Genomic DNA, 56,595 nt, shown 5'->3' with positions numbered 1-56,595 from the left:
GGCAGAGTTCACTTTTTTCCTCCCTCGTTTTTGTGTAGCGCACCCTGGACATCTTCGCCTTCTACCTCGATCACAAAACGGGTAATCCATTATTACTCTAAGGCTAATGATTGGTTCCTGAGCTTAATTGATAGCCAACCCGGCGTGGCGCACACTTTTAACCAGACTAAAGCCAATCAAAATGATTCGCTGAATCAGGAGGTTAATAATGAGTGCTAGCCAAACGCCTGCCCGCGTCTGGAACACACGCCGCACCGAGAAGCAGCGGCGAATGGCGTCCAGCAACGTACAGGGCAAGGTGATCCCGACCGGGGACCTCGTCGGTGTAATGGAAAAGCTGATTGCGCCGGGCGACCGGGTGGTGCTGGAAGGAAACAACCAGAAACAGGCAGATTTTCTCTCCCGCATGCTGGCGGAAGTCAGCCCGCAAAAAGTACACGATCTGCATATGATCATGCCGAGCGTCGGTCGCAGTGAACACCTTGATATTTTCGAAAAAGGCATCGCCCGCAAGCTCGACTTCTCTTTCTCCGGGACCCAAAGCCTGCGCATTTCTCAGCTGCTGGAAGACGGGCAGTTAGAAATTGGCTCGATTCATACCTATATCGAACTCTATGCGCGCTTATACGTCGATCTTGCGCCTAACGTCGCGCTCATCGCCGGGTATAAAGCTGACCGTAAAGGCAACCTGTACACCGGGCCAAGCACCGAAGATACGCCAGCGCTGGTTGAGGCTGCCGCCTTCCACGACGGGATCGTTATCGCTCAGGTTAATGAGCTGGTCGACGATGATTGCGATCTGCCGCGCGTGGACATTCCCGGCTCCTGGATTGACTACGTGGTGGTTGCCGATAAGCCGTTCTTTATCGAACCGCTGTTTACTCGCGACCCGCGCCTGATCAAGCAGGAACATATCCTGATGGCGATGATGGCCATTAAAGGCATTTACGCCGAGCATCAGGTGCAGTCCCTGAACCACGGGATCGGCTTCAACACCGCTGCCATCGAGCTGCTGCTGCCCACCTACGGCGAACGGCTTGGCCTGAAAGGCAAAATCTGCAAGCACTGGACCCTGAACCCACATCCGACGCTGATCCCGGCGATTGAAAGCGGCTGGGTGGAGAGCGTGCATTGCTTCGGCGGCGAGCTGGGGATGGAAGAATACATCCGCGCTCGCCCGGATATCTTCTTTACCGGTGCCGATGGCTCCATGCGCTCTAACCGCGCTATGTGCCAGCTGGCAGGGCAATACGCGGTGGATATGTTTATCGGTTCGACCCTACAGGTTGATGGCCTGGCGAACTCTTCTACCGTAACGCGTGGCCGCCTGTCGGGCTTCGGTGGCGCGCCAAATATGGGCCATGACCCGCACGGTCGTCGCCATGCCACGCCGGCCTGGCTGAACATGATAACTGAACCTGACCCGATGCAGCGCGGCAAAAAGCTGGTGGTGCAGATGGTTGAAACCTTCCAGGCGGGCGTGAAGCCAACCTTCGTAGAAACCCTGGATGCTGTTGAAGTGGCTAAAACCTCCGGTATGCCGCTGGCACCGGTGATGATTTACGGTGACGACGTAACCCACGTGCTGACCGAAGAAGGGATTGCGTACCTCTACCGCGCGGAGAGCCTGGAAGAGCGACGTGCGATGGTGGCAGCGGTGGCTGGTATCACCGACATTGGCCTGGGCGTTGACGCTAAGCGCGTCGCGGCGCTTCGCCAGAGCGGCAAAGTGGCTTACCCGGAAGACATGGGGATCCGCCGCAGCGATGCGACTCGTTCCCTGCTGGCGGCAAGTAGCGTGGCCGATCTGGTCGAATGGTCCGGCGGTCTCTACAACCCGCCGGCGAAATTCCGGAGCTGGTAATGAAATTACATCCACAGAAAGGCGTTGAGGCAGGGGCGGGCTGGCTGGCAAGGGCGGCAACCCAAAGCCTGATTGAAGAAGCCCGTCTGAGCCCAAAACCCGGTCTGGTGGACAGCCGGGGGAATGGCGCCCATCACGATCTCAGCCTGGCGCTGATGGAGCGATCGGCCCACAGCCTGACCCCGACATTTCATGATCTGGCATTACAAAGCTGGGAACGTCCGGCAGACGTCGCGCTGCGCCAGCTGGTAGGGCGCCTGGGGCGCGAAGGGGAGCAGCAGATGATGGCGGCGACCTGCGGGGTGAACACCCACCGGGGCGCAATCTGGGCGCTTGGGCTGCTGGTTTCCGCCGCCGCTATGCACGGCATGACGGGCAGCAGCGAGGAGGTTACCGCTACGGCAGCACGGCTTGCTGCGCTCCCGGATGAGGCGGCGCCGAAGAGCTTTAGCAAAGGGTTGAGAGCCACAAGACGCTACCGCGTACCGGGCGCACGAGAAGAGGCTCAGCAGGGTTTTCCTCACGTTATGCGTCTCGCGCTGCCTCAGCTCCGCCATAGCCGCCAGTCCGGAGCAACCGAAGGCGAGGCGCGTATTGACGCTCTGATGGCGATTATGACTTCGCTGTCAGATACCTGCGTGCTCTCTCGCGCCGGGTTAGCCGGCCTGGAAACGATGCAAAACGGTGCCCGCAGCGTGCTGATCAACGGCGGTATCTCGCGCCAGGAAGGCCGCTATGCGCTGGACGTGCTCGACCGCAACATGCTGGCGCTAAATGCCTCACCGGGCGGGGCGGCTGATTTGCTCGCCGCCACGCTGCTGCTGGACCGCATCGCCAACGATGCTACCCCGCTTCACTCACTTATTTAACGAGGGCGTTATGGAACACATTACGTTGTCATTTCCGGCAACCCGCACGGCCACAGGCAAAGCCCTGGCTGGCGTGGTGGGCTCCGGCGATATGGAAGTCCTGTTTTCTGCCGCACAGGGGCAGACTCTGACCATCGACATCACCACCTCCGTCGATAACAGCGAAAAACGCTGGAAAGCACTTTTCGAGCGCCTGGCCGCGCTAAGCAGCCTGCCTGCCGGAGAGTTGAAAATTCATGATTTTGGCGCGACGCCGGGCGTGGCGCGTATCCGTATCGAACAGGTCTTTGAGGAGGTGGCTCATGCGTGACGACAGCAGCTTTATTGAATTAAGAGCCCGCGAGCGCGCACGTCTGCTGCTGGATGAAGGCAGCTATCGTGAATTGCTTGACCCGTTCGACGGCATTGTTTCGCCGTGGCTGGGGCCGCAGGGCATTGTGCCGCAGTCTGATGACGGCATGGTCGTTGCCAAAGGCACGATTAACGGTGGCCCGGCGGTGGTGATTGCCATCGAAGGCGCATTCCAGGGCGGCAGCATGGGCGAAGTGTCCGGCGCAAAAATGGCGGCCGCGCTTGAACTGGCGGCGGAAGATAACCGCAATGGCATTCCTACTCAGGCTGTGCTTTGTCTGGAAACCGGCGGCGTGCGCCTGCAGGAGGCCAACCTCGGCCTGGCGGCGATTGCCGATATCCACGCGGCGATTGTCGATTTACGTCGCTACACCCCGGTGATTGGCGTTGTGGCCGGCACCGTGGGCTGCTTCGGCGGGATGTCGATCGCCGCCGCGCTTTGCAGCTATTTGATTGTGACTCGCGAGGCACGTCTTGGCCTGAACGGCCCGCAGGTTATCGAGCAGGAAGCGGGCATTGAGGAATATGACTCCCGCGATCGGCCGTTTATCTGGGGCATGACCGGCGGTGAAGTTCGCTATCAGAGCGGGCTGGTGGATGCGCTGGTTGGTGACGGCATTCATGCCGTGAAGCAGGCGGTCAACGAAGCCATCGCCAAAGGCGTTCCGGCGCAGCATCGCACCGATAGCTACGCGTGGTATCTGGATCGCCTGACCCATTTCGACACCGGCCAGCAGGCTGATGCCGAACAGATCAAACAGCTTTTTGGGGAGAAACGTTAATGAGCCAGAAACTGAATCGCGCCGCCGTTTGGCTGGATACTTTAGTTCCGGATGCACCTCGTATGGCGGGGCTGTGCGCCTCCGTACAGGTTGCCGACGGCAACGTTGACGGGAAACCTGCCCGCTTTATCGCCGTGGTGCCCGATGCCAATAACCATTATCCCCGTGCTGCTGGCGGCGAAGTGGGGCTGTTAGAAGGCTGGACGCTGGCAAAAGTGGTCAGCGAAACCATCGCTGAAGATGCAAACAAGGCTGAAAAGCGCGCCATCGTTGCGGTGATTGATGTCCCAAGCCAGGCCTATGGCCGCCGCGAAGAGGCATTCGGTATTCATCAGGCGCTGGCCGGTGCCGCAGGCGCTTATGCCAATGCTCGCCTGGCCGGGCATCCTGTTGTGGGCCTGATTGTCGGCAAAGCGATGTCCGGGGCGTTTCTCGCCCATGGTTACCAGGCTAACCGGCTGATCGCCTTTAACGACAAGGGCGTGATGATCCACGCGATGGGGAAAGAGTCCGCCGCGCGCATCACCTTACGCACCGTGGAGGCGCTGGAGAAGCTGGCCGCCACCATCCCACCGATGGCTTACGACATCAGCAACTACGAAACTCTCGGCCTGCTTTCGGCGCTGCTGGATATCAGCCACCCGGATGCTCCGCAGAGCGACGATGTGGCAAAAGTGAAGGCTGCTCTGAGTACGGCGGTGAAAGAAGCACGGAGCGAGACTTCGCTGAAATGCCGTCTGCTGGCGAAAAATCGCCACAGTTCGGCGCTGGTTCGCGAACGTATGCGCGCCAGCTGGTAATAAAAAAAGACAAACCTGCCGGACTCTATAACCAGGCACGGTACGCCGTGCCTGAGTAAAAAAAACGTCCGAAAATAATAAATATCGCGACCGTGCTAACTCTCTTTATTGACTCAAGGTGAAGTTATGACTTACGTGATCGTTCATGCTCTGGCCCCTATTTTTGTCATCATGCTGCTGGGATTTTTCGCCGGCAAAGCGAAAATGGTCGATAACAAAAATGTCTCGCTGTTAAACATTTTTGTCATGGACTTTGCTCTACCCGCCGCGCTGTTTAGCGCGACCGTTCAAACGCCGTGGCTTGGCATTGTTCAACAGTCACCGCTGATTGTGGTGCTGGTGCTTGCGATGTGGATTACCTACGCGGCGATTTACTTCCTGGCGACCAGCGTATTTAAAAAGTCGCCGCAGGATGCCGCCGTGCTGACCCTTACCGTGGCGCTGCCTAACTATGCCGCGCTCGGCCTGCCAATTTTAGGCAGCGTGCTCGGTGAAGGCTCTTCGACTTCGCTTTCCGTGGCGGTGTCGATTGCCTGCGGTTCCGTCCTGATGACACCGTTCTGCCTGCTGATTCTTGAGCGTGAAAAAGCGCGTGCGGCCGGTGAAAGCAGCGGCTCAACGCTGGCGATGCTGCCGGTGCTGATGTGGCGTTCGGTGAAAAAACCTATCGTCTGGGGACCATTGCTTGGGGTTGTGCTGTCGGCTATCGGTATCCGTATGCCTGACCTGCTGCTGGCCTCTATTAAACCGCTGGGCCTGGCCGCCACCGCTGCCGCGCTGTTCCTGACCGGGGTGATCCTGTCGGCCCGCAGGCTGCAGATCAACACCATGGTGATAACCGCGACCGTCACCAAGCTGCTGATTCAGCCGTTCATCGCCTGGGGCATCGTGCTGGCGCTTGGCCTGACCGGCCCGGTTGCGATTACCTCCATCCTGATGATTGCCCTGGCCGCCGGCTTCTTTGGCGTGGTCTTTGGCAACCGTTTTGGCGTGCAGTCGCCGGATGCAGAAGCCGTGTTGTTGCTAAGCTCGGTACTCTCTATCCTGTCGCTACCGCTGTTTATTACGCTGACTTCAGGACTTTAAATAATGCCGACATTACGCCCCCACGATCTCCTTTGGCTCTCTGACCGCGAAACGCTGGAAGGTGCTAACGAGGAGTGGGTCACAAGCCAGTGGCGCCCTGCGCTGCCGGTGGTGGTGCGGCGTGATGTCGAGCGTGACGGATGGGTTCCGGTAGGCGTGCGAGGAATGCGGCGCGACCAGCGAGCTGCGGGTTGGGTGAATCCGGCGAGCGTGAGGCGCGTCGTCAGCCCGGAGGCGTTATCTAACCGTGACCTGCTGCTCAATTCCCCGTTTGTTTCTATGCCGCCGGTGCAGGGGGCGATTCAACTGGCAAGCCGACCGTGGGCATGGCGCTGGGGCATTACCGGGAGCGTAGGCTATGCGCTGGCAACCGAAGTGCCGGTGATGCACGCCGCAAGCGATCTGGATTTGCTGATTCGCTGCCCACAGCCGATAGCAAAAGAGGCGCTGGCAGGGTGGCAGAGCCTGGCCGATAAACTGCTTTGCCGGGCTGATACACAAATCGAAACGCCCTACGGCGCGTTTGCGCTGGCGGAATGGCTAAGGGAAAAGCGCGTGCTGCTGAAAACCAATCAGGGACCGCAGCTGGTGGTTAATCCCTGGCAGCCGGAGGATAACGGATGAAGATACTTTTTACCTTTCCCGGACAGGGAACGCAGCGTGCGGATATGCTGCAAAATTTACCCGAGCGTGACGCCATCATGGCGCAGGTGAGGGCGGTTTTAGGGGATGAAGCAGACCGGCTGGATAGCGCCGTTGCGCTTAAGCATACTCGCGCGGTGCAGCTTTGCCTGCTAATCGCAGGCGTGGCCTGGGCGCAGGAGCTTGAGCGTAACGGCGTGAAGCCGGACATGGTCAGCGGCCTGTCTATCGGGGCGTTTCCGGCCGCGGTGATGGCCGGCGTCATCAGTTTTTCCGATGCCCTGCGGCTGGTGGCGCTTCGTGGCGACCTGATGGAACAGGCTTATCCAGAAGGTTACGGCTTAACGGCCATCGTCGGGCTGCGTCTTGAGCAGGTTGAAGCCCTGGTGGCGGGCAGCGGAACCTATATTGCGAATATCAATGCCGAGCAGCAAATCGTCATTGCCGGGAGCGAGCAGGCTATGGAGAAGGTGGCGCACCGGGCGCTGGAGCAGGGGGCGCAAAAAGCTCGCCAATTAGCGGTTAGCGTGCCGTCCCACTGCGCTTTGCTGAATGAACCCGCACAGCAGCTTAAGCAGGCGTTTGCCGATGTGGCCTTGAGCCGCCCGTCCTGCGCTTATCTCAGCGGCAGCACGGGCCGCGTGCTTTGGCTACCGGAACAGATTGCGGAAGATCTGGCGCTCAACATGGCACGGACGGTGCGCTGGCGAGAGGCGATGGTTGCCGCCAACGAGCGCGACGTGCGTCTGGCTGTTGAAATGCCGCCGGGCAGCGTACTTTCGGGCCTGACACGGCAGGCGTTTCGGGAAGGAATCACCGTCTGCCGCGAACAGAATAGCGTGGCGGCCATCGTTCATCTTGCGGAAAAAACTAAGGCGGCGCGTTAGGCGTATCGATAAACGAGCGCGCGTACATGCGCCCTTCGGCGGCCAGCGCCAGCAGGTTCGGATCAAGCTCGCGATTACGGGCGAAGACGATAGCGATGGTCTGCTTCATCTGGTACTGCTCGGCAAGCCTTAAAAGCTGCACCGAATTTTCATACACCTTCTTCATTCTTCCGGGCATCAACGTGAGCCCGACGCCCGCCTGTACCAGGCTGACCATTGAGAAAATGTCGTTTACGCGGGTGACGATTTCCGGTTCGAAACCGGCGACGCTAAAGGCTTCCTGAAAGCCCGCGTAGGTCGCAAAGCCTTCCGCGAGCGAAACAAATTTTTCACCGTGGAACTCGCGCAGATCTGCCGGGTGGCTGGTGTCGAGCGGGAAGCTGGCCGGTGCGGCGAGGAAAATATCGTCCCGGAACATCGGCAGGACTTCCAGCCTTGAGCGATCGACTTCGCCTTCGGAAATAGAAATCAGGATGGCGTCCAGCACGCCGTCTTCCAGCATATTCAGCAGCACCTGATTTGAGCCCATGGTGAGGTCCATTTCCAGCTCCGGTCGTCTCAGTTTCATGCCCATGATCAGTTTCGGAACGGTTTCGAGCGTCAGAGAATAGAGGGTACCGATGCGCAGCCGGCCCTGGCCAACGCCCGCGGCCTGGCGGGTTTCATCGATGCCGCGCGCCATCAGCGCCACCACTTCTTTGCAGTGTTCCAGCAGGGTGAGCGCAGATTCCAGCGGCACCAGGTTGCGCCCTTTATGAATAAACAGCGGGCAGCGCACGCCTTCTTCCAGCGTATGCAGCGCGCGATGCACGCTAACCCCGCTAATACCCAGCGCTTCGGCGGTGCGCGCAATGTTCCCTTTCTCCATAAACTCCATAAAGATCTCAAGCTTACGGAAGGTGATTTCAGCGTCGATTTTCATTAGAGGATAATCTTTGGATGTTTGACGCCGCAGGCTTTTGCATAGCGGACAACAGTTTCAATACTGGCTTTGATAATATTGGCTTCCATACGAGAGACCGTTGGCGGCGTGACGCCCATACGTTCGGCAACCTGCGCACGTGTTAGCCCTTCATGGCTGCGCCATTCCGCAAGCATTGCCTGCAGACGCAGCTTACGCTCTTCGGCTTCATAGGCGGCCTGGACTTCGGGATTGGTTAGCAGGTCTGCACGCGCTTTTTCCCAGTCGATACTTTTACTCTTTTTCATTGAGCATCTCCTCTAGTCGTTGAAAAGCCAGCCTGATTTCCTCGGTTGGTGTTTTTGCCGTTTTCTTAACAAAAACCCGTAAAAGATAAATAACTCGTCCTTTTTGGTAGACGTAAAGCCCCCGTGCGATATGGGTTCCCATCGTTCTTATTTCAAACAGCCCATTGCCTAAGGGTTTGCTATCAGGCTCACGCAGTGATGTCGCATTTTGTTTAATTTTATCAATCAGATGCAGCATTTTTGCCTGAACGACGGGAGGCAATTCGGTTATTTCATCGAAGACATCCACATGCAATTGAACGCGAAACATACGGTCACTCCCTGACGAGGTTAACATAACAATTAAATTGCCTTATGAGCTAATTTTTATTGCCGATGCTGGCGGCAAAACCAGGCGAAAATCAGCCTAAATCGCGCCTGACTTCTTTTCTATCTCCCGCTTTTGTTTTTGTGTAATGCCTCGTGAACGTCGATTCCTTTGCCATAAGCAACGCCAATAATGACGGCAAAACTGTCCTCCCATCACACTTTCGAACAAAAAGGGCCGCTGGAAAACCGGCCTTTTATCACCCGGTTATGTGACCAGATTCACGGTAAGCCAGCGGAAAACCTCCATTCCGGGCCTTTATGTGGAACAGATCACTATTGCCTCGCCGATTTCCACTTCTAAGTGGAAAACAACTCGCTACAAACCTTCCACCCCGCCACGTAGTTTAAAAAACAGATTAGTTAACGAGGTACCCAGGGTGAATAACGGAGCGGTAATGGTTAATGAAGCCGAGGAATTAACGACGCGTATTCAGGATTTTATTTACGCGCTGTTCAAAAGTAAGCACATCACGCCCAACGCGGTACAGGAACAAATGCTGGCCTCCCACGTGAAGGCGATGGCACATCGCTCTCTTACCGGGGAGCCGTTACCAGAAGTAGAAGAGAGCTTGTTCGAGGAGATCTCCGCCGAGTCGATGGAAATGGCGCAGGCGGTGGTCGATCAGTTCGGGAATCTGCCGGTAGAAGAAGCGTGGTTGCTGTCAGTGCATTTCGAAGTGGCGAAAGACAATCTTTGAATCATCAGGAGAAAAAAATGGAACAAATTACCGTAGTGATTGGTGACCGTCTGGGCAAAGGCCAGAAAGTTGCAGCAGGGATCGAAAAAGCGGGCGGTCGCGCCGTGGTTATTCCAGGCGTCGCCGCCGACATGAAGCTGGGCGACGTGATGAAAGCAGAAAACGCCACTTTTGGTATCTCCTTCTGCGGCAGCGGCGGCGCGGGCGCTATCACCGCACAAACCAAACATGGCTACAAAGCCAAATACGGCATGCGCTCCGTTGATGAAGGCGTGACGGCGATTAACGAAGGCAACAACGTGCTTGGCTTTGGCTTTATGGACAAAGAAGAACTGGGCGAGCGCCTGGTGCTGGCCTGGAACAAGAAGTACGGCAGCTGAGTATGAAAGAGAAATTCGCCACTACGGTGCGGGTCAGCGGGCGCGGCGATACCAAAGCCAAAGCCTTCTCCGACGCCCTGAACCACGTTCAGGGCACGGTGCTCAAATCCACCAACCACATTCTTCTGCGCATTGAGCCACAGGACGTGCAGGTTGTTCAGGCGCAGGTCAGGGTGCGTAAAGAAGCTTTTCTGTTCTTCTTCCTGCGCCGGGAAAGGCGGAGCTACAGCGTGGAGCTGGATGTTTCCGTCAACGTGACGGCTCTTAACCTCGATGAGGTGGATTTCGTCTCTAATTAATTCAAACATTTATACCCAATTAGCTGGTGTTGTAGCAAGGCAGCAAGGGAAGGCAGTCCGATGAGCTTACTTGGGTAAGTGATTCGGGTGACTGAGCGCAGCTAACGCGGCTACAGCGACAGATAAGCAGGGTAGAAAAGGGCAGATACATGTTCTTAATCATATTATTCAAATCACTCATTATCGGCGGCCTCGTCGGTGTGGGCGTTGGTGCCGGAGCCGCGCGTATGTTCCATGCGCCAACCACTCAGGGCATGGGCGCATTTCGTACACTCGGCGAGCTGAACTCCTGCGAAGGGGACCCGGCTTCCCACTTCTCCTTTGGGCTTGGCTTCTTCTTCAACGCGTGGGCTTCTTCCGTTGCAGCAGGTGCGTTCACCCAGGACGTTGACCACCGCATCATCCCTAACTGGGGCGCGGCGGCACTGATGGTGAAGAATCGCAACGTGGCGGAAACCCTCCACGACCCAAGAAAAATGGCTATCGCTTGCGGCATCATCGGCATGATCGTGGTGGCGTTTCTGAACTCAACCGCGTCTGCGGTGCCGGCGGCGCTTCAGGTGACGGCGGTGAAAGTGCTGGTGCCTGCGGCCAACCTGCTGGTGAACACCGTGATGCCGGTTATTTTCTGGCTGGCGGCTATCGACGCCGGTAAAAAATCTGGTTTCTGGGCAACCATCTTCGGCGGCGCAGCGCAGCTGATCATGGGTAACGCCGTACCGGGTCTGGTGCTGGGCATCCTGATCGGTAAAGGCGTTGAAGAAAGCGGCTGGCACCGCGTTACCAAAGTGATGATGACGGCTATCGTTGCCCTCTTTGTTCTGAGTGCCTTCTTCCGCGGGTTCGACATGAAGATGATCGAGTCTTTCCACATGACCGTGCCGAACTGGCTGGATCTGCTGCATAACTCGCTGAGCGGCAAATAAGGGGATAACGCATGGAACAGAATAAAGGCTTTTGGTACGCGGACTGGTCATTCCCAATCTTTGTTGGCCTGCTCTCCTCCGGCGTGTTTGCCGGGACACACATGTACTACCTGTACGGCATCGGCGCGTTTAACGAAGTGGCCTTTGTGGCGATGCTGAAGTCCGGGATTGATACCGGCGTGTACGGCGCGGTCGCCGCGTTTGGCGCAAGCTTCCTGTTTGCCCGCATCATCGAAGGCTCCCTGGTGGGGATCCTGGATATTGGTGGGGCGATTCAAACCGGCGTGGGCCTTGGCGTTCCTGCGCTGCTGCTGGGCGCGGGCTTTGTTTTCCCGGTTGCTAACTTTGGCGCTTCGCTGGTCACCGGGCTGGTGATTGGTCTGGCCATTGGCTACCTCATTATCCTGGCGCGTAAGTTCACTATTAACCAGAGCGACTCCACCTACGGGGCGGATGTGATGATGGGCGCGGGTAACGCTTCCGGCCGCTTCCTTGGGCCGCTGATTATCCTCAGCGCCATGACGGCTTCGATTCCCATCGGCATCGGCTCGTTAATTGGCTCTTTAGTGTTTTACCTCTGGGGCAAACCGATTACCGGCGGTGCGATCCTCGGCGCAATGATTTTAGGCTCCATCTTCCCGGTAGCGTTGTAAGCAGTATTTCCAGGGCGGACGGGCTGTGGCTCGCCCGCCAGTTAAGGAGAAAAATATGTTTGACCTGATCCTGCGCGAGGCGCGGCTGGCGGACGATACCGTTATCGATATCGCCCTGAAGGACGGCAAAATTGCCGCTTTGGGTAAGATTACCGGCGAGGCTGGCGAAGAGCGCCAGTTGAACGGCGAATATTACGTCAGCGCCGGCTGGATTGACTCCCACGTTCACTGTTACCCGAAATCCCCTATCTACCACGACGAGCCTGACAGCGTGGGCATTCATACCGGCGTCACCACGGTGGTGGACGCGGGCAGCACCGGCGCTGATGACGTCGACGATTTTTATCAAATCACCCGCAGCGCGACGACCGACGTTTATGCCCTGCTGAACATTTCCCGCGTGGGCCTGATTGCCCAGAACGAACTGTCCAATATGGCGAATATCGACGCTGACGCCGTGCGCGGCGCGGTGAAGCGCCACCCGGACTTTATTGTGGGCTTAAAAGCACGCATGAGCAGCAGCGTGGTGGGCGATAACGGCATTACGCCGCTGGTGCGCGCCAAGGCTATCCAGAAAGAAAACGGTGATTTGCCGCTGATGGTGCACATCGGCAACAACCCGCCGGACCTCGATGAAGTGGCCGAACTGCTGACCAGCGGCGACATCATTACCCATTGCTACAACGGCAAGCCAAACCGCATTCTCAATCCTGCCGGGCAACTGAGAGCCTCCGTGGCGCAGGCTATTCAGCGCGGCGTGCGTCTGGATGTCGGGCACGGCACCGCCAGCTTTAGTTTTGACGTGGCGCGTGTCGCTATTCAACAGGGCATTCTGCCACACAGCATCAGCTCGGATATTTACTGCCGCAACCGCATCAGCGGCCCGGTGCATTCCCTCGGCGCGGTGATGTCGAAATTCCTCTCCATTGGCCTGTCATTGCCTCAGGTGATCGACTGCGTGACCGCTCACGCCGCCGATGGATTACGTCTGAAAAATAAAGGCCGCCTGGCCGTGGGGCTGGATGGCGATCTGACCGTTTTTGAGCTGCGTCGTCAGCCAACGGTATTTACCGACGCAGAGCAGCAAACGCTGACGGGTGACCAGGTGCTGGTTGCGCTGGCCGCGGTGCGCGCCGGGAAGTGGTTTGACTGTGAATAAGGGAAAGCAGAACATGTCTTCGATCTATGAAAAATACAATTTAAAACAGGTAATTAACGCATCTGGCCGCATGACCGCTCTCGGTGTGTCAACGCCACGCCCGGAAGTGGTGGACGCGGTCACCACCGGCATGAATCACTACTTCGAAATGAAGGATCTGGTTAATAAGACAGGCGCCTACATCGCCGGGCTGCTCGACGTTGAGGCGGCGACCGTGGTGTCCTGCGCTTCTGCCGGTATTGCCCAGTCCGTCGCTGCGGTGCTGGTAAAAGACAATCAATGGCTGATCGAGAACCTGCATGCTGCGCCGCTGGAAAACAACGAGATCGTGCTGCCGAAGGGCCACAACGTTAACTTCGGCGCGCCGGTCGGCACCATGGTGAACCTGGGCGGCGGCAAAATCGTTGAAGCGGGCTACGCCAACGAATGTTCAGCGGATCAGCTGGCTGCGGCCATTTCTCCACGCACGGCGGCCATTTTGTACATCAAATCCCACCATTCGGTGCAGAAAAGCATGCTCAGCGTTGAGCAGGCCGTTGTCGTGGCGCGTAAACACAACCTGCCGCTGATCGTAGACGCTGCGGCAGAAGAAGATTTGGCATGCTATTACCGCGCCGGGGCCGACCTGGTGATTTACAGCGGCGCGAAAGCTATCGAAGGCCCAACCAGCGGGCTGGTGATCGGCAAAGAGCAGTACGTCGAGTGGGTGAAGCTGCAAACCGGCGGCATCGGGCGTGCGATGAAAGTTGGCAAAGAAGGCATTCTCGGCCTGACCTGCGCGATTGAACATTACCTGAGTGCGGCCAAAGAGAGCGGGGCCGAAATGGTCGCCAAAATGACGCCGTTTATCGACAGCCTGAACACGCTGAATGGCGTTACCGCGCGCGTGGTGTGGGACGCAGCCGGCCGCGATATCGCCCGCAGCGAAATCAAGTTCGACGAAGCGACCGTCGGCATCAGCACCGGTGAGCTGGTCAGCGCGCTGAAGCAGGGCGAATACGCCATCTACTTCCGTGGCTACAAGGCGAACGAAGGCATTATTGAAGCGGATGTGCGCAGCGTCAGCGCGGCACAGCTGGAGATTATTTACCGCTGCATCAAAGCGCTGGTAAGCAAGGAGAAATAAGCATGAAACTGACCCCGAATTTTTACCGCGACCGTGTGTGCCTGAACGTCCTGGCCGGCTCCAAAGAAAACGCCAAAGAGATTTACCGGGCGGCGGAAGGCCACGTGCTGGTCGGCGTGTTATCTAAAAACTACCCGGATGTAGCAAGTGCGGTCGCCGACATGCGTGATTACGCGGCGCTTATCGACAACGCGCTGTCCGTTGGCCTTGGCGCAGGCGATCCGAACCAATCTGCAATGGTGAGCGAAATCTCCGGCCAAATTCAGCCTCAGCACGTCAATCAGGTCTTTACCGGCGTGGGTACCAGCCGTGCGCTGCTGGGCCAGAATGACAGCGTAGTCAACGGCCTGGTTTCGCCAACCGGCACCGTAGGAATGGTGAAAATCTCCACCGGCCCGCTAAGCTCAGGCGCGGCAGACGGCATCGTGCCTGTTGAAACAGCTATTGCGCTGCTGAAGGATATGGGCGGCAGCTCAATCAAATATTTCCCGATGGGTGGGCTGGAGTGCCGTGAAGAGTATCAGGCGGTAGCGGAAGCCTGTGCGAAGCATGACTTCTGGCTTGAACCGACCGGCGGTATCGATCTCGAAAACTTCGAAGAGATCCTGAAGATTGCGCTGGACGCTGGCGTCAGCAAAGTGATCCCGCATATTTACAGCTCGATCATCGACAAGGCCAGCGGCAATACCCGTCCGGCGGATGTGGCTACGCTGCTGGCGATGACGAAGAAGCTGGTGGGGTAAAGCACTGTTTCCCCTCAACCCGACCCTCTCCCCAAAGGGGCGAGGGGGAAAAGAAAGATCCCCTCTCCCTTTTAGGGAGAGGGTTAGGGTGAGGGTATAATCCTCATCAACCACACTTCGAGGACAAACGCATGTCTGCACGCACTCTGCTTGTTGCTTCATTTGCCTTACTCGCCGCCGGCAACAGCGCGGCGCAAAGCCATTACGCCTGGGTTGGCACCTACAACCCGAACGGGGAAGGGCTTTACCGCTTCCAGGTAGACGCTAAAACCGGCGCGCTTAGCGAGAAAACGCTGGTCAGCTCGCTGCCAAATGCCGCGCAGCTTACCGCGTCGCCGGACGGCAAGACGCTATACGTGGCCAGCGAAGCGGAGAAAGGCGTGATTGCGGCGCTGCGTGTGGGCGATGACGGAAGTGTGACCGAACTGAACCTGGTCTCTTCCGGTGGCGCAGGCCCGGTTTACCTTTCCCTGACGCCGCAGGGCAAGCACCTGCTGGTGGCAAACTACGTGAGCGGCTCTATCGCCGTGCTGCCGGTTAATGCCGACGGTAGCCTGCAGGAAGCCAGCGACAAACATCAGGACAGCGGCGAGCCGGGCGCGGCGAAACCAGAAGCCGCGGTAGAAGGTAGCTTCGCCGCCAGCGATCATAACGGCCCGCATGCCCATATGATTGCCGCCGATCCGAGCGGCAAGTTTGTTTTCTCGACCGATCTTGGCCTGGATCGGATCTACCAGTATCGCTTTGATCAAAACAAAGGCGTGCTGGAGCCAAACGATCCGCCGTTTATCTCTGCCTCTTCAAAAGGTGCAGGGCCGCGTCACTTTGTCTTTGCCGCAGACGGTGCGAGCCTGTGGTTGATTAACGAGGAAGCTTCTACGCTTACCCATTACAAGCTCAACCGTGAGAAAGGTACGCTGACCGAAGGGCAGACTATCTCTTCGCTGCCAAAAGGCTATAAGGGCACGAGCTTTGCGGCGGGCCTGGTGTTGAGCCACGACGGTAAGCAGCTGTATGTGGCCAATCGCCTGCATAACAGCATCGCGCATTTCAGCGTAGGCGCTAACGGTGAGCTTACGCATCAGGACGATATCTGGACCAGAGGCGACTATCCACGTGGCCTGACGCTGGATAATACCGGCAAACATCTTTATGCCCTGAACCAGCGCAGCGACAACATTACTCGCTTTAGCGTGGCGCCGGGCAACGGTAAATTAACTTTTATCGAGGATTATACGGCGGTGGGAAGCCCGTCACAGATGGTCTTCACCCCGTTTAAGTAAAGCAGGGCGGGGCGCTTAAACGCCCCGATAACCAAAGGAAGCGGTAGTGAGATTCCCCAATCAACGGCTGGCTCAGCTTTTTGAGATGCTGCAAAACGAAACGCTGCCCCAGGATGAACTGGCGCGGCGTTTGTCCGTTTCTACCCGCACGGTGCGGGCCGATATCACGGCGCTCAATGCCCTGATGGCAGGCTTCGGGGCTCAGTTTACGCTTACCCGCGGCGCGGGCTATCAGTTGAATATCGAGGATGCTGAACGCTATGGCGAGCTGGTTCAGCATCGTCCCCGTCAGCTGCGTATTCCTCGCACTTCACCAGAACGCGTGCATTACCTCGTGGTGCGCTTTTTAACGGCGGCGTTTTCACTGAAGCTGGAAGATTTGGCCGAAGAGTGGTTTGTCAGCCGCGCCACGCTGCAAAGCGATATGGCGGAGGTGCGGGAGTGGTTCAACCGCTATCATCTGACCATTGAGACGCGTCCGCGCCACGGTATGAAGCTGTTCGGCAGTGAAACGTCTATCCGCGCCTGCCTGACGGATTTGCTGTGGCAGTTGACCTTAGAAGACAGCGAAAACCCGTTATTGACCGAAGAAGCGCTTAACGCGGGCGTGCCTGAACAGCTCGCCAGCTCACTGCATGACTGCTTTACCCGCTGCCGCATCCGTTTAACCGATGAAGGTGAACAATTTATCCGTCTCTATTGTTCGGTTGCGGTGCGCCGCATCAGCGAGGGTTATCCTCTGCCAGAGTTCACGGCGGATAATGTTGATGTGCAGGTAAAAGAGGCTGCGCGTCAGATTGCCGGCCTGCTGCAGCAGCTTGCGGGCAAGCCGCTTTCCGAAGCCGAAGAGCAGTGGCTGCAGGTGCATATCGCCGCGCGTCAGGTACAGGAAGTGGCGCCGAGCGCGATCAATGCCGACGACGACGAAGCGCTGGTGAATTACATCCTGCGCTACATCAACACCCACTATAATTACAACCTGCTCGGCGATGAGCAGCTACACGCCGACCTGCTTACCCACATCAAGACGATGATCACCCGGGTGCGCTACCAGATAAACATCCCGAATCCGCTGCTGGCCAACATTAAGCAGCATTATCCGCTGGCCTATGACATGACGCTGGCGGCAGTCTCCAGCTGGGGGAAATATACGCCCTATGCCATCAGCGAGAACGAAATTGGTTTTCTGGTGCTGCACATCGGCGTTGGCCTGGAGCGCCACTACAACATCGGCTATCAGCGTCATCCTCGCGTGCTGCTGGTTTGCGATACCGGGAACTCCACGGTACGCATGCTGCAGGCCATGCTGCTGCGCAAATATCCGCAGGTGGAAGTGACCAGCATTATTTCTCTGCGAGACTATGAGCAGCTGGAAAACGTGGATGAAGATTTCGTGATTAGCACCGCGCGCATCAGCGAGAAAGAAAAGCCGGTTGTGATAATGGCGCCGTTCCCGACCGACTACCAGCTGGAGCAGCTTGGTAAGCTGGTGCTGGTGGACAGAACACGTCCGTACATGCTGGAGAAATTCTTTGATGCCAGCCACTTCCGTATTATCGACCAGCCGATGACCCAGCAGCAGCTTTTCCTGACGCTGTGCGAGCAGCTGGAGCGGGAAGGTGTGGTTGATGCAGATTTTCATCCGTCGGTGGTGGAGCGTGAAGCCATTGTCAGCACTATGCTCGGCGAAGGGATTGCTCTGCCTCACTCACTGGGCCTGCTGGCAAAGGAAACGGTGGTTTATACCGTACTGGCACCCCAGGGGATCGGCTGGGGCGACGAGACGGCGCACGTGATCTTCCTGCTGGCTATCAGCAAGAGTGAATACGAAGAGGCGATGGCGATTTACGACCTGTTTGTGACGTTCCTGCGCGAGCGGGCGATGGTCCGGCTTCGCGAGAGTAAGGATTTTGACAGTTTCAAGGCCGTGGCGATGGAGTGCCTGAGTAAGCTGTAACCTCCATTGACCCTCACCCCGGCCCTCTCCCTGTAAGGGAGAGGGGGAATTCAATGGGCAAATTTATCCCACCCCGAAGAGCATGCGGGGATTTACCTGGCGGGTTTAGGTTTATCCCCTCTCCCCTGTGGGGAGAGGGTTAGGGTGAGGGGCAGTTATTTCAGGATCGTAAACGCGGTGGTTACGTGCTTCACGCCGCTAACCCGGCTGGCAATATCCGCTGCGGCTTTACCTTCACGTTCGGTCACCAGGCCTAGCAGGAATACCTCGCCATTCTCCGTGGTAACTTTCACGTTAGACGATTTTACCTGGTCGCTGGTCAGCAACTGAGAGCGAACTTTTGTGGTTATCCAGGTATCGCTCGACGCGACGCCCAGGCCGACCGGAGCCATAATTCGAATCTCGTTATAGACTTCGGTTGCGCCGTCTACGCCCAACGCAATTTGCTTAGCGCGAGAAGCAAGATCTGGGTTAGGAGACTGACCAGCCAGCAGCACTTTGCCCTGGTAAGCCGTCACGTTAATACGTGCTTCTTTCTTGATTTGCTCATCCTTGCTGAGCGCGCTGTTCACGCGTAACTCAAGCGTGCCGTCATCAACCTGCGTCCCGACGGTGCGCGGGTCGGTTGCGGTTTTTGTCGCCACGGCGGCACTTCCCACAACAACGGCACCGACGCAGCCCTGCAGCAACAGCGCGGAAATAAGAACTGCGACTGGCGTAATGGCCTTCATGTTCATTCCTTCTCCTTTCTCAAAATTAGCTATTAGCCATCCTGGTGCGGAAATAGCGTATTGTCGATCAGATCGCATAAACAGTTCACCGTCAGCATATGCATCTCCTGGATGCGGGCGCTGCGATGAGAAGGGATTCGGATTTCAACATCCTGTGGCCCCAACAGTCCTGCCAGTTCACCGCCGTCATAGCCCGTCAGCGCGACGATAGTCATGTCGCGGGTGACGGCTGCCTCAACCGCTTTGACAATATCACGGCTATTGCCTCGGGTGGAAATTGCCAGCAATACGTCCCCGGCGTGGCCCAGCGCACGAACCTGTTTGGCATACACTTCTTGATGCAGACGGTCGTTAGCGATCGCGGTTAAGACCACATTATCTGCATTAAGTGCAATAGCCGGTAAACTAGGTCGCTCTGTTTCGAAGCGATTGATCATGCTGGCAGCAAAATGCTGTGCGTTGGCGGCGGAGGTGCCATTGCCACAACAGAGGATTTTGTTGCCGTTCAGCAAAGACTGAACCAGCGTCATCGCTGCACGGGAGATGGCGTCCGGCAGGGCTTCCGCTGCGGCAATCTGAGTTTGAATACTTTCCGTGAAGCAGCCTTTGATTCTTTCAAGCACGTTGATTCTACCTGGAGTTTTTTAGATATCGGCGGCAAACGCGTTGGTCAGCCACTCTATTTCATTGCCGGTGAAAGCTAACACATCGAAACGGCAATCTACAGTATCAAAACTTTTGCCGCTGCCGCTAAGCCAAACCTGTGCGGTATGCAGCAGACGCTGCTGTTTGCTGCGGGTGACGCTGGCGGCTGCACCGCCAAACTTATCGTTACGCCGGAAGCGCACCTCTACGAAGACGATAACCTGCCGCTGTTTCATTATGAGGTCGATTTCGCCGCCGCGAACATGCACGTTCGCCGCAACGAAGCGCAGTCCCTTGCGCTCGAGGTAGCGGCGCGCCTGCTGTTCATAGCGCGCGCCGCGTTGCTGGCGGTTCAGGATACCGGGACTATCTGGCCCTGATTGAATTGCAGCCAATTTAGCTTCCTGTTAATGACGCAGTCCTGGTTGGCGGTCAGCTGCCCGGTGTTGCCGTTCACCTGGTAACCCTGCACCTGGCGTATCTGGGAGAAGTGGCTTGCCAGCGTCCAGGCATCCACGCCCATCGCATACAGGCGCGCCAGCGAGTAGTCATTATTGACGCTGCTTAACGCCTGCTGCATCAGCTGCGGGTTGCCGCCGGAAAGCATCGGGATTTCGCTAAACTGCAATCCTTCCATTTCCAGGCGGTAATCCGGACCGTTCACGCCCTGCGAGCTGCGAGAGCTGGCATAAAGTTGCGCGCTGCCGCGGCTGCCCGTGCGCATCGCAATCATTGGTTTGATCAGCGCCACTTCTTCAGAAGTCGCGATGATGTAGACCGCATCGACGTTGCCGCTGCTGCCTGCGGTGATTTGTGCATCGGTTGGTGCCGCTGGAATCGTAAGCCCGCCGATGGTCACGCCCGGAGGCGTATTGGATGGCGTGTTCACCGGCGTGCCGGTTAAGGCGATGCCGGAGCCGCTGTTAATGCCGCGCTTCAGGTCGCTGATTGAGCCAAATTTCTGCTGCAGCACCAGGTTGCCACCCAGCTTCTGCCATTCGGTGGCAAAGGCTTTCGCCACCCGGTCACCCAGGGCATTGGCTGGTATCAGCATCAATGGATTGCGGTGGTTTTGCCGCCAGATGTGGTCTGCGGCGTCGCGGGCTTCATCTTCAGGAGAAAGCGCGAAGTAGCAGATGTTTGGGCGGTTCTGGACGTTTTCTGGCTGGTTGAGAGCCAGAATATTCAGCGGGCTGTTGGTGCTGGCTAGCTGATCGACATTGTTTTTCAGCAGCGGGCCGACGACCAGCGTGGCACCGTCCTGCTGTGCCTGAGCCAGAACCTGTGAGAGCGGCTGACTGCTGGTGTCGTAGATTTTAATTTCCGCCGTCGGGCTCGCGGCAACAGATGGCACGGTTTGTACGTCCGGTTGGGCAGCCGGCGTTGTGGTTTGTGGTGTTGCGGCCTGTGCCTTCTGGTCTGTCAGGTCGCTGACGGATGCGCTTGCCGGGCTCACTGCAGCATTAGGATCTGCGGGGGCCTGAGGCTCTTGCTGCTGAGGCTGTTCTTGAGGCGACGCAGCCTGTTGTTGCGCATTAGGATCTACGGGCTGTGCGGCTGACTGCACGGCTGCAACCGGCGCGACGCCGTTGTTTTTCGCCGCTTCAAAACCTTGTTCAATGGCGCGACCAAACACCGCTGCCTGGCCGTTTAACGGCAGCAGAAGGGCGATTTTACCGGTTGAGGCCGGCTTGAAGTTTTGTACGTTCACCAGTTGGGTTGGCAGCGTTTTTGAACCTGGATTGTTCGGGTAACGCGTTTGCCAGTCCTGAATGCCTGCTTTCAGCATGTTTGGATCGTTACGGTTATCGCTCCAGACGTGCTGCAGATCCAGCCAGCCCTGCAGGGTATTTTCGTCGGCATTAATCACCAGGCTGTTCATTTGCTCTGGCGAGAACTGCGACAAAACCTGCCAGGTGCCATCAATGTTTTTCTGATGGGCATCACCTTTCAGCAGCGGTTCCTGAGCAATGTAGGCGCGCAGCAACGCTAAGGAAGGGCGTCCCTGAGAAGCGTCAATCACTGCCTGGTAGTAGCGGCTCTGTTGGCTCTTGTCGAGTGTGCTCGGGTCAATCTTTTCCAGCAGGGCAGAGGCGGCGTTGAAGTCTTTCTGCGCAAGCTTCACTTCCGGCACCAGCAACTGCTGTTCACGAGCTTGTGCATCGTTGAGCTGCTGCGGCAGTTGGTTATACAACGCCACGGCCTGCTGAGGTTTACCCTCTTTTAGCAGGGAACGAATGGCGAGTAATTGCCAGTTGGTCTTGCTATCATCTGCACTTTGCTGCATTTGCTGCAGATAGTAAGCGGACCCGGCGGTGGTCTCGCCCTGCAGCAGCGTAGCGGACTGATCCGGTGCTTGAGTAGAGCAGCCGGCAAAAATCAGCGCCGCGAGCAACACAGGCAGGCAGCGCCCGGCTTTCGAACGATTCAAGGTTGAGGGTAGCATTCTGTATCCAGTGGTTTTTATATCCCAATGTACAATATTAAATCGGCAATACGGATGAGACAATGAAACAACACGAAACGGCGGCGATTTCAGCCAGTACGCTTTACATCGTCCCGACGCCTATCGGCAATCTCGGGGACATCACCCAGCGGGCCCTCTCGGTGTTGCAAAGCGTTGATCTGATTGCCGCAGAAGATACTCGCCATACTGGCCTTTTGCTGCAGCATTTTGCGATTAATGCGCGACTCTTCGCACTTCACGATCACAATGAGCAACAAAAAGCCGAAACGTTAGTGGCAAAACTGCAGGAAGGCCAAAGCATCGCGCTGGTGTCCGACGCCGGTACGCCGCTGATTAACGATCCGGGTTACCACCTGGTGCGCACCTGTCGCGAGGCAGGCATTCGCGTAGTGCCTTTGCCTGGCCCGTGTGCCGCTATCGCCGCGCTCAGCGCGGCCGGTTTACCGTCCGACCGCTTCTGCTACGAAGGTTTTCTGCCTGCAAAATCAAAAGGCCGCCGCGATGCGCTTAAGGCCATTGAGCAGGAGCCGAGAACGCTAATTTTCTATGAATCAACCCACCGCCTGCTGGATAGCCTCGAAGATATCTGCGCGGTGCTGGGCGAATCCCGCTACGTGGTGCTGGCGCGCGAGCTGACCAAAACCTGGGAGTCGATTCACGGCGCGCCTGTCGGCGAATTGCTGGCATGGGTAAAAGAAGATGAAAATCGCCGTAAAGGCGAAATGGTGCTGATTGTTGAGGGCTTTAAAGCCCAAAGCGATGACGAGCTGCCGGCCGAAGCGCTGCGCACGCTCGCGTTGCTGCAGACGGAACTGCCGCTGAAAAAGGCTGCTGCACTTGCCGCTGAAATCCACGGCGTGAAGAAAAATGCCTTGTATAAACATGCTTTAGAAAACAGCGAGAAATAGTTTTCTCGAGCCGTCTCCTGGTTTTTACATCGCAACGCGGTTAGCGTTTAAAAAATGAACTCCCTGGTGTTAATTTATGCATGACTGAATGACTTTAAGGGAGTTAAAGTTTATGCCGGTATTGATACCAGGAGATTCGAATATGGTTGTGATGCCTTTTTCCTACAGCACGGCGGCGGTAAAACGCTCTTTCGAGGTGATTGAAGAGCTGACGTTTGCAGGTCAGCATTTTCTTATCATTTTTGACAGGCTGACGCCGAGGGCGGCAATCATTAAAGCCGAGCCTGAAGGGGATGAAAAGGATCTCCGACACACCGTAGTTGCCATGCTAGAACTCAAGAATCAAAAGACGATTGGCGATAACGTTATTTCTGTGGATCGTTTTTGGGAGGATCAAAACGTTCTGCAGGTTGAAGGCGTTTGCGTCGAAAGGCAGCTTCAGGAAGCTGGCTTTGCCACGCAGCTTTACGAGGCGCTAGTACTCAAGTGTGGCTTGATTTTAATGAGCGATAATATTCACTATGCCGGGGGCAAGGCGCTTTGGCAAAAAATAGCCAGAAGCTCCAATCAACTCTCCGTTTTCATTCTGGATTCCGATGTCGGGCGATTTTATCCTTATGACGGAGCAAAAGCCGCCTATAACGGAACAAGTATTCCGGAAGATAAAATCTGGAGCACGCATCCTGATAAAGAACATTTTGGCATCGTCCTGATTGCCGAAGATAAAAGACGTGTTGCTGCGCTGATATCCGATCAATAAAGCGTGGTTAAGGAGCGCAGAGACAAATGATTCTCTACGCTCTATCGTCGTTTAGTTTACCGGCGTAGCCTCAATCACCAGCGTTTCCAAAGGCTTCAGCGTCACAATCAGCGGCTTACTATAGTCGTTAGCCAGCGTCTCGTTCTTGCCGTAAACCTGCTTCAGCGTAAAGTTCGTGGCCTCACCGTTTGGCACTTCAAAGCTCTTACCCAAGTCGAGATAGTAGCTTTGCGGCTTATCCGACGGGTTACGCAGACCCAATATGGCTTTCTCTTTACTCCATGATGCCCAGCCGTAAATCTCAAGCTGCGTTGGGTCGCCGCCAACCCAGTGGCTGTCGACCAGCACGCTGCTGTTTGCCCGTGACCATTTGGCCGCGTCGGCGAGCGTGTCCCATTTGGCGTTGTTCAGCATTGAAGGCGTGATGTACAGCTCCTGCAGCTGGGTGCCGGTGGCAAAGTAACTCCATGCCTGATCCGCAAAGTCCCGATCCGTCTGTACTTTTTCCAGCCCAAAGTAGGCGTGCTCGGCGCTGACGATGCCGTGGTACATCAGGGAGTTAATCGGGAACAGTGGGCCTTTACGTACAATTGAGCGGTACGTTTCCGCATCACGATAGGTTATCCACTGTTGGACCGGAGAGCCTTTACCGTAGACGTTAATGTCATCGCCCTGGCGCCAGATTGAGTCGGCGTAGAACAGCCACGACGGGCTGGCGTCGGTGCCGGTAGTCAGGTTGATAAACAAATCTTTGTTGGCGGCGCGCATGTTCCTGATGAGCTCGATGGAGGCATCAAAGTCCGAAGCGTACGGGCTGCCTTTGATGTACGAGTTCGCGTTGCCCATGCCGTCGAGTTTAAACGAAGTGATATGTTCGTTTTTAATCAGGCCGATGATTTGCTGATTAAAATTTCGGAAATAGTTTGGGCCGGAGAGCGCAAACTTGCCGTCTACGGTTTCAAAACCGTTCTCTTTGGCGTGTGAAACGCGCACGTCGCGCGGTTTGTTATAGCCCCCCCACGGCGAAAGCCACAGGCCGACTGAAGTATGCAGGCTGTCGGCCTTTTCTTTGATGGCACCAAACCCATGCTTAAACGCCGGGCCAAACAGCCATTTTCCGGTTAAATCGTCCCAGCCGTCATCCAGTAGGAAGCCGTCGAGCTTCACGCCGCGTTTGCTTATCAGCTCGCTGGCGTATTCATCCATGCGCGTCAGCACGTCTTTCTCGGTGTAAGGCGTGAAGAAACCGATGTCCATCCAGCTGTTGTAGTGCAGATAGGGCTGATAAGGGCGTGGACGCATGGCGTTGATAAACTGGTTAAAGCTGCGGCGGAGCTGGTCGGTTGCTTCAAATGTTCCGAAGTAGACCGTATAGGTCACCGGCGAGTCGGTTTTAATCGGCGTTTTGAGCTCGACGTTCAGGTTGGTGGTGGTTTCGTACGCGTAGGTATTCACAATTGGTTTTTGCGGCAGCATATAGAAGCTGTCCGCGACGATCGGGGAGCTGTTGATGGCACCGTTAACATAAGGTGCCTGAGCCTGGCCTTTGGTCGGGAAGAAGGTAATTTTTGCGACATCGCGCGGCTGGCCTTTTGCCTGGAGCGTATAGTCCACCGCCGCATATTTCTCCTTAAGCAGCTTCAGGGTCACGTTGACCGAGAAGTCGTCCCGTTCGTAATCAATCTGAATGGCGTCTGCGGTTTTGCTGACGTTTTTGATTTTAAAGTCGGCGGTATGGAGAACCTTTTCATCCGGCAGCGTCAGGAAAAACAGCTCGATGGGCGCCAGTTTATGGTCGGAAAGCCGGTCTTTAATCACCGCTGCCGAACCTGAATCGTCGAAAGAGACGGCAAGGTTATCGTTTTCCAACTGGTACTGTGCGGCCATCGCCACGTGACTTAGCAACATCATCAGTAGAGAGCTTTTTATTATTGTCTTCATCAGAGGTCCTTAAGGGAGTGAGTTACAGGGCTGCTTCTGATTCCGGCAGCAATTTATTCGCCGATCCACATACCGCGACTTTGCTGCGCACAACCTCTTTCATCGCATCCATGCCGACGCGCATGTAATAACGCGGATCGTTGCCTTCCGGGTTGTCGCCAAACCATCTCTTCACCGCGGCGGCGAAGGCGATTTTTAGTTCTGTCGCCACATTTACTTTGCAGACGCCAAGCTCGATGGCGCGACGCACAAATTCGTCCGGGACGTCGCTGGCGCCGTGGAGCACCAGCGGCACGCTGACGACTTCGCGGATTTCGCCCAGCCGTTTGAAGTCTATTTTCGGGCGTTTGGTATACAGCCCGTGAGCAGTACCGATGGCGACCGCCAGGCTGTCGACGCCGGTGAGTTCAACAAAGCGGCGCGCTTCTTGCGGATCGGTGAGGAAAGCGCTCTCCTCGTCCACGTCCATGTCGTCCTCCACGCCGCCGAGACGGCCCAGTTCGGCCTCGACGCTGCAGTCGTTACGGTGGCAAAACTCGACCACCGATCTCACCAGCTGCACGTTTTCTGCAAACGGGAAGTGGCTGCCGTCAATCATGGCGCTGCGTACGCCCGCGTTAACTTTTTGGCTGATGTCCGCCAGGCTTTCGTGATGATCGAGGTGCAGCGCCAGCGGTATGCCGTAGCTTTCGGAATAGGCATGGCACAGGGCGTAAATCTCTTCAAAAGCGATGTGTTTAAACGTTCCGGGCGTACCGGCAAGGATCACCGGGGAATGCATCTCTTTGCAGACTTCAAGGATCGCCTGGATGGTTTCGGCATTGTGGATATTAAAAGCCGGTACCGCATAGCCTCTGGCCTGCGCGTCCTGAAGCAGATACTTCGTCGAAATAATGCTCATGATGAACCTCTCAGCCTTTCCAGGGATGAATGACGACGCCTTTTACCACGCGGTTTACTGTGCCGCTGGTGGAAGGTGTGTCTGGCGTAATGCCTGCTTTAACGGACGAGGTGAGTGCGAAAATCTGCGCATACATCAGGAAGCAGAACGCCTGCTCAACGTCGAGAAACGTGCGGTCGGCCTCGGGCAGCAGAATGTGCGGACCAGCTTCGATTTCCGGGCTGGTTGCTGCCGAAATGGCGATCGTCTGCATTGCCAGGCTGTCTCGTCGCAGCTCTGCCAGCAGATCCAGATCGTACTGACGGGTGTACGGATCGCTGGAAACCAGCACGATCGCCAGCGTTTCGTTATTCACCAGGGATTTGGGGCCATGCCTGAAGCCGGTCGGCGTGTCGTAAAACGCCGCCAGCTTGCCCGCCGTGAGTTCCAGCACCTTGAGCGAGGCTTCCCGTGCCACGCCCTGCAGGCCACCGCTGCCAAGGTAGACCACGCGCTTGTAGGGAAGGGCACCAAATGGGCTCTCGCTGAAGTCCCCCTGAGAATGAATTATCTGCGCGCAGCGGTGCGCCACGTCCTGGAACGACCGTGTGTTGATGACCTCCGGAGCGAAGACCGCAAGGCAGCTTGCCATCATGGTGGTGATGCTGCTCGTCATGGCAAAGCCGCGATCGTGGGTTTCCGCAGGCATCAGCAGCGGTAATGAGCGGCTGTCTTCCAGCGCGCTGCGATAGAGGCTGCCGCCTTCGTTACAGGTGATGGTCAGATGATGGCAGGATTTAACGAGCTGATTGGCAAGATCCACCGCCGCTACGCTCTCCGGGCTGTTGCCGGAGCGGGCGAAGGATACCAGCAACGTTGGCTGTTCCGGGGTGAGATAGTCCAGTGGATTTGTCACCAGGTCGGTGGTCGGGACGGCAACAAACTGTTTGCCGGTGTGGCGAGAAAGCCAGGGCGCAATGATGTCGCCGATAAAGGCCGAGGTTCCCGCGCCGGTAAGAATAATTTTCAGCTTATCGTCGGCGAGCAGTGGAGACAGGAAGGCGGTGATGCGATCGCGAGTTCGATCGATCTGCTGTAGCGAGCGGATCCAGCTGGCTGGCTGTTGGCGAATCTCTCTTTCGGTCCAGGTGGAAGTGCTGCGGCCTGCGGCAACGGAGGTTTCACTCATGACTAAGTCCTTAGCATTGCAGAGTCAGGTGTCATGCTGGAACGCATGGCTACCTTTCGTTTTATTTCATTTAAAGGTTGTTAGTGCTTAAAGGAAATGTATAGAAAGGTTTTGATAAGATCAATACGTATAAAAGAAATAAAACGAAAACCATGGCGCCGATCGTCATTTTTATCTTAATTAAATGATTTAAAAAGATATTTTTTGATGTTTAAGCGTTATGAAAAAGAAAAGGAAAGGTCTGCGGCGGAGCAGGCCGCAGGCCAAAGTGATGCATAATGAAAGCAGCAGAGGAGGCCGCTTTCATTAAACGGGGGGCGAAACTGGAGAGGGGCTACCCGGTCATTTGCTTCAGATACCTTCTTCACTGGCTTCCGTGGCGCGGTGGCGAGCCATCTCGTCGACCAGGCTTGTCAGGCCACGATGGCCGCACTCCAGCGCCATCTGGCGAAACTCGCAGCTGTTTAAGCCTTCTCGCTCCAGCACCATTTCAAGCAACAGCTGGAGGTTGATGCCTGTGACTACCTCACGTTCTGGTTTCTCGAGCGCCAGCGTTGAGGCGACCCGGAACGGCGTCCCGCCCAGAAGATCCGTCAGGAAGACCAGCCCTTCGCGTTCATCAAGCTGGCCTATAGCCGCTTGAAATTGTTCAGTAAGCCGTACCGTGGAGGAGGTTTCAGGGAAGTCGATGGCGATAATCTGCGGCTGCTCGCCGAGGATCTGTTTCATCGCCTGCTCCAGGCCGCTGGCAAAGCCTCCGTGGCCGCTCAAAATGATGCTTAACATCTGCTTTTCTCCTGACTACAAGAAGTGAAGAAACTTCCCAACAACGGCCAAAACGACGGTAATACAAATCAGGCGCAGAGGGCTCCAGCCGCGGCGCACCAGGGCGTACATCGCCAGGGTATAAACCAGCGGAAGAAACGCCGGCATCAGCTTATCGATGACGTCAGACTGCAGCTTAACCACCGCATCACCGGCGGTAATTTCGAGCGTGGTAGACAGCCGGACATAGGTTGCAACGAGGGCGCCGATGACCGTCATCCCGACGATGGAGGCGGCGTGCCCTACCTTGCGGGTGTTCGCCTTAATCAGCGGAATAGCCGCAACCCCCATTCGATAAGCATAGTGCGCCAGCCCAAAACGCAGGCCCAAATGCACCACGTTGAACAGCACGATAAACACGATAGCGCCGAGGATGGAGCCCTGCAGCGCCAGGCTGGCGCCTATGCCACCGCATATCGGCAGCAGCGTCAGCCAGAACATTGCATCCCCGATGCCGCCAAGCGGCGCGCCAACGGCGATTTTTGTGCTCTGAATGCTGTTCACGTCCTGCTTTGAGCGTTCCATTGCCAGAATAATGCCGATAACAAAGGTGACCAGGAACGGGTGGGTATTGAAGAACCCCATATGCCCCTGCATGGCCCGCGCCAGATCGCGTTTGTTGGTGTGGATCTTTTTCAGGGCGGGCAGCAGGCCATACAGCCAGCCGCAGGCCTGCATGCGCTCGTAGTTAAACGAGGCCTGCAGCAGCATTGAGCGCCACGCTACGCGGTTAATGTCTTTCCGCGTTAGCTCCGCTCCAATATTCTGATCTTCATAGATATTGTCGTTACCGTTGGTGATGACGGTTTCAGGCTCTGCGGCCTGAGAAAGGATTTGGGTATCAGATGCCATCTTCGAATTCCTCTTGCTTAGCGCGGGCGGGTTGCGGCGGAGTCGGGTCTTTGCGCAGTAAATCCATCAGCGCCAGCGCCAGCGCTGCGGCAGCAATCGCCAGCACCGGCAGCTTCAGCCAGGCCGCGCCCACAAAGCCGATAATGAAGTAGGGGATGTAGACGTTTTTCATCATGATTTTCAGCAGGACGGCAAAACCGATAGCCGGCATGATGCCCCCGGCAACGCCAAGCCCGTCGATGAGCCGCGCGGGCAGCATATCAATGGCCGTTTTGGCATGGTCGGCGCCGAAGTAAATCGGCAAGAAAGCGCACAGAAAATAGAAGATACCGAGCGTGAGCATCGCCAGATAGTTGATGCGTTCGATGCCTCTGGTATCGGCGTTAGCCGCCATGCGGTCGGCTCGCGCCATCACGCCGGACATCACGGAGAACAGGAAGGTGATGCCCATCTGTACCGCAACCGCGAAAGGCACCGCGACCCCGACGGCAACTTCTGGCTTCACGCCGGTGCCGATCGCGAAAGCGGTGCCGACGATGGTGCCGATAATCACGTTCGGCGGCTGGGCTCCGGCGAGGGGGGCCAGCCCCATCCACACCAGCTCCAGCGTGCCGCCGGTGAGAATGCCGGTGTGGAGATCGCCGAGAATGAGGCCAACCAGCGGGCCAAGGACAACGGGGCGGTGCATATGGGTCAGGCCGTTGAACATGTCCAGACCGGCAATAAAGGCCAGCAGGCCTAGCGCTATCGCTTGCAGTAAGCTGATTTCCATAGCAAATACCTCAGAGAAGTTTATAAAGATCCTGAGCTGATTCCGTCGGCACGCCCTGGACAAAACACTCTACGCCGGCCTGTTTCAGCCCGGAAAAGGCGGCAATGTCCTGTTCGTCGACCGACACGGTTTTGGCGACCTGCTTCTTACCTTCGACATAGTGCATGTTGCCAACGTTGATGCGTTTTACCGGCACGCTGCCGTTCACCAGGGTGAGGAAGTCCTGAGGGTTTTTGCAGACCAGCAGGATCTTCTGGCGGTCGGCCGCGCGGTGGATGTTGTCGATGACTTTTTGCAGCGGCCAGAAACGCACGGCGATCCCTTCCGCCAGCACCATCTCCATCAGGTTTTGCTGTATAGGGTCTTCCGCTACCTCATCATTGGCGACCAGCACCAGGTTAGCGCCGGAAAATCCGACCCACTGCACGCCAACCTGGCCGTGGATAAGGCGCTCATCAATGCGGCTTAAGACAATATTTGGCATGTTATTTCCCTTATTATCATTGTGTTAATGAGAAGATGGCTCACCGTGACAGGCCGCGTGATACTGACGCAGCACATCCTGAATATGGTCGATAATCAGCTCGTGAGGGCTGGCGGCCAGCTGTGCTTCGCGCACTCTGGCGTACTGAAGCGGCAGATACTGGCTGATTAACGGCAGCGGAAGGGGTTCATGGGCCAGGTTTTTGACCAGCACATCGTAAGCGTCGTCGATGTCGCGATCCGGCCAGTAATAGCGCACCCGATCCGAGTAGCTGTAGCCGCGCGCCAGACGCAGCGCATCTCCATTGCCGTGATAGTGCTGCTGCCAGTGTTCCGGATGGTCGAGCATCACGCTTTCCAGCACGTCCCTTAGCCCGGAACATTTGTGGGCCGGAAGCAGTTCTCGTTCGATGGCGGACAGCGAGAACAGCGCTTCACGCAGGGCGAAGGTCAGCGCCGGGCCTACTTTCAGTATTGCAAAGTGGTCCTCTACCAGCTGGCGTAGCGCCTGCGTTGTCTGGTAATCCGTCGAGTGCGCTTCAAACACCATGGTCTGTGACGCTTCGATCATTTTGCTTAACGCGCGAGATTTTTCCGGCTGGTAGTCAATCACCTGGGTGTGGTCAAACTCGACGCCCGGCTGGACAACAAGGCCAATAATTCGGGGCCAGATAGCGCTGAGGCCTTGTCCAGAGAAGGCGTTGCGATGCGCTTCCAGCGTGGCATTGGCCGCCTGTGGCGTGGTGACGGCCAGCTCGGCAAGGGTTTCGTGCGCACCGCCGGGAACCGGCACCTCTGTGCCGATGATGTATACCAGGTCGGCTTGACCAAAGTGGTCGATGCAGGTTTGTTCGGCAATGGCAGCTAACCTCGCCGCGCGTGCGGCAACGATATCGTCAGTGAGCGGTACCGGGTCGCCCGCGCAGGACATGCTGCAGTCGAGGTGTATTTTCTTGAAACCTGCGGCCACATAGCTGCGAATCAGCTCTTCGGCATGAGACATCGCCTCTTTTGCAGGCCGGGTTTGCCAGCGGTTTGGGCCAAGGTGATCGCCGCCGAGAATCAGGTTAGCGTGGGGGAAACGATGCTGTTCGGCCAGTTGGTAGACGAAGCCGCAGAAGTCCGCCGGCGTCATCCCCGTATAGCCGCCGTACTGATCGACCTGGTTAGAAGTAGCTTCGATAAGCAGGCTGGTTCCGGCCTCACGGGCATGGCGCATAGCCGCCTCAAGCACCAGCGGATGTGCAGAACATACGGCAAAGATCCCGCATTGGTTGTTCCGTTTATGGCTAGCGACAAATTCGGTCAACTGTTTCACTTTCCTCTCCACGGCGATGGGTTAAAACATTTTCTTTCGATTCATTTCATTTAATCGTGCCTGAATGGCGTTTGAGAATAAAAAGAAAGATACTGGAATTGAGATCTGTTTCGCAAAAGAAACATAATGAAATGTGGAGGAGGACAAAAAGCACCGTTTGAGCGCAGATTCCTGGGGGTTGCTTTCTGCTAAAAGAAAGGTGTTAATAGGCAAATAGAAATGAAACGAAAGATATATTGAAAGGTTACCCCATGAGCAACAGCGATACCGCAACGGACAAACGTATTCCGGGTACCAGCGAAAGACGCGAGCAAATTATTCAGCGCCTTCGCCAGCAGGGAAGCGTACAGGTCAATGATTTATCTTCTTTTTTTGGCGTCTCTACCGTCACTATTCGCAACGATCTCGCTTTCCTGGAGAAGCAAGGCATTGCCGTTCGTGCCTACGGTGGGGCGCTGATTTGTGAACCCGGCAGCGCGGTGGCTGAACCTTCGGTGGAGGATAAAAGCTCGCTGAATAAGTCACTGAAGCGCAGCATCGCGCGGGTCGCAGCCGATCTTATTAATCCCGGTGACAAGGTGATTCTGGACTCCGGCACCACGACGTATGAAATCGCCCGTCTTATGCGCCAGCATAAAGACGTGATTGCGATGACCAACGGGATTAACGTCGCCAACGCGCTGCTGGAAGCGGAAGGCGTCGAGGTGCTGATGACCGGCGGGCACCTGCGCCGTCAGTCGCTGTCGTTTTACGGCGATAGCGCTGAACAGTCGCTGCAAAACTTCCATTTCGATATGCTTTTCCTCGGCGTGGATGCCATCGATCCAGAGCGCGGCGTGAGCACCCATAACGAGGACGAGGCCCGTCTTAACCGTAAAATGTGTGAAGTCGCCGAACGGATTATTGTGGTCACGGATTCCAGCAAATTTAACCGCTCCAGCCTGCATAAAATCATCGATACCCAGCGTATTCACCGGGTGATTACCGATAAAGGTATTCCGGCAGAAAGCCTGAGCGCGCTGCGTAAAAGCGGTATTGATGTTGTGCTTGTCGGCGACTAGCTTTTCGTTTCTGGCGGGCCCGCGTGACAGGGAGGGTGAAACCCTCTATACTGCGCGCCGAAGCTGACCAGACAGTCGCCGCTTCGTCGTCGTCCTCTTCGGGGGAGACGGACGGAGGGGAGGAAAGTCCGGGCTCCATAGGGCAGGGTGCCAGGTAACGCCTGGGGGGGAAACCCACGACCAGTGCAACAGAGAGCAAACCGCCGATGGCCCGCGCAAGCGGGATCAGGTAAGGGTGAAAGGGTGCGGTAAGAGCGCACCGCGCGGCTGGTAACAGTCCGTGGCACGGTAAACTCCACCCGGAGCAAGGCCAAATAGGGGTTCACATGGTACGGCCCGTACTGAACCCGGGTAGGCTGCTTGAGCCAGTGAGCGATTGCTGGCCTAGATGAATGACTGTCCACGACAGAACCCGGCTTATCGGTCAGCTTCAACTCATTCAGGAACGCCCCGCAGGTGAAAGCTTTGCGGGGCGTTTTGCATTCAGAAACAATATGATGAATGACTGTCCACGACGTTATTCATGGAAGGAAAGCGGCTTATCGGTCAGCTTCAACTCATTCATGTCGAAACGCCCCGCACAGTGAGAGCTGGCGGGGCGTTTTGCATTCAGAAACAATATGATGAATGACTGTCCACGACGCTATTCATGGAAAGAAAGCGGCTTATCGGTCAGCTTCAACTCATTCAGAAACGCGCCGCAGGTGAAAGCTTTGCGGGGCGTTTTGCATTTAGTTCAGCGTTTTAAGCATGCAGATCTCGCAGCTGTTGTGGCCGGTGTTGCCGAGGCTACCGTCCAGATGTTCGAAACCGAATGTTTCGTAGAGCGCGACGGCTGAACTGAGCTCATCAAGCGTTTCAAGGTAGCAGTAGCGATAGCCGAATGCTTCGGCCTGCGCTATCGCCAGCGCCATCAGGCGTCTTCCTAACCCCATGCCCGTCACGCTGTTATCCAGATACAGTTTCTGCAATTCACAGTATTCTTCACTCGCGCCCTGCAATGGGGCGATGCCAACGCCGCCTAAGATTTTGCCGTCGCTCTCAACAATCCAGTAGCCAGAACCGGCTGTTTGATAGGCCGTCGTTAAGTCATTCAGCGCCGGATCGTGCAGGCTTACGCCTTCGAGATGATCGATTTTGTTATCGCGGAAGCTTTGGCGGATAACTTTGGCGATAGCGTGATTGTCTTCCGAGCGTATTGGCCGGATCCGGACATCAAGATCCCGCTGGCTGCGGGCATTAGCCAGCGCATGGGTCAGGGATTTGACTGACTGATAGATCTGCTGTTTTTCGCTGTCTGATTCCAGAGAAAGAGCCTGGGCCGTGAAGTCGTTAGCGTGTTCGGTTAGATCTTTAAGCGCGGCAACGCCCTCGTGGCTCAGGTTGAACACAGTGGCTCGCCCATCGCTTTCATCCTGCGTTCTTTCCAATAAATTGGCGCTTTCCAGGCCGCGAAGCGTTCTGCTGATGCTGGATTTCTCAACGCACAGCCGGCGCGCCAGCTCGGTTACTCCGGCCGCTTCGCGATCCAGCTCGATCAGAATATGGCTTTGTAACGGCGACAGATCGGTGCCGCTGCTTTTCCGGTTTAGCATCCCCAGCTCCCGCACCATTTCCCGTAGCGCGGAGCGGAATTCTTCAATTTCGTTGGTCTGCATGAAAACTCACATAAGGTTGAACGTATTTGGTTAACGATGTTAACTAGTTTGTGTATCATACCGAAATTACAAAGGCGGGCAAGAGACAAAGGGAGAAGAGATGAAGAACAGGGAACCTGATGCTACTGACAGAAAGATAGTGATCGGTACGATCGCCGTGGTGTTGATCTTTTATGTGCTGGTCGCTCTGGGATCGCTTTAATCGACAGGCGGTAAACTGGTGTGCTTCGGCATGTATTTGCCATAATGGCCATCAAGTTTCACGGCGGCGAATAATCATGATCAAATCCCTGTATATCGACAACTATCGTTCGGTGCGCAAGCTTTCTATTGATTTAGGAAGGCTGAACGTGGTGTTTGGGCCGAACGGATGCGGTAAGTCGAACATCTATAAGGCGATTCATCTGATCCACGGGGCGGGTTCCGGGCAGCTGTCCCACTGGCTTTCCGACGAAGGTGGGATCCAGAAGGCCATGTGGGCCGGCGATAGAGCCCGAGGCTACGCCAGCGCGCCGCGCAGGTTGACGCTGGCGGTAGAAACCGAAACGTTTGAATATGAGCTGCAGGTTGGGTTTCCCGAACCGCTTCCCTACCCGACGATGTTTGGCCTCGATCCTATCGTCAAAGAGGAGCAAATCTGGCTCAGTGGCTACCGGCGCCGCCCATCGTCATCGGTAATGCAGCGCCGTAATCAGACGGTGTTCCTCAATAGCGTCAACGGCGAAAAGGTCACCCATGCCGCCACGCTGTATGAAAATGAGTCTCTCTTTGGCCAGCTTGGCGAGCCGCATCTGTACCCGGAAGTTTCAAGTGCCAGGGAGACGTTGCGAAACTGGCGCTTTTACCACGAGTTCGACATTTCCAAAGGTGCAGCCTCAGGTGGGTTACCGCAGCCCGGTGCTTTCCGGCGATGGTTTAAACCTGGCCGCCGCGTTTCAGACGATCGTTGAGATTGGCGACAGCGAGCTGATGTTTACCGTGCTGGATGAGGCCTTCCCGGAGTGTACGTTTTTCTGCGATAACACCGGGGGGCGCTTCCAGATGATGATGAATCGACTGGGGATTAACCGGCCTCTGGAGGCTGCTGAATTTTCTGATGGAACGCTGCGTTTTCTGTGCCTGACGGTGGCACTGCTCAGCCCGAGGCCTCCGCAGTTTATTGCTCTCAACGAGCCCGAAAACAGCCTGCATCCGCAGATGCTTCCCGCGCTTGCCCGCCTGATTGCTGAAGCCAGCCGCTACACGCAGATTTGGCTCACCAGCCACTCGCCTGAACTGGCAACGCTTATCGAAAAACACACGTCGTTTACGCTGTACGAATTGGGTATCGAAAAAGGGGAAACTACGATGAACCAGCTTGCGTAGCGATGCTGCCCCTCTCGTAGCGAAAGAGGCAGGTTGTAAAACTAAACCGGTAGGTCGATCAGCAGGCCGCGCAGCGGCGTATCGGCTACCAGGGTGATATTCGCTTCATCTCGAATAAACGCGCCGTCGCCGCAGGTTAACGCTTCCTTCTCTTCGGACGATGTCACCGCGTGAACCGTGCCGTGAATCGACTGCAGGTAGGCACGCGGGCCATGGAGCTGGAAGTTTAGCTGTTCGCCTTTTTCCATCTCAATATGGTGGATCCATACCTGCTGGCGCAGCTGCAGGCTGTTATTGCTGCCGTCCGGCGAGGCAATTAGCTGATGCGATGCTCCTTTCAGCGGGACCTTTTGCACCAGCGGATTTTCACTCTCCGGACAGGCGTCCAGCCACAGCTGCATCCGCGTCAGTGATTTCTCTTTGCTGATGTTGTGCTCGCTATAGCTGATGCCGGGCTGGGTCGATAGCAGCAGAACTTCGCCCGCGCTTGCCTGGACATGGTTGCCTTCGCTGTCGCGGTATTCCGCTTCCCCTTCCAGAATCAGGTTGAGGATGTCTACCTTTGGGTAGCCGCGCGGCTGAAACGATGCGCCGGGTGCCAGGACTTCCTGGTTGAGCACGCGCAGGGAGGCGTAGCCCAGCAGTTTCGGGTCGAAGTAGTGTCCAAAAGAAAAGGTGTAGCGAGCCTGCAGCCATCCGTAGTCAGCTTTACCACACTGTTTGGCTGTTCTTGTCGTAATCATAATTCTTGACCTCTCTTTACACTAAACCCATGTTAAGGGTCTGGACGCTGCATTGTTAGCCAGTTAATCTGCTCGGTATGTTCAAATTTCCTGAATGAGAACGAAATGGCGAAAGAAAGGGCGTTGACGCTGGAAGCGTTAAGGGTCATGGATGCAATCGACAGGCGGGGCAGTTTTGCCGCCGCTGCCGACGAGCTGGGGCGCGTGCCGTCAGCGCTTAGCTACACCATGCAAAAATTAGAAGAAGAGTTGGATGTTGTGCTGTTTGACCGTTCGGGCCATCGCACCAAATTCACCAACGTGGGGCGTATGCTGCTGGAGCGAGGGCGGGTACTGCTGGAGGCTGCTGATAAGCTGACGACCGATGCTGAAGCGCTGGCGCGAGGCTGGGAAGCAAACCTGACCATCGTTACCGAAGCGCTGGTGCCGACGGAAAAATTGTTCCCGCTGGTCGACAAGCTGGCTGCTAAGGCTGACACCCAGCTGTCTATTTTTACCGAGGTGCTGGCCGGGGCCTGGGAACGGCTTGAGCAGGGAAGGGCGGATATTGTCATTGCGCCGGATATGCACTTCCGCAGCTCGTCGGAAATTAACTCCCGCAAGCTGTACAAAGTGATGAGCGTGTATGTTGCCGCCCCGGATCATCCGATTCATCAGGAACCGGAGCCGCTGTCTGAAGTGACCCGCGTGAAATACCGTGGCGTGGCGGTAGCCGACACCGCTCGTGAAAGGCCTGTGCTAACGGTCCGACTGCTGGACAAACAGCCGCGCCTGACGGTGAGTTCTATCGAAGAGAAAAGGCTGGCGCTGCTGGCCGGACTTGGCGTGGCGACGATGCCGTATCCATTGGTAGAGCAGGATATTGCCGAAGGCCGCCTGCGGGTGGTTAGCCCGGAGTACACCAATGAGATTGATATCATTATGGCGTGGCGACGCGACAGCATGGGCGAGGCCAAAGCCTGGTGCCTGCGCGAGCTACCTAAACTGCTGAAATAGAAAAGCGCGTTGGGATGACCAACGCGCTTTTTTCCCTTCCTCGAAATTACAGGCTGCCGGGCGTTCTGGCGGCTCTGCCCGCGGATTTAATCGTCTTACTACTACGCTGCCCGCCGAGGCTCTCCAGACGCATCTGGAACGGTGGGAACGGCATCTCGATGTTGTGCTCGCGGAAGCCTTGCAGAATCAGCTGATGGATTTCGTGACGCAGCGGCATACGGTGGCCCATTTCCGCCGCGTGAATACGCAGCTCGAACACCTGGATCCCCTGCTGGAGATCGACCAGGAAGGCTTCAGGTTGTGGTGTATCCAGCACCAGCGTGCAGCGGTGTGCGGCTTCGAGCAGGACTTTGGTGACCTCTTCCGTATTCGCTTCTGAAGGAGCTGGAATGGTGAGCACCACACGCGTAACCGAGTCCGAAAGCGACCAGTTGATAAACTGCTCGGTTATGAATGCCTGGTTCGGCACGATGATTTCTTTTCGGTCCCAGTCGCTAATGGTGGTCGCACGGGTGTTGATTCGCGTAATAGTGCCGGTCAGGTCGCGGATGGTCACCGTGTCGCCGATACGTATCGGCTTCTCGAAGAGAATGATCAGACCAGAGACGAAGTTGGCAAAGATCTGCTGTAAACCGAAGCCCAACCCCACGCTGAGCGCGGCAACCAGCCACTGCAGCTTGGACCACTCAATCCCCACCATCGAGAAGCCCACCAGCCCGCCAATCAGCAGCAGCAGATACTTCGTGATGGTCGTGATGGCGTACCCGGTGCCGGGCGTTAGGTTCAGGTGCTGAAGAATGGCCAGCTCCAGCAGCGCGGGCAGATTACGCACCAGCTGTGTGGTAATGATCAGCACCAGGATGGCAATCAGCACCGCGCCGAGCGTAATTGGCTCAATGCTTTCCACTCCCTGAACCGTTGAGGTCACGTCCCACAGCGTAATGTTGCCGAGGAAGCCAAACGCCGAATGGATTTCCGACCACAGAAAAATCACCGACAGCAGGGCAATCAGCGTCAGAATAGAGCGTACCAGGCGCAGGGACTGGGCGCTGATGGTATCGAGATCGACCTCCGGCTCGTCTACGGTTTCTACCGCGCCTTCAGTGCTGTTAGCGTGCGCCGTTTCTTCTTCTCCGCGGGCGCGCTGGGCAAGTATTTCAGCCCGACGCTGTTTGGCACGGTCAAACGCCAGGCGACGACGCTGAATCAGCATCCAGCGTCGGATAATGTGGTAAATCACCAGCAGTAAGAACCAGATAGCTACGGAGGTTTCAAGACGGGCCAGCAGCGCCTGAGCCGTCATCAGATAGCCGACGATAGCCGCCAGGATAGCCATCAACGGAGCACAGAGCAGCAGGTTCCACAGAATGGTGTTCACGATGTTGTCGCCGTCGCCCTGCTTATCGAGGTAGAGCGGCAGCCCGGCGCGTTTCAGGCTAAGCGTCACGATAGCCAGCGCACCGCAAATCATGATGAAGCATAGCCGGCCCAGCGAGCCTGTGAATTCACGGTCGTTGAGGTTATCGAACATAATCAGCGCCATGATCAGCGGTACAATCAGCCCGATGCTCAGAATGTAATAGCGCATTGCCCGGGCTACGCGTTCGCGCGGCCAGCCGAAGTGCACGACAAACAGCCCGGTAGGGCGCGCAAAAGTGGCGCAGATCATCACGCCCCAAAGCAGAGGCACCGTCGCGGTCACGCCGTCGCCTATGGCTACCGCGATGGGGTAAGGCCAGGCTTCCTGTAAACCATAGCCCAGCGTCGCCCACAGCACGGGGAGCGGAGAGGCGACCAGAATCGACCAGAACACCGTGCGCAAGGTCAGGCGGAAGTGGTCCAGCGTCACCTTTCCGACCTTGGCGCTGGAGCGCTCAAGAAATGCGGTGAAGTGGCGGCGCGAGCTAATGCTGAACCCGACCAGAATCAGCGCGCCGAATAGCGGCAGCAACGTCTCTTTACTGGTGACCATCATTACCGCCGCTTTGCCCAGCTGGCTGAAGGTGTCCAGAGACACCAGGCGCCGCAGGTCCTGCACGATTTCCAGCGGCCAGCTGATGCCGATTGGGCTGACGTCAGACGTCCAGAACAGGTAGCGGTGGGTCGCTTCGTTCACTTCTTTAAGCGCGTCTTCCAGCTGGCTGTTCGCCACTTTAAGCTTGGTTAGCTCAAGAATAAGCGTGTCGCCGCCCTGCAACAGCGAGTTCAAAAGCTCACGCTGGGTGCGAAGCTGCGCCTGCAGGATCTTATTTTGTTCGGCGGTCAGCGGGCTGCCGTCAGCCTGGCGAACCTGGCGTAGCTGGGCATGTTTATTGAGCAAATCCTCATAGTGCAGGCGTTCTACGCGCAGCTGAGCCAGCTCGGTGTCCAGCTGCTGCGGCTTTGGCATGTCCGGCAGGCGGGCAACCTGAGCGCGCAGTGCTTCACCCAGCACGTTCGAGACGCCCAGCCACTGGGACTGCTCCCGCAGCGTATTCAGCGCCTGGCGTACCTGCAGCGTCTGGTTATTGGCCTGACGTTGCTGAGAGGCCACCAGGTCCATGCGCTGGGCCTGCTGATTGAGCGCCTGAGAAAGCTCACGGTTGTTTTTGAACTGCTCGACGATTTCCGGCGGCAGGTTAGCGCTGGTTTCCGCCAGCTGCTCGGTGCTTTCCAGCGCCTGCTCTGCTTCACGCTGGCGCTGGCTATTGAGCTGATTTCTCAGGGCCTGAAGATAGGCGTCCAGCTGGGTGCTTTGCTTTTGCGCCAGCTCGGCGCGCATGCGAGAAAGCTCCTGGCGGTTGTTCGCGGAAAGCTGCGCCAGTTCGAGTTCATCAACCTGGGCCTTCAGACGTGCGGATTCGGCCTGCAGCAGGAAGTGCTGGGCCTGGGCGAGGGGCGTTCCACCGCTTTGCTGCGAGCCCGCACGGCGCTCGATGTCGTTGAGTTGCCGACGCGTATCCGTTTGCTGCTGCGGGAGCTGGCTTAGCGAGTCGCTGATGTCGCGAGTTCTTTCCTGCTCCTGCTGGGCAAGACGGCTTTTGTCCAGCAGCTGGCTGCTAACCTGCAGGATCTCCTGGTTTAGCGCATCGCTGGACATGCCCGGCGGCACGTCGTCAGGTTCATCGCGCAGGTTGGTTAACTGCTTGCGCAGGTTTTGCGAGAGTTTAGGGAAGTTATCAATGACTTGTTGGTATTGTTCGGCGCGTTCGAGTGAAGCTTTGCGTTCGTCTAATGCGTTTAGCGCTGACTGCAGTGCCTCTACAATCTCCGCCTGATTTGGCGTGTTTTTGGCGGCTTTAGCCTGCTCCAGTTCCTGCGAGATTTGTTTTGCGTCGGGAGCGGTGGCTGCGTACGCCCCCAGGCTGAGGCACCAGGCCATCAGGATAGTGATAATCAGGCGCACGTCAGTTACCTATAACGTTGCTGGCAAAGAGGGAAAACGCTGTTTCCCTCTTTGCCGTTTCAGCTGAAAACCAATGGGTTGATTTTCGTGGTTAAGTGCTGTGGTCTTTCAGGCTTCTGAGCTGTCAGCCGCCTGTTTTTCGACATTATTATGCGGTTTTCGGCGCTTCCGGTGCGTCTGCGTCGATTTCCAGAACCTCGTCAGGGATTTCGCTTACCGGGACTTCAGGTTCGATAACCGGCTCGGTGGAAACGGCAAGCGGTTCGCCGATTTTCGTCGCTGACAGGCTTTTCAGCTGTTCAACCAGGTTTACTTTGCCCGGCGCAAACAGGTTAATCACCGTGGAGCCCAGCTTGAAGCGGCCCATCTCCTGGCCCTTCAGCAGTGCCACAGCGCCTTCGCTTTCACCGGCAGGCCAGGTCCAGCGTTTGATTACGCCTTCACGCGGTGGGGTAATAGTCCCGGCCCATACGGTTTCAATGCTGCCAACAATGGTAGCACCAACCAAAATTTGCGCCATTGGGCCAAATTCGGTATCGAACAGGCAGATAACGCGTTCATTACGGGCAAACAGGTTAGGCACGTTTTGCGCAGTCAGGTGGTTCACGGAGAACAGATCCCCCGGAACATAAATCATTTCACGCAGGATACCGTTACACGGCATGTGTACGCGGTGATAGTCGCGTGGTGACAGGTAGGTGGTGGCGAAGCTGCCGTTACGGAACAGATCGGCCATCAGGTGGTTACCGGCGAGCAGCGCTTCCAGGCTGTAGTTATGGCCTTTTGCCTGCAGAATTTTATCTTCTTCAATGTGGCCCAACTGGCTGATCACGCCGTCGGCAGGCATGACCAGTACGTTCGGGTCGGTATTCATCGGGCGAACGTCATCGCGCAGCGGGCGGACAAAGAAGTCATTGAAGGTGCGGTAAGCTGCGGTGTCCGGCTTCTGCGCCTCGTTCATGTCTACTTTGTAGTATTTGACGAACAAATCGATGACCAGCTTGGTCAGCCAGCCAGCACGTTTGCTTGCGCCCCAGCCTGCCAGGCGAGTCAGCCACAGTTTTGGCAGAAGGTACTGGAGCGAAAGTTTAATGTTGTCTAACAAAATAGCCTCCTGGCTAAATGCCCTGATAGGTGGGCCGATACAGAAAAGGGGCGATTCTAGCGATGCCCAGCTTAATTGTCAGTTGTCAGTATCAGAAAAGCTTTTACGCGTTTTTACCTGCGCCATGCTTTCCAGAATACGGTGGTAGTTTTCGAAACGCGTTTCGGCTATCTCACCTTTTTCCACGGCTTCGCGCAGGGCACAGCCTGGATCGTTGTCGTGGCGGCAGTCGCGATATTTACAACGGCCTAAATAGTCATGGAATTCGACAAACCCGTGAGTGATTTGTTCAGGCTCCAGGTGCCACAGACCAAACTCACGCACGCCGGGGGAGTCAATTACGTCGCCGCCGCCCGGGAAGTGGTAAAGGCGAGAGGCGGTAGTGGTGTGCTGACCGAGGCCGGAAACGTCGGAAACGTCGTTTACCAGGATCTGTTTTTCAGTGAAGCCGAGCAGGTTGTTCAGCAGGCTTGATTTACCCACGCCTGACTGGCCGGCGAAGATGCTGATACGTCCAACCAGCTCGGCCTCAAGATCTTTTAGCCCTTCCGCTTTATAGCTGGAGACCATCAGCACGCGATAGCCAATTTTGCGGTAGATATCCATCTGCTCGTTAACGAAGGCGCGGCCTTCATCATCCAGCAGGTCGGTTTTGTTCAGTACCAGCAGCGGCTCAACGTCGAGGGTTTCGCAGGCTACGAGGTAACGGTCGATAATGTTCAGCGACAGTTCCGGCAGGATAGCCGAAACGATGATTATCTGGTCGATGTTTGCCGCAATCGGTTTTACGCCATCGTAAAAGTCCGGACGGGTCAGTACGGAGGTGCGCTCGTGTACGGCCTCCACGATCCCTTTTTTAGAGACGCCTTCGGCGGCCTCTTTCGCCAGGCGCCAGACTACCTTGTCGCCGGTAACCAGCGAACGAATGGTGCGACGAATGTTGCAGCGGTGCACCGTACCTTCATGCGACTCGACGTCTGCATGCTGGCCAAAGCGGCTGATTACCGTGCCTTCGCGCGGTTCACCAAACTGGGCATCGTCGTAGTCGGCTTTCTCCACGGTTTTTGTCAGACGACGCTGGTGGTTTGCGTTGACGCGGCGCTGTTGTCCTTTGGAGAGTTTATTTTTGCTCAAGCGTACTAGCTCCTGGTCGCCCCTGGTGGGCAAAACCTCTATGATACACACTATTTTATACGAATTAACCCATCGTCAAGGGTGGGCGACGCACAAGAAGGGTGGAAAATAGCATGAGTGGAAACGAAAACAATCTGATTTGGATTGATTTAGAAATGACCGGTCTGGATCCCGAGCGGGATCGCATTATTGAGATTGCTACCCTGGTGACCGATGCCAACCTGAACATTCTGGCAGAAGGACCGACCATTGCGGTACACCAGTCCGATGAACAACTGGGGTTGATGGACGACTGGAACGTTCGTACCCATACCGCCAGTGGCTTGGTTGAGCGCGTGAAGGCAAGTACGACTGACGATCGTGCGGCTGAGCTGGCGACGCTAGAGTTTCTGCAGCAGTGGGTGCCGGCGAACACTTCCCCGATTTGCGGGAACAGCATCGGGCAGGATCGTCGCTTCCTGTTTAAGTACATGCCCGAGCTGGAAGCCTACTTCCACTATCGTTACCTCGATGTGAGCACGCTGAAAGAGCTGGCGCGCCGCTGGAAGCCGGAAATTCTGCCGGGCTTTAAAAAGCAGGGGACCCACCAGGCAATGGACGATATTCGCGAGTCCGTGGCGGAGCTTGCCTACTACCGCGAGAATTTTATTAAGCTTTAAAGCAGTCCCCTCATCGAAAGGTGAGGGGAAAAGAGCCGCTCGCGATGATAAAATAATCATCTTGATGGTTTAACCAGCAGTCAGACAAAAAACGCGAAAAAAAACGTTTGAGGGCTTGCGACAAAAACGAATTCTCGTATAATGCGCCTCCCGTACCGATGCAGAATTTGCAGCGTTACACAGAGCGGGAATAGCTCAGTTGGTAGAGCACGACCTTGCCAAGGTCGGGGTCGCGAGTTCGAGTCTCGTTTCCCGCTCCAAAATTTGATTGGCTTTTACAGCCTGCACCACCCAAGCGGGAATAGCTCAGTTGGTAGAGCACGACCTTGCCAAGGTCGGGGTCGCGAGTTCGAGTCTCGTTTCCCGCTCCAAAATTTGATTGGCTTTTACAGCCACGCACCACCCAAGCGGGAATAGCTCAGTTGGTAGAGCACGACCTTGCCAAGGTCGGGGTCGCGAGTTCGAGTCTCGTTTCCCGCTCCAAATTTTCCTTTCAAGTAAAAATTATCCACAGCGCTTAGCAGGCGTTGGTGATGGTATTTTGCCGTTTTGTAATACGTCTATAAACAGACTTATCCACAGGTGCCTGTCTCTTCGCTCGTCTTCTACAAATGTAATATTTATTACATCAATATTTTAATTCATTGATAATTAACGATTTAATTTAATTTCGAAATATTAATGTAATGCTTGCAGAAATTTTGACGCTTGAATGACAACGCGTTTTTGAATGTTATGCACACGCTGTGGACATATCATGCGTCGCGTGGAAGTCCCTTTTCGATCACTCTCACCAGCCGCTGTTTCTTCGGCAACTGAACCTCTACGGCTTGCTCGCTTCGCCTGGCTAATTGTTGCGCAATCGACCATTCAATATGCTCGTCCAGAAGTGGGTGCTCACCTTTTCTCTGCTCAAGTGCGGCCAGGTTGGCTTCATCCCATGGCGCATTGCCCAGCGCAACGGCGATGTTACGCAGCCAGCGAAGATGGCCAATACGGCGAATAGCCGAGCCTTCGGTCACGCGCAGGAAGTGCTGCTCGCTCCAGGCGAACAGTTCGGTCAGGGGGGGCGAGTGAAGCGCCTTGCGCGGGCTAAAATCATCTTCCTCGCTTAGCTGCGAGTAGCGATTCCACGGGCAGATAAGCTGGCAGTCGTCGCAGCCGTAGATGCGGTTGCCGATTAGCGGCCTGAATTCTTCCGGAATTGCGCCTTCAAGCTCAATCGTCAGGTAGGAGATACAGCGCCGCGCGTCCACCGTATAAGGCTCGACGATGGCGTTTGTCGGGCAAATCGTCATGCAGGCTACACAGCGGCCACAGCCCTCTTCAACGGGCCCGTCGATCGGCAGCGGAATGTCTATCAGCAGCTCGCCGAGGAAGAAGAACGAGCCAGCCTCACGATTGAGGATAAGTGAGTGCTTACCAGTCCAGCCCAGCCCGGCTTTTTCCGCCAGCGGACGCTCAAGAAGCGGCGCGGAATCGACAAAAGGTCTAAAATTCAGCGTGGAGCAGTGGGTCTGAATCATTTCTCCCAGCTTTTTTAAGCGGTTACGCAAGACTTTATGATAGTCACGGCCCAGCGCGTAGCGGCTGACATAGCCCAGCTGTGGATTTTTCAGCGTTGAGGCGAAAGCGGCGTTAGTCGGAAGGTAGTTCATACGTACGCTAATGACCCTGAGCGTGCCGGGCATCAGTTCGTGTGGCCGTGCGCGCATCATGCCATGACGTGCCATCCAGTCCATTTCACCGTGATATTGCTTATCGAGCCATTCCTGCAGTTTTGGCTCGCTGGCGGTGAGATCGGTATCGGTAATGCCGACCTGCTGGAAGCCAAGATCTTTGCCCCATTGTTTAATGTTTTGCGCTAACTGATTGTAATCGAGGGGCTGTGACATGACGGACCATAACCTGAAAAAGTACGCCAAAAGTATACCACATTCGGTCTGGCCAGCGGACTGGCTGCGTAAAGCCGAAGTGGAGGCCGCCGATAGTCTCGGTATCACGCTTTATGAGCTGATGCAGCGTGCCGGTGACGCCGCATTTCAGATTGCCCGAAGGCGTTATCCGGAGGCTCATCATTGGTTGATCGTCTGCGGGCACGGGAATAACGGCGGTGACGGCTATGTTGTTGCTCGTCTGGCGCAGGCTGCGGGTCTTCAGGTGACGCTGCTGGCTGTCGAAACCGATAAGCCCTTACCTGAAGAAGCGAGCCAGGCTCGTGAAGCCTGGCTTAATGCGGGCGGCGTTCCGCACGATCCCGGTAAAGTCTGGCCTGTGGAAATCGATTTAATTGTCGATGCCCTGATGGGCATCGGCCTAAACAGCGCACCGCGCGAAAATATCGCTCAGCTTATCAAGCAGATGAATGAGCATCCTGCACCGGTCGTTGCGCTGGATATTCCGTCCGGGCTGCTGGCAGAAACCGGTGCGGTGCCCGGCGCGGTGGTTCAGGCGGCGGATACGGTCACTTTTATCGCCCTCAAGCCCGGTTTGCTAACGGGCAAGGCGCGGGATGTTGTTGGCAGGCTGCATTTTGCTGCGTTGGGACTTGAACCCTGGCTGAAGGGGCAGGAGGCGCCGATTTCCCGTTTTGACGCTCAGCAGCTTGCCGATTGGATCAAACCGAGACGCCCAACCTCGCATAAAGGGGATAACGGGCGGCTGGTGCTGATTGGCGGCGATAGCGGCACGGCCGGCGCTATCCGTATGGCTGGGGAGGCCGCTTTGCGTGCCGGAGCCGGTTTGGTTCGGGTGTTAACCCGCATGGAAAATGTAGCACCGTTGCTTACCGCTCGCCCTGAGTTAATGGTCCATGAACTGACGCCAGAATCGTTAGATGATGCGCTTGAATGGGCGGACGTGGTGGCGATTGGCCCTGGACTTGGGCAGCAGGAATGGGGCAAGAAGGCGCTGCAGAAAGTTGAAAACAGCCGTAAACCGATGCTTTGGGACGCGGACGCGCTTAACCTTCTGGCAATCAACCCGGATAAACGTCAGAATCGCGTCATTACGCCTCATCCTGGCGAAGCCGCAAGGCTGCTTAATTGCGCTGTGTCACAAATTGAGAGTGATCGCTTACTTGCCGTAAGGCGTTTGGCTAAACGTTATGGCGGAACCGTGGTCTTAAAAGGTGCCGGCACGCTGGTCGCCAGCCACGATCGTTTGAGCATTATCGACGTTGGCAATGCCGGGATGGGAAGCGGAGGAATGGGGGACGTGCTGTCAGGCGTCATTGCCGCATTGCTGGCACAGAAGCTTACCCCTTATGATGCAGCCTGTGCAGGCTGCGTGGCCCACGGCGGGGCGGCTGATGTGTTGGCCAGTCAACGCGGCACGCGCGGTATGCTGGCAAGCGACCTGCTTTCAACGCTTTATCTGTTTGTTAACCCGGATTTGAATACCTGAAGCCATGATGAATCGTGTTATTGCATTACCTGACGAAGCGGCAACATTACAGCTGGGTGCGAGCCTGGCGCAGGCCTGTGAAGGCGCGACGGTGATTTACCTTTATGGCGATCTTGGTGCGGGCAAAACCACGTTTAGCCGCGGCTTTTTGCAGGCGCTGGGGCACAAGGGCAACGTAAAAAGCCCAACGTATACGCTGGTCGAGCCGTATCAGCTTGAGAACCTGATGGTCTATCACTTTGATTTGTATCGTCTGGCCGACCCGGAAGAACTTGAGTTTATGGGGATCCGCGACTATTTCACCAACGACGCGATTTGCCTGGTGGAATGGCCGCAGCAGGGGACAGGTGTGCTCCCGGAACCGGATGTCGAAATTCACCTGAGCTACGAGGCGCAAGGGCGTGAGGCACGTCTTGCTGCCGTTTCCTCATCTGGTGAAGCGTTACTGGCGCGGTTAGCCAAATAGCAAGGATGACGGGATGATCTATCGCGTAAAAGGTTGGTTGATGGCCGGTTTCCTGCTGCTGTGCTGTGCACAAGCGGGCGCGGCAGCGCTTTCGGATATTCAGGTTTCTAACGGTGAAAACCAGGCCCGTATCACCTTCAGTTTTATGGGCGACCCGGAATATACCTTTTCGCAGGATAGCAAGCGAAGCGTCGCGCTGGATATTAAGCAAACCGGTGTGATTCGCGGGCTGCCGCTGCAGTTTAGCGGCAATAATCTGGTGAAAAGCATTAGCTCAGGGCAGCCGAAAGATGAGCAGTCTTTGCGCCTGGTGGTTGATTTAACCCAGCCCGGTAAAACCCGTGCCGTGAAGCAGCAAAATGGTGCCAACTATACCGTCATCTTTACCATTAACGCGGATGCCCCACCCCCTCCGCCGCCGGTTGTTGCTAAGCGCGTTGAGCCAGCGGCTCCCGCTCAGGCACCCGATCCGGCGCGTAACCCTTTTAAGCCGCTGCAGGTCACTGGCGTGATAAGTTCGAATACCGTGACTCGTCCGTCCGCTCGCGTTAACAACGGCGGTCCGTCGGATACCGTCGTAGTGGCTATTGATGCCGGACACGGTGGCCAGGATCCCGGTGCCATTGGCCCTGGTGGAACCCAGGAAAAGAATGTCACTATTTCTATCGCCCGTAAGCTGAAGGTGCTGCTGAACGACGATCCGATGTTCCGGGGTGTGCTGACGCGTGATGGCGACTACTTCATTTCGGTGATGGGCCGCTCCGATGTGGCGCGTAAGCAGAATGCTAACCTGCTGGTCTCCATTCATGCCGATGCCGCACCTAACCGTGATGCGACAGGCGCTTCGGTTTGGGTGCTCTCTAACCGCCGTGCTGACAGCGAGATGGCGGGCTGGCTGGAGCAGCACGAGAAACAATCCGAACTGCTTGGGGGAGCGGGTGATGTGCTGGCCAATAATCAGGCCGATCCGTATCTCAGCCAGGCCGTACTGGATTTGCAATTCGGCCATTCTCAGCGCGTCGGGTATGATGTCGCGACAAAAGTGCTGGCACAGCTTCAACGCGTCGGCTCTCTGCACAAACGCCGCCCTGAACATGCGAGCCTTGGCGTGTTGCGCTCGCCGGATATTCCTTCGCTACTGGTTGAAACGGGCTTTATCAGCAACAGTTCCGAAGAACGTCTTCTGGGCAGCGATAGTTACCAGCAGCAAATAGCACAGGCGATTTATGAGGGGCTGCGCAACTATTTCCAGGAACATCCTTTGCAGTCGGCACCGGCTCATGAGCAAACCGCCCGCGCGCAAGCAGGGTCGCCGCAGCAGGTTGCAATTACTAACTAAGGAGATGACATGCCGATTCAGGTTCTGCCGCCGCAGCTTGCGAACCAGATCGCCGCTGGCGAGGTTGTAGAGCGTCCTGCGTCGGTAGTAAAAGAGCTGGTCGAGAATAGCCTTGATGCCGGCGCCACGCGGATTGATATTGATATCGAGCGCGGCGGTGCGAAGCTTATCCGCATTCGCGATAACGGCTGCGGCATTAAGCAGGAGGAGCTGGCGCTGGCGCTGGCTCGCCACGCCACCAGTAAAATCGCCTCGCTGGATGACCTTGAGGCGATTATCAGCCTCGGCTTCCGCGGTGAAGCGTTGGCAAGTATCAGCTCGGTTTCTCGCCTGACTCTGACTTCGCGTACGGCTGAACAAAACGAAGCCTGGCAGGCCTATGCCGAAGGGCGCGACCAGGATGTGACGGTGAAACCTGCCGCGCATCCGGTAGGTACGACGCTTGAAGTCCTGGACCTGTTTTACAATACCCCTGCACGCCGCAAGTTTATGCGCACCGAAAAAACCGAATTCAACCATATTGATGAAGTGGTACGGCGTATTGCGCTGGCGCGCTTTGACGTCTCTATAACCCTCAATCATAACGGTAAAATGATCCGCCAGTACCGTGCGGTGCAGAACGGGGCGCCCCGCGAGCGTCGACTGGGGGCGATTTGCGGTACGCCATTCCTTGAGCAGGCGTTGGCTATTGAGTGGCAGCATGGCGATTTAACGCTGCGTGGCTGGGTCGCCGAACCTTCAGCGACCACCTCGGCTTTAGCGGAGATCCAGTATTGCTATGTTAACGGGCGCATGATGCGTGACCGTTTAATTAACCATGCGATTCGCCAGGCCTGTGAGGACAAGCTGGGCGTGGATCAGCAACCTGCTTTTGTGCTGTACCTGGAGATTGACCCGCATCAGGTAGACGTTAACGTTCATCCAGCCAAGCACGAGGTGCGCTTCCATCAGTCGCGGCTGGTGCATGACTTTATCTACCAGGGCGTGATTAGCGTCCTGCAGCAGCAAAGTGAGAACGCGCTGGTGCTGGAAGAAACGGCCGAAATCCCTGCTGAACGCTGGCAGCCGGAAAATCGCGTTGCTGCCGGGCGTAACCAGTTTGCGACGCCAGCGGTCGCGAGGGAGCCGCGCGATACTGCTCCACGCCAGGCCTCATCCTCTCCAGCGAGCGGCGGTCGTTCTGCCGAGACGGGTGGCACGCCGCTTTGGCCACATGCGGCTCCAGGCTACCAGAAGCAGCAAGGCGCACTATACCGCCAGCTGTTAGATACTCCGGAAGTTGATCCCACCCCCGCAGTTCGCGCTGAAGAACCCGCGGCGCTTGACGGCCACTCGCAAAGCTTTGGCCGGGTTTTAACGGTTTTACCACCGGATAAGGCCTTACTTGAGCGGCAGGGCAAACTTTCTCTTCTTTCACTGGTGGTTGCCGAGCGGTGGCTAAAACAGGCGCAGCTGGCGCCGGGAAGCGAAGGATTGCGCGCTCAGCCGCTGTTGATTCCGCTGCGGCTTAAAGTCAGCCGTGAAGAACACGATGTATTGGTTAAATATCAAGCGCTTTTGAAAGAAATGGGCATCGAATTTGATACCGATGCCCGGCAGATAACAATTCGCACGGTACCTTTACCTTTACGGAAACAAAATTTACAAATCTTGATTCACGAACTGCCAGGATACCTGGCGCAACAGGCAGAAGTTTCGCCGGGCCAACTGGCTATGTGGATTGCCCGCCATTTGGCGAGCGATCACGAACAGTGGACCCAGTCTCAGGCGATTGCCCTGCTGGCGGATGTTGAACGTCTTTGTCCGCAGCTGGTGAAATCACCGCCCGGCGGCTTGTTACAACCTGTTGATTTACAATCGGCGATGAACGCCCTGAAAGATGACTGAAAATAAAAAACTGCCACAGGCGATTTTTTTAATGGGGCCAACGGCCTCCGGCAAGACGGCACTTGCCATTAATTTGCGTAAAACTTTGCCGGTAGAGTTGATAAGCGTAGATTCGGCCCTCATCTATCGAGGAATGGATGTCGGTACCGCTAAGCCAACGGAGCAGGAACTCGCCCAGGCGCCACACAGGCTACTGGACCTTCTTGACCCGGCGCTGGCGTATTCGGCGGCGGATTTTCGCCGTGATGCGCTGGCCGAGATGGCTGAGATTACCGCCGCCGGGCGTATTCCGCTGCTGGTAGGTGGAACAATGCTCTACTTTAAGGCGCTGCTGGAAGGACTTTCGCCATTACCGTCGGCGGATCCTGAAGTCAGAGCGAAGATAGAGCAACAGGCGGCAGAGCAAGGATGGGGTGCGTTGCATCGTCAACTGGAACAGATCGATCCGGTTGCGAGCGCCCGGATTCATCCAAATGATCCGCAAAGGCTTTCCCGGGCACTGGAAGTTTTTTTCATTTCGGGTAAAACTTTAACGGAACTGACGCAAACGTCAGGAGAGGCTCTGCCGTATCAGGTGCATCAGTTCGCCATCGCCCCGGCGAGCCGTGAACTGCTCCATCAGCGAATTGAGCAGCGTTTTCATCAGATGTTAGCTTCAGGTTTTGAAGCAGAAGTGCGGGCGCTTTTTGCTCGCGGAGATTTGCATACGGAGATGCCTTCTATCCGTTGTGTCGGTTACCGCCAGATGTGGTCTTATCTGGCCGGTGAAACTTCATACGACGAGATGGTTTATCGAGGTATTTGCGCGACGCGTCAATTGGCTAAGCGCCAGATGACCTGGCTGCGTGGCTGGGAAGGCGTTCACTGGTTAGACAGTGAAAAACCAGAACAGGCATACAGCGAAGTGCTACAGGTTGTTAGTGCGAAGCATGGGTGAATGTGTACAATTGAAGCGTCAGCGTGCGCAAATTTTTACGCAGTTTTTCAGAGCTAATCGCTCTTGAGTGACAAACAACAAACATATAAGGAAAAGATAGAATGGCTAAGGGGCAATCTTTACAAGATCCGTTCTTGAACGCACTGCGTCGTGAACGTGTTCCAGTTTCTATTTATTTGGTGAATGGTATTAAGCTGCAAGGGCAAATTGAGTCTTTCGATCAGTTCGTGATCCTGTTGAAAAACACGGTCAGCCAGATGGTCTATAAGCACGCGATTTCTACCGTTGTTCCGTCTCGTCCGGTTTCTCATCATAGCAATAACACCGGTACCGGCGGTTCTGGCGGCTATCATCACGGCGGCAGCGCGCAGGCTGGTTCTGCGCCGCAACAAGACGGTGAAGAGACCGAATAAGGTCGCTTGCTGTTTTCCCGGTCGGGGGACCAGTTCAACTGTGTTCCCCGCTGGTCTTTTTGAGAGGTTATACGCTTGTTTGACCGTTATGATGCCGGTGAGCAGGCGGTGCTGGTACACATCTATTTTTCGCAAGACAAAGACATGGAAGACCTCGCGGAGTTTGAATCCCTGGTCTCTTCAGCCGGTGTCGAAGCACTTCAGGTGGTGACCGGTAGCCGCAAATCCCCGCACCCAAAGTATTTCGTTGGTGAAGGCAAAGCCGTTGAGATTGCCGAGGCTGTTAAAGCCACTGGGGCGTCGGTTGTGCTGTTCGATCATGCGTTATCCCCCGCCCAGGAACGTAACCTGGAAGCCCTGTGTCAGTGCCGTGTTATCGACCGCACGGGGTTGATTTTAGATATTTTTGCCCAACGTGCACGTACCCACGAAGGGAAGTTGCAGGTTGAGCTGGCTCAGCTACGCCATCTGGCTACTCGCCTGGTGCGTGGCTGGACCCACCTTGAACGTCAGAAAGGCGGGATCGGTTTGCGTGGCCCGGGTGAAACCCAGCTCGAAACTGACCGTCGCCTGCTGCGCAACCGTATTATGCTGATCCTCTCGCGCTTAGAACGCGTAGAAAAACAGCGCGAGCAGGGACGCCGTTCGCGTAATAAAGCAGACGTGCCGACGGTTTCATTGGTGGGCTATACCAACGCCGGTAAATCCACGCTGTTTAACAGAATTACCGCGGCAGATGTTTACGCCGCGGATCAGCTATTTGCCACACTCGATCCTACGCTGCGCCGTATTGACGTCGCCGATGTGGGCGAAACCGTGCTGGCAGATACTGTCGGTTTTATTCGCCACCTACCGCATGACCTGGTCGCGGCGTTTAAAGCCACTTTGCAGGAGACACGTCAGGCCACGCTGTTGTTACACGTGATTGACGCAGCCGACTTCCGGATGCAGGAAAACATTGCAGCAGTCGATACCGTACTGGAAGAGATTGAAGCGGATGAAATCCCCACTCTGTTGGTCATGAATAAAATCGATGCGCTGGACGAGTTTGAGCCGCGTATCGACAGGAACGACGAGAATGTGCCGATCCGCGTCTGGCTTTCCGCACAGACCGGTGCCGGTGTGCCACTGCTTTTCCAGGCTCTGACAGAACGTTTGTCGGGTGAAATTGCGCAGCATACGCTGCGTTTACCTCCCCAGGCAGGGCGCTTGCGGAGCCGTTTTTATCAGCTTCAGGCAATAGAAAAAGAGTGGACAGAGGACGACGGTTGCGTGGGATTAGAAGTTCGTATGCCTATCGTTGACTGGCGTCGCCTTTGTAAACAAGAACCGGCACTCGCGGATTACATCGTTTAGACGCAATTAAGCCGGCTCATAAATGTCCTGAAGACTATTTCCCCCTCGGGGGATATCACCGCACAACAAATATGGAGCATAAACATGGCGTGGAATCAGCCCGGTAATAACGGACAGGACCGCGACCCGTGGGGAAGCAGCAAGCCTGGCGGCGACTCTGGGGGTAACAAAGGAGGGCGCGATCAGGGGCCACCTGATCTGGATGATATCTTCCGCAAGCTGAGCAAAAAGCTCGGCGGCCTTGGCGGCGGGAAAAGTGGCGGTAGCGGCGGTGGTAATGCATCGCAGGGGCCGGGTAATCCTATTGGTGGACGTGTGGTCGGTATTGTTGCCGCTGCGGCGGTCATTATCTGGGCAGCGACCGGGTTCTATACCATTAAAGAAGCCGAACGCGGTGTTGTGACCCGCTTTGGTAAATTTAGCCATTTGGTTGAGCCAGGCCTGAACTGGAAACCGACCTTTATCGACAGCGTTCAGGCGGTGAACGTTGAATCGGTCCGTGAACTGGCGGCATCCGGCGTGATGCTGACCTCTGACGAAAACGTAGTGCGCGTTGAGATGAACGTGCAGTACCGTGTTACCGATCCACAACGCTATCTGTTTAGTGTGACCAGCGCGGATGACAGCCTGCGTCAGGCCACCGACAGCGCGCTGCGTGGCGTTATCGGGAAATACACGATGGATAAGATCCTCACCGAGGGTCGTACTGTGATTCGTAGCGATACCCAGCGTGAGCTTGAAGAAACCATCAAGCCTTACAATATGGGGATCACTCTGCTGGACGTCAACTTCCAGACGGCGCGCCCGCCGGAAGAGGTGAAGGCCGCGTTTGATGATGCTATCTCTGCTCGTGAAAACGAACAGCAATACATCCGTGAAGCTGAAGCGTACACCAACGAAGTTCAGCCGCGTGCTAACGGTCAGGCTCAGCGTATTCTGGAAGAGGCTCGTGCTTATAAAGTGCAGACCGTACTGGAAGCGCAAGGTGAAGTTTCTCGCTTTGCCCGACTGCTGCCGGAATATAAAGCCGCACCGGAAATCACCCGCGAGCGTCTGTATATCGAAACCATGGAAAAAGTCCTTAGCCACACCCGTAAAGTGCTGGTCAACGACAAAGGTGGCAACCTGATGGTGCTGCCGCTGGATCAGATGTTGAAGGGCGGCGCTCAGCAGCCGGCCGCGAAGAGCGATAACAGCGCAGCGAGCAATCTGCTGCGTCTGCCGCCAGCGTCCAGCTCAAACAGCAGTGCCAGCACTTCTTCGTCCTCCTCGAGTGGCGATGTCATGGATAGCCGTCGTGCTAACGCACAGCGCAACGATACCCAGCGCGTAGGGAGTGAATAACGATGCGTAAGTCTTTCATTGCAGTAATTATCATCGTGCTGGTCGTGATTTACACCTCGCTGTTTGTGGTGCATGAGGGCGAGCGTGGCATTACATTACGCTTCGGCAAAGTCCTGCGTGATGACGAGAATAAGCCGGTGGTATACGAACCGGGTCTGCACTTCAAGATCCCATTCATTGAAACCGTGAAAACGCTGGATGCGCGTATCCAGACGATGGACAACCAGGCCGATCGCTTTGTGACCAAAGAGAAGAAAGACCTGATCGTTGACTCCTACATCAAGTGGCGCATTAGCGACTTTAGCCGTTACTACCTGGCCACCGGCGGTGGCGACGTTTCTCAGGCTGAAGTGCTGCTGAAGCGTAAGTTCAGTGACCGTCTGCGTTCTGAAATTGGTCGTCTGGATGTGAAAGACATCGTGACCGACTCCCGTGGTCGCCTGACGCTTGACGTACGCGATGCCCTGAACTCCGGTTCAGCGGGTAACGACGATGAAGTCGCCACCCCTGCAGCGGATGATGCGATTGCTTCCGCAGCGGCGCGTATTACTGAGGAAACCAACGGTAAAGTACCTGTAGTTAACCCTAACAGTATGGCGGCGCTGGGTATTGAAGTCGTCGATGTGCGTATCAAGCAGATCAACCTGCCGACCGAAGTGTCCGAGGCTATCTACAACCGTATGCGCGCCGAGCGTGAAGCGGTTGCCCGTCGCCACCGTTCACAGGGTCAGGAAGAGGCTGAGAAACTGCGTGCTACCGCTGACTACGAAGTGACCCGTACGCTGGCAGAAGCTGAGCGTCAGGGCCGTATGACTCGTGGTGAAGGTGATGCAGAAGCAGCGAAACTGTTTGCAGATGCATTTAGTCAGGATCCAGACTTCTATGCCTTTATTCGTAGCCTGCGTGCCTATGAAGCGAGCTTCCAGTCTAACCAGGACATCATGGTTATGAGCCCGGACAGCGACTTCTTCCGCTACATGAAGACGCCAGCAAATAGCTCCCGCTAATTGCTGAGCAGAGTGAAAGAGCCGGTTTACCATTACCGGCTCTTTTTTTATGCCCGTAAAGGATGATTATGAATTCAACAATTTGGCTGGCGCTTGCCCTGGTATTAGTGCTCGAAGGGCTGGGGCCAATGCTTTATCCGCGTATCTGGCGGCGCATGATTCTGGCGATGGCGCAATTACCGGACACGCTGCTTCGCCGTTTTGGCGGTGGTCTTGTGGTTGCCGGCATCGTCATCTACTACATGTTGAGTCGCGCCAGCAGCTGAGTGAAATTTATCCGGCAGAAACCTATTTTGTCTACTAAAAGGGCTGTTCATCTGAGAAACCGATGGTAGAATCCTTTTTTAAGCAAACGGTGATTTTGAAAAATGGGTAACAACGTCGTCGTACTGGGCACCCAATGGGGTGACGAAGGTAAAGGAAAGATCGTCGATCTTCTGACTGAACGGGCTAAATATGTTGTACGCTACCAGGGCGGTCA

The 56,595-nt window shown here is 56.1% G+C and carries 55 protein-coding genes, 3 tRNA genes, 1 other RNA gene and 1 pseudogene; 39 read left to right on the top strand and 21 right to left on the bottom strand.

Annotation, left to right across the window (positions count from 1 at the left end):
* Positions 1-208 precede the first annotated feature (208 nt).
* From mdcA to mdcH, 8 genes are all read left to right on the top strand, one after another.
* On the top strand, positions 209-1,864 hold the full coding sequence (gene mdcA / locus VGM55_RS08910) for a malonate decarboxylase subunit alpha (RefSeq protein WP_154189021.1): 1,656 nt from the start codon (positions 209-211) through the stop codon (positions 1,862-1,864).
* On the top strand, positions 1,864-2,733 hold the full coding sequence (locus VGM55_RS08905) for a triphosphoribosyl-dephospho-CoA synthase (RefSeq protein WP_331635268.1): 870 nt from the start codon (positions 1,864-1,866) through the stop codon (positions 2,731-2,733). Before mdcA ends, VGM55_RS08905 begins: the two co-directional genes overlap by 1 nt.
* A 10-nt stretch (positions 2,734-2,743) precedes the next feature.
* Positions 2,744-3,043: a malonate decarboxylase acyl carrier protein gene (gene mdcC, locus VGM55_RS08900; RefSeq protein WP_038476359.1), complete on the top strand. Its 300-nt coding sequence runs from the start codon at positions 2,744-2,746 to the stop codon at positions 3,041-3,043.
* Positions 3,036-3,866, top strand: a complete 831-nt coding sequence (locus tag VGM55_RS08895) for a biotin-independent malonate decarboxylase subunit beta (RefSeq protein WP_331635267.1) — start codon at positions 3,036-3,038, stop codon at positions 3,864-3,866. The genes mdcC and VGM55_RS08895 overlap by 8 nt, the downstream gene beginning before the upstream one ends.
* Complete coding sequence (gene mdcE / locus VGM55_RS08890) at positions 3,866-4,666, top strand: biotin-independent malonate decarboxylase subunit gamma (RefSeq protein WP_331635266.1); 801 nt, start codon at positions 3,866-3,868, stop codon at positions 4,664-4,666. The genes VGM55_RS08895 and mdcE overlap by 1 nt, the downstream gene beginning before the upstream one ends.
* A gap of 126 nt (positions 4,667-4,792) precedes the next feature.
* Positions 4,793-5,752 carry an AEC family transporter gene (locus VGM55_RS08885; RefSeq protein ID WP_331635265.1) on the top strand — a complete coding sequence of 320 codons (960 nt, stop codon included), beginning with the start codon at positions 4,793-4,795 and terminating at the stop codon, positions 5,750-5,752.
* Between the two features lie 3 nt (positions 5,753-5,755).
* Positions 5,756-6,376 (top strand): malonate decarboxylase holo-ACP synthase, encoded by a 621-nt coding sequence (locus VGM55_RS08880; RefSeq protein ID WP_331635264.1) that lies wholly within the window; start codon positions 5,756-5,758, stop codon positions 6,374-6,376.
* Positions 6,373-7,281, top strand: coding sequence for a malonate decarboxylase subunit epsilon (gene mdcH, locus VGM55_RS08875; RefSeq protein WP_331635263.1), 909 nt, complete (start codon positions 6,373-6,375; stop codon positions 7,279-7,281). Before VGM55_RS08880 ends, mdcH begins: the two co-directional genes overlap by 4 nt.
* Here mdcH and VGM55_RS08870 read toward each other — a convergent pair.
* The 3 genes from VGM55_RS08870 to VGM55_RS08860 are packed head-to-tail and all read right to left on the bottom strand — an operon-like array spanning position 7,265 to position 8,800.
* Complete coding sequence (locus tag VGM55_RS08870) at positions 7,265-8,203, bottom strand: LysR family transcriptional regulator (protein ID WP_038476341.1); 939 nt, start codon at positions 8,201-8,203, stop codon at positions 7,265-7,267. The genes mdcH and VGM55_RS08870 overlap by 17 nt on opposite strands.
* Positions 8,203-8,490, bottom strand: coding sequence for a helix-turn-helix domain-containing protein (locus VGM55_RS08865; RefSeq protein ID WP_052048993.1), 288 nt, complete (start codon positions 8,488-8,490; stop codon positions 8,203-8,205). The genes VGM55_RS08870 and VGM55_RS08865 overlap by 1 nt, the downstream gene beginning before the upstream one ends.
* Positions 8,477-8,800, bottom strand: coding sequence for a type II toxin-antitoxin system RelE/ParE family toxin (locus tag VGM55_RS08860; protein WP_331635262.1), 324 nt, complete (start codon positions 8,798-8,800; stop codon positions 8,477-8,479). Before VGM55_RS08860 ends, VGM55_RS08865 begins: the two co-directional genes overlap by 14 nt.
* 454 nt (positions 8,801-9,254) lie before the next feature.
* Between VGM55_RS08860 and VGM55_RS08855 the strand changes: the two genes are divergently transcribed.
* The 10 genes from VGM55_RS08855 (at position 9,255) to VGM55_RS08810 (ending at position 18,083) form a co-directional block, all read left to right on the top strand.
* Entirely contained in the window at positions 9,255-9,557 is a 303-nt protein-coding gene (locus VGM55_RS08855) for a glycine dehydrogenase (RefSeq protein ID WP_154189012.1), read from the top strand.
* A gap of 17 nt (positions 9,558-9,574) precedes the next feature.
* Positions 9,575-9,937: an SFCGS family glycine-rich protein gene (locus tag VGM55_RS08850; protein ID WP_038476335.1), complete on the top strand. Its 363-nt coding sequence runs from the start codon at positions 9,575-9,577 to the stop codon at positions 9,935-9,937.
* Between the two features lie 2 nt (positions 9,938-9,939).
* Positions 9,940-10,236: a DUF4312 family protein gene (locus VGM55_RS08845; protein WP_039289594.1), complete on the top strand. Its 297-nt coding sequence runs from the start codon at positions 9,940-9,942 to the stop codon at positions 10,234-10,236.
* 149 nt (positions 10,237-10,385) lie between these two features.
* Complete coding sequence (locus tag VGM55_RS08840) at positions 10,386-11,162, top strand: DUF4311 domain-containing protein (protein WP_154189011.1); 777 nt, start codon at positions 10,386-10,388, stop codon at positions 11,160-11,162.
* Between the two features lie 11 nt (positions 11,163-11,173).
* Complete coding sequence (locus tag VGM55_RS08835) at positions 11,174-11,815, top strand: DUF4310 family protein (protein ID WP_154189010.1); 642 nt, start codon at positions 11,174-11,176, stop codon at positions 11,813-11,815.
* 55 nt (positions 11,816-11,870) lie between these two features.
* On the top strand, positions 11,871-12,974 hold the full coding sequence (locus tag VGM55_RS08830; protein ID WP_154189009.1) for an amidohydrolase/deacetylase family metallohydrolase: 1,104 nt from the start codon (positions 11,871-11,873) through the stop codon (positions 12,972-12,974).
* A gap of 13 nt (positions 12,975-12,987) precedes the next feature.
* On the top strand, positions 12,988-14,100 hold the full coding sequence (locus VGM55_RS08825) for a DgaE family pyridoxal phosphate-dependent ammonia lyase (RefSeq protein ID WP_154189008.1): 1,113 nt from the start codon (positions 12,988-12,990) through the stop codon (positions 14,098-14,100).
* 2 nt (positions 14,101-14,102) lie between these two features.
* Positions 14,103-14,843 carry a 2-dehydro-3-deoxy-phosphogluconate aldolase gene (gene dagF / locus VGM55_RS08820; protein WP_331635261.1) on the top strand — a complete coding sequence of 247 codons (741 nt, stop codon included), beginning with the start codon at positions 14,103-14,105 and terminating at the stop codon, positions 14,841-14,843.
* A gap of 131 nt (positions 14,844-14,974) precedes the next feature.
* Positions 14,975-16,126, top strand: a complete 1,152-nt coding sequence (locus VGM55_RS08815; protein WP_154189006.1) for a lactonase family protein — start codon at positions 14,975-14,977, stop codon at positions 16,124-16,126.
* 46 nt (positions 16,127-16,172) lie between these two features.
* Positions 16,173-18,083 (top strand): BglG family transcription antiterminator, encoded by a 1,911-nt coding sequence (locus VGM55_RS08810; RefSeq protein WP_331635260.1) that lies wholly within the window; start codon positions 16,173-16,175, stop codon positions 18,081-18,083.
* 155 nt (positions 18,084-18,238) lie between these two features.
* Here the strand turns inward: VGM55_RS08810 and dolP are convergent, their stop codons facing one another.
* Genes dolP through VGM55_RS08790 form a run of 4 tightly spaced genes read right to left on the bottom strand, consistent with a single transcriptional unit; the run spans position 18,239 to position 21,905 of the window.
* On the bottom strand, positions 18,239-18,814 hold the full coding sequence (dolP, locus tag VGM55_RS08805) for a division/outer membrane stress-associated lipid-binding lipoprotein (RefSeq protein ID WP_154189062.1): 576 nt from the start codon (positions 18,812-18,814) through the stop codon (positions 18,239-18,241).
* Between the two features lie 32 nt (positions 18,815-18,846).
* A complete protein-coding gene (diaA, locus tag VGM55_RS08800; RefSeq protein ID WP_038476306.1) occupies positions 18,847-19,437 on the bottom strand; it encodes a DnaA initiator-associating protein DiaA in 591 nt (196 codons plus the stop codon).
* Between the two features lie 21 nt (positions 19,438-19,458).
* Complete coding sequence (locus VGM55_RS08795; protein WP_154189005.1) at positions 19,459-19,854, bottom strand: YraN family protein; 396 nt, start codon at positions 19,852-19,854, stop codon at positions 19,459-19,461.
* Positions 19,812-21,905, bottom strand: coding sequence for a penicillin-binding protein activator (locus VGM55_RS08790; RefSeq protein ID WP_331635259.1), 2,094 nt, complete (start codon positions 21,903-21,905; stop codon positions 19,812-19,814). The genes VGM55_RS08795 and VGM55_RS08790 overlap by 43 nt, the downstream gene beginning before the upstream one ends.
* Before the next feature lie 62 nt (positions 21,906-21,967).
* On the opposite strand from VGM55_RS08790, the gene rsmI reads away from it, so the two are divergent.
* On the top strand, positions 21,968-22,834 hold the full coding sequence (gene rsmI, locus VGM55_RS08785) for a 16S rRNA (cytidine(1402)-2'-O)-methyltransferase (RefSeq protein WP_331635258.1): 867 nt from the start codon (positions 21,968-21,970) through the stop codon (positions 22,832-22,834).
* Between the two features lie 142 nt (positions 22,835-22,976).
* Positions 22,977-23,594, top strand: coding sequence for a hypothetical protein (locus tag VGM55_RS08780; protein WP_154189002.1), 618 nt, complete (start codon positions 22,977-22,979; stop codon positions 23,592-23,594).
* 51 nt (positions 23,595-23,645) lie between these two features.
* On the opposite strand, the gene VGM55_RS08775 is transcribed toward VGM55_RS08780, so the two are convergent.
* The 8 genes from VGM55_RS08775 to kbaZ all read right to left on the bottom strand — a co-directional run bounded on the left by VGM55_RS08775 (position 23,646) and on the right by kbaZ (position 31,854).
* Positions 23,646-25,535: an enterotoxin gene (locus VGM55_RS08775; RefSeq protein WP_331635257.1), complete on the bottom strand. Its 1,890-nt coding sequence runs from the start codon at positions 25,533-25,535 to the stop codon at positions 23,646-23,648.
* A 22-nt stretch (positions 25,536-25,557) separates the two neighbouring features.
* Entirely contained in the window at positions 25,558-26,436 is an 879-nt protein-coding gene (gene kbaY, locus VGM55_RS08770; protein ID WP_331635256.1) for a tagatose-bisphosphate aldolase subunit KbaY, read from the bottom strand.
* 10 nt (positions 26,437-26,446) lie between these two features.
* The gene (locus VGM55_RS08765; RefSeq protein WP_331635255.1) at positions 26,447-27,604 is read right to left on the bottom strand and encodes an SIS domain-containing protein; all 1,158 of its coding nucleotides are present in this window, start codon (positions 27,602-27,604) and stop codon (positions 26,447-26,449) included.
* Positions 27,605-27,955: 351 nt separating this feature from the next.
* Positions 27,956-28,390, bottom strand: coding sequence for a PTS galactosamine/N-acetylgalactosamine transporter subunit IIA (gene agaF / locus VGM55_RS08760; RefSeq protein ID WP_331635254.1), 435 nt, complete (start codon positions 28,388-28,390; stop codon positions 27,956-27,958).
* A gap of 15 nt (positions 28,391-28,405) precedes the next feature.
* The gene (gene agaE / locus VGM55_RS08755) at positions 28,406-29,281 is read right to left on the bottom strand and encodes a PTS N-acetylgalactosamine transporter subunit IID (protein WP_154188997.1); all 876 of its coding nucleotides are present in this window, start codon (positions 29,279-29,281) and stop codon (positions 28,406-28,408) included.
* On the bottom strand, positions 29,271-30,053 hold the full coding sequence (gene agaW, locus VGM55_RS08750; RefSeq protein WP_038476274.1) for a PTS N-acetylgalactosamine transporter subunit IIC: 783 nt from the start codon (positions 30,051-30,053) through the stop codon (positions 29,271-29,273). The genes agaE and agaW overlap by 11 nt, the downstream gene beginning before the upstream one ends.
* Before the next feature lie 10 nt (positions 30,054-30,063).
* A complete protein-coding gene (agaV, locus tag VGM55_RS08745; protein WP_038476271.1) occupies positions 30,064-30,537 on the bottom strand; it encodes a PTS N-acetylgalactosamine transporter subunit IIB in 474 nt (157 codons plus the stop codon).
* 24 nt (positions 30,538-30,561) lie between these two features.
* A complete protein-coding gene (gene kbaZ, locus VGM55_RS08740) occupies positions 30,562-31,854 on the bottom strand; it encodes a tagatose-bisphosphate aldolase subunit KbaZ (protein WP_331635253.1) in 1,293 nt (430 codons plus the stop codon).
* 251 nt (positions 31,855-32,105) lie between these two features.
* On the opposite strand from kbaZ, the gene VGM55_RS08735 reads away from it, so the two are divergent.
* Positions 32,106-32,915 carry a DeoR family transcriptional regulator gene (locus VGM55_RS08735; protein ID WP_154188996.1) on the top strand — a complete coding sequence of 270 codons (810 nt, stop codon included), beginning with the start codon at positions 32,106-32,108 and terminating at the stop codon, positions 32,913-32,915.
* 59 nt (positions 32,916-32,974) lie between these two features.
* An RNA gene (gene rnpB / locus VGM55_RS08730) (RNase P RNA component class A) lies at positions 32,975-33,351 on the top strand.
* A gap of 295 nt (positions 33,352-33,646) precedes the next feature.
* Here rnpB and VGM55_RS08725 read toward each other — a convergent pair.
* Positions 33,647-34,573, bottom strand: coding sequence for a bifunctional helix-turn-helix transcriptional regulator/GNAT family N-acetyltransferase (locus VGM55_RS08725; protein WP_331635252.1), 927 nt, complete (start codon positions 34,571-34,573; stop codon positions 33,647-33,649).
* A 278-nt stretch (positions 34,574-34,851) separates the two neighbouring features.
* Between VGM55_RS08725 and VGM55_RS08720 the strand changes: the two are divergent.
* Positions 34,852-35,938: pseudogene (locus VGM55_RS08720) on the top strand (AAA family ATPase).
* 41 nt (positions 35,939-35,979) lie between these two features.
* Here the strand turns inward: VGM55_RS08720 and VGM55_RS08715 are convergent.
* On the bottom strand, positions 35,980-36,681 hold the full coding sequence (locus tag VGM55_RS08715) for a pirin family protein (protein ID WP_154188993.1): 702 nt from the start codon (positions 36,679-36,681) through the stop codon (positions 35,980-35,982).
* 105 nt (positions 36,682-36,786) lie between these two features.
* Between VGM55_RS08715 and VGM55_RS08710 the strand changes: the two genes are divergently transcribed.
* Positions 36,787-37,677, top strand: a complete 891-nt coding sequence (locus VGM55_RS08710) for a LysR family transcriptional regulator (RefSeq protein WP_038476248.1) — start codon at positions 36,787-36,789, stop codon at positions 37,675-37,677.
* 46 nt (positions 37,678-37,723) lie between these two features.
* Here the strand turns inward: VGM55_RS08710 and mscM are convergent, their stop codons facing one another.
* The 3 genes from mscM to rsgA form a co-directional block, all read right to left on the bottom strand.
* Positions 37,724-41,062 carry a miniconductance mechanosensitive channel MscM gene (mscM, locus tag VGM55_RS08705; RefSeq protein WP_331635251.1) on the bottom strand — a complete coding sequence of 1,113 codons (3,339 nt, stop codon included), beginning with the start codon at positions 41,060-41,062 and terminating at the stop codon, positions 37,724-37,726.
* Between the two features lie 148 nt (positions 41,063-41,210).
* Entirely contained in the window at positions 41,211-42,167 is a 957-nt protein-coding gene (asd, locus tag VGM55_RS08700) for an archaetidylserine decarboxylase (protein WP_154188992.1), read from the bottom strand.
* Positions 42,168-42,245: 78 nt separating this feature from the next.
* A complete protein-coding gene (gene rsgA, locus VGM55_RS08695) occupies positions 42,246-43,301 on the bottom strand; it encodes a small ribosomal subunit biogenesis GTPase RsgA (RefSeq protein ID WP_038476238.1) in 1,056 nt (351 codons plus the stop codon).
* 113 nt (positions 43,302-43,414) lie between these two features.
* Between rsgA and orn the strand changes: the two genes are divergently transcribed.
* From orn to VGM55_RS08675, 4 genes are all read left to right on the top strand, one after another.
* On the top strand, positions 43,415-43,960 hold the full coding sequence (gene orn / locus VGM55_RS08690) for an oligoribonuclease (protein WP_154188990.1): 546 nt from the start codon (positions 43,415-43,417) through the stop codon (positions 43,958-43,960).
* A gap of 184 nt (positions 43,961-44,144) precedes the next feature.
* Positions 44,145-44,220: transfer RNA gene (locus VGM55_RS08685), tRNA-Gly, on the top strand.
* Between the two features lie 35 nt (positions 44,221-44,255).
* Positions 44,256-44,331: transfer RNA gene (locus tag VGM55_RS08680), tRNA-Gly, on the top strand.
* Between the two features lie 36 nt (positions 44,332-44,367).
* A tRNA-Gly gene (locus tag VGM55_RS08675) sits at positions 44,368-44,443 on the top strand.
* Between the two features lie 272 nt (positions 44,444-44,715).
* Here the strand turns inward: VGM55_RS08675 and queG are convergent.
* The gene (gene queG, locus VGM55_RS08670; RefSeq protein WP_331635250.1) at positions 44,716-45,855 is read right to left on the bottom strand and encodes a tRNA epoxyqueuosine(34) reductase QueG; all 1,140 of its coding nucleotides are present in this window, start codon (positions 45,853-45,855) and stop codon (positions 44,716-44,718) included.
* Between queG and nnr the strand changes: the two genes are divergently transcribed.
* From nnr to VGM55_RS08615, 11 genes are all read left to right on the top strand, one after another.
* A complete protein-coding gene (gene nnr / locus VGM55_RS08665) occupies positions 45,854-47,365 on the top strand; it encodes a bifunctional ADP-dependent NAD(P)H-hydrate dehydratase/NAD(P)H-hydrate epimerase (protein ID WP_154186941.1) in 1,512 nt (503 codons plus the stop codon). The genes queG and nnr overlap by 2 nt on opposite strands.
* A 4-nt stretch (positions 47,366-47,369) precedes the next feature.
* On the top strand, positions 47,370-47,831 hold the full coding sequence (tsaE, locus tag VGM55_RS08660) for a tRNA (adenosine(37)-N6)-threonylcarbamoyltransferase complex ATPase subunit type 1 TsaE (RefSeq protein ID WP_154186942.1): 462 nt from the start codon (positions 47,370-47,372) through the stop codon (positions 47,829-47,831).
* A gap of 13 nt (positions 47,832-47,844) precedes the next feature.
* Positions 47,845-49,170 (top strand): N-acetylmuramoyl-L-alanine amidase AmiB, encoded by a 1,326-nt coding sequence (gene amiB / locus VGM55_RS08655; protein WP_331635249.1) that lies wholly within the window; start codon positions 47,845-47,847, stop codon positions 49,168-49,170.
* Between the two features lie 9 nt (positions 49,171-49,179).
* Positions 49,180-51,057, top strand: coding sequence for a DNA mismatch repair endonuclease MutL (gene mutL, locus VGM55_RS08650; RefSeq protein ID WP_154186944.1), 1,878 nt, complete (start codon positions 49,180-49,182; stop codon positions 51,055-51,057).
* Positions 51,050-51,994, top strand: coding sequence for a tRNA (adenosine(37)-N6)-dimethylallyltransferase MiaA (miaA, locus tag VGM55_RS08645; protein WP_154186945.1), 945 nt, complete (start codon positions 51,050-51,052; stop codon positions 51,992-51,994). The genes mutL and miaA overlap by 8 nt, the downstream gene beginning before the upstream one ends.
* A 101-nt stretch (positions 51,995-52,095) precedes the next feature.
* Positions 52,096-52,407: an RNA chaperone Hfq gene (hfq, locus tag VGM55_RS08640; protein ID WP_154186946.1), complete on the top strand. Its 312-nt coding sequence runs from the start codon at positions 52,096-52,098 to the stop codon at positions 52,405-52,407.
* 75 nt (positions 52,408-52,482) lie between these two features.
* Positions 52,483-53,763 (top strand): ribosome rescue GTPase HflX, encoded by a 1,281-nt coding sequence (gene hflX / locus VGM55_RS08635; protein WP_331635248.1) that lies wholly within the window; start codon positions 52,483-52,485, stop codon positions 53,761-53,763.
* Positions 53,764-53,847: 84 nt separating this feature from the next.
* A complete protein-coding gene (gene hflK / locus VGM55_RS08630; RefSeq protein ID WP_154186948.1) occupies positions 53,848-55,107 on the top strand; it encodes an FtsH protease activity modulator HflK in 1,260 nt (419 codons plus the stop codon).
* 2 nt (positions 55,108-55,109) lie between these two features.
* Complete coding sequence (gene hflC / locus VGM55_RS08625; RefSeq protein WP_154186949.1) at positions 55,110-56,114, top strand: protease modulator HflC; 1,005 nt, start codon at positions 55,110-55,112, stop codon at positions 56,112-56,114.
* 68 nt (positions 56,115-56,182) lie between these two features.
* On the top strand, positions 56,183-56,380 hold the full coding sequence (locus tag VGM55_RS08620; RefSeq protein ID WP_008453600.1) for a DUF2065 domain-containing protein: 198 nt from the start codon (positions 56,183-56,185) through the stop codon (positions 56,378-56,380).
* A 102-nt stretch (positions 56,381-56,482) separates the two neighbouring features.
* Positions 56,483-56,595: adenylosuccinate synthetase (locus VGM55_RS08615; protein ID WP_331635289.1), on the top strand; the 113-nt coding region annotated here is incomplete at its 3' end.

The sequence above is a fragment of the Cedecea sp. genome, from assembly GCF_036500665.1.
GTDB lineage: Bacteria > Pseudomonadota > Gammaproteobacteria > Enterobacterales > Enterobacteriaceae > Cedecea.
This window is presented reverse-complemented; position numbering and strand designations above follow the sequence as displayed.

Bases quoted from the DNA above. Each gene is read 5' to 3' on its own strand.
- mdcA (WP_154189021.1), top strand. From the start codon at position 209: ATGAGTGCTAGCCAAACGCCTGCCCGCGTCTGGAACACACGCCGCACC.
- VGM55_RS08905 (WP_331635268.1), top strand. From the start codon at position 1,864: ATGAAATTACATCCACAGAAAGGCGTTGAGGCAGGGGCGGGCTGGCTG.
- mdcC (WP_038476359.1), top strand. From the start codon at position 2,744: ATGGAACACATTACGTTGTCATTTCCGGCAACCCGCACGGCCACAGGC.
- VGM55_RS08895 (WP_331635267.1), top strand. From the start codon at position 3,036: ATGCGTGACGACAGCAGCTTTATTGAATTAAGAGCCCGCGAGCGCGCA.
- mdcE (WP_331635266.1), top strand. From the start codon at position 3,866: ATGAGCCAGAAACTGAATCGCGCCGCCGTTTGGCTGGATACTTTAGTT.
- VGM55_RS08885 (WP_331635265.1), top strand. From the start codon at position 4,793: ATGACTTACGTGATCGTTCATGCTCTGGCCCCTATTTTTGTCATCATG.
- VGM55_RS08880 (WP_331635264.1), top strand. From the start codon at position 5,756: ATGCCGACATTACGCCCCCACGATCTCCTTTGGCTCTCTGACCGCGAA.
- mdcH (WP_331635263.1), top strand. From the start codon at position 6,373: ATGAAGATACTTTTTACCTTTCCCGGACAGGGAACGCAGCGTGCGGAT.
- VGM55_RS08870 (WP_038476341.1), bottom strand. From the start codon at position 8,203: ATGAAAATCGACGCTGAAATCACCTTCCGTAAGCTTGAGATCTTTATG.
- VGM55_RS08865 (WP_052048993.1), bottom strand. From the start codon at position 8,490: ATGAAAAAGAGTAAAAGTATCGACTGGGAAAAAGCGCGTGCAGACCTG.
- VGM55_RS08860 (WP_331635262.1), bottom strand. From the start codon at position 8,800: ATGTTTCGCGTTCAATTGCATGTGGATGTCTTCGATGAAATAACCGAA.
- VGM55_RS08855 (WP_154189012.1), top strand. From the start codon at position 9,255: ATGGTTAATGAAGCCGAGGAATTAACGACGCGTATTCAGGATTTTATT.
- VGM55_RS08850 (WP_038476335.1), top strand. From the start codon at position 9,575: ATGGAACAAATTACCGTAGTGATTGGTGACCGTCTGGGCAAAGGCCAG.
- VGM55_RS08845 (WP_039289594.1), top strand. From the start codon at position 9,940: ATGAAAGAGAAATTCGCCACTACGGTGCGGGTCAGCGGGCGCGGCGAT.
- VGM55_RS08840 (WP_154189011.1), top strand. From the start codon at position 10,386: ATGTTCTTAATCATATTATTCAAATCACTCATTATCGGCGGCCTCGTC.
- VGM55_RS08835 (WP_154189010.1), top strand. From the start codon at position 11,174: ATGGAACAGAATAAAGGCTTTTGGTACGCGGACTGGTCATTCCCAATC.
- VGM55_RS08830 (WP_154189009.1), top strand. From the start codon at position 11,871: ATGTTTGACCTGATCCTGCGCGAGGCGCGGCTGGCGGACGATACCGTT.
- VGM55_RS08825 (WP_154189008.1), top strand. From the start codon at position 12,988: ATGTCTTCGATCTATGAAAAATACAATTTAAAACAGGTAATTAACGCA.
- dagF (WP_331635261.1), top strand. From the start codon at position 14,103: ATGAAACTGACCCCGAATTTTTACCGCGACCGTGTGTGCCTGAACGTC.
- VGM55_RS08815 (WP_154189006.1), top strand. From the start codon at position 14,975: ATGTCTGCACGCACTCTGCTTGTTGCTTCATTTGCCTTACTCGCCGCC.
- dolP (WP_154189062.1), bottom strand. From the start codon at position 18,814: ATGAAGGCCATTACGCCAGTCGCAGTTCTTATTTCCGCGCTGTTGCTG.
- VGM55_RS08790 (WP_331635259.1), bottom strand. From the start codon at position 21,905: ATGCTACCCTCAACCTTGAATCGTTCGAAAGCCGGGCGCTGCCTGCCT.
- rsmI (WP_331635258.1), top strand. From the start codon at position 21,968: ATGAAACAACACGAAACGGCGGCGATTTCAGCCAGTACGCTTTACATC.
- VGM55_RS08780 (WP_154189002.1), top strand. From the start codon at position 22,977: ATGGTTGTGATGCCTTTTTCCTACAGCACGGCGGCGGTAAAACGCTCT.
- VGM55_RS08775 (WP_331635257.1), bottom strand. From the start codon at position 25,535: ATGAAGACAATAATAAAAAGCTCTCTACTGATGATGTTGCTAAGTCAC.
- kbaY (WP_331635256.1), bottom strand. From the start codon at position 26,436: ATGAGCATTATTTCGACGAAGTATCTGCTTCAGGACGCGCAGGCCAGA.
- VGM55_RS08765 (WP_331635255.1), bottom strand. From the start codon at position 27,604: ATGAGTGAAACCTCCGTTGCCGCAGGCCGCAGCACTTCCACCTGGACC.
- agaF (WP_331635254.1), bottom strand. From the start codon at position 28,390: ATGTTAAGCATCATTTTGAGCGGCCACGGAGGCTTTGCCAGCGGCCTG.
- agaE (WP_154188997.1), bottom strand. From the start codon at position 29,281: ATGGCATCTGATACCCAAATCCTTTCTCAGGCCGCAGAGCCTGAAACC.
- agaW (WP_038476274.1), bottom strand. From the start codon at position 30,053: ATGGAAATCAGCTTACTGCAAGCGATAGCGCTAGGCCTGCTGGCCTTT.
- agaV (WP_038476271.1), bottom strand. From the start codon at position 30,537: ATGCCAAATATTGTCTTAAGCCGCATTGATGAGCGCCTTATCCACGGC.
- VGM55_RS08735 (WP_154188996.1), top strand. From the start codon at position 32,106: ATGAGCAACAGCGATACCGCAACGGACAAACGTATTCCGGGTACCAGC.
- VGM55_RS08725 (WP_331635252.1), bottom strand. From the start codon at position 34,573: ATGCAGACCAACGAAATTGAAGAATTCCGCTCCGCGCTACGGGAAATG.
- VGM55_RS08715 (WP_154188993.1), bottom strand. From the start codon at position 36,681: ATGATTACGACAAGAACAGCCAAACAGTGTGGTAAAGCTGACTACGGA.
- VGM55_RS08710 (WP_038476248.1), top strand. From the start codon at position 36,787: ATGGCGAAAGAAAGGGCGTTGACGCTGGAAGCGTTAAGGGTCATGGAT.
- orn (WP_154188990.1), top strand. From the start codon at position 43,415: ATGAGTGGAAACGAAAACAATCTGATTTGGATTGATTTAGAAATGACC.
- nnr (WP_154186941.1), top strand. From the start codon at position 45,854: ATGACGGACCATAACCTGAAAAAGTACGCCAAAAGTATACCACATTCG.
- queG (WP_331635250.1), bottom strand. From the start codon at position 45,855: ATGTCACAGCCCCTCGATTACAATCAGTTAGCGCAAAACATTAAACAA.
- tsaE (WP_154186942.1), top strand. From the start codon at position 47,370: ATGATGAATCGTGTTATTGCATTACCTGACGAAGCGGCAACATTACAG.
- amiB (WP_331635249.1), top strand. From the start codon at position 47,845: ATGATCTATCGCGTAAAAGGTTGGTTGATGGCCGGTTTCCTGCTGCTG.
- mutL (WP_154186944.1), top strand. From the start codon at position 49,180: ATGCCGATTCAGGTTCTGCCGCCGCAGCTTGCGAACCAGATCGCCGCT.
- miaA (WP_154186945.1), top strand. From the start codon at position 51,050: ATGACTGAAAATAAAAAACTGCCACAGGCGATTTTTTTAATGGGGCCA.
- hfq (WP_154186946.1), top strand. From the start codon at position 52,096: ATGGCTAAGGGGCAATCTTTACAAGATCCGTTCTTGAACGCACTGCGT.
- hflK (WP_154186948.1), top strand. From the start codon at position 53,848: ATGGCGTGGAATCAGCCCGGTAATAACGGACAGGACCGCGACCCGTGG.
- hflC (WP_154186949.1), top strand. From the start codon at position 55,110: ATGCGTAAGTCTTTCATTGCAGTAATTATCATCGTGCTGGTCGTGATT.
- VGM55_RS08620 (WP_008453600.1), top strand. From the start codon at position 56,183: ATGAATTCAACAATTTGGCTGGCGCTTGCCCTGGTATTAGTGCTCGAA.